This is a genomic window from Hymenobacter tenuis (assembly GCF_054780495.1).
Window position 1 is genome coordinate 344888 of record NZ_BAAGWF010000004.1, and the last position, 54717, is coordinate 399604.

At 56.8% G+C, this 54717-nt stretch carries 60 protein-coding genes and 1 tRNA gene (1 of these 61 running past the window's edge); 32 read left to right on the plus strand and 29 right to left on the minus strand.

Features of this window, described 5'->3' with window-relative positions; all coding sequences use genetic code 11:
* Positions 1 to 11: 11 nt before the first annotated feature.
* A complete protein-coding gene (locus tag ACYVGU_RS14865) occupies positions 12 to 518 on the minus strand; it encodes a methylated-DNA--[protein]-cysteine S-methyltransferase (protein ID WP_460622705.1) in 507 nt (168 codons plus the stop codon).
* A gap of 257 nt (positions 519 to 775) precedes the next feature.
* Here ACYVGU_RS14865 and ACYVGU_RS14870 point away from each other — a divergent pair, with 257 nt between their 5' ends.
* On the plus strand, positions 776 to 2395 hold the full coding sequence (locus ACYVGU_RS14870) for a PA14 domain-containing protein (protein WP_460622706.1): 1620 nt from the start codon (positions 776 to 778) through the stop codon (positions 2393 to 2395).
* A 117-nt stretch (positions 2396 to 2512) separates the two neighbouring features.
* On the opposite strand, the gene ACYVGU_RS14875 is transcribed toward ACYVGU_RS14870, so the two are convergent.
* From ACYVGU_RS14875 to ACYVGU_RS14885, 3 genes are all read right to left on the minus strand, one after another.
* Complete coding sequence (locus tag ACYVGU_RS14875) at positions 2513 to 3235, minus strand: phospholipase D-like domain-containing protein (RefSeq protein ID WP_460622707.1); 723 nt, start codon at positions 3233 to 3235, stop codon at positions 2513 to 2515.
* A gap of 4 nt (positions 3236 to 3239) precedes the next feature.
* Positions 3240 to 4442, minus strand: coding sequence for an amine oxidase (locus tag ACYVGU_RS14880; protein ID WP_460622708.1), 1203 nt, complete (start codon positions 4440 to 4442; stop codon positions 3240 to 3242).
* A gap of 114 nt (positions 4443 to 4556) precedes the next feature.
* Positions 4557 to 5516, minus strand: a complete 960-nt coding sequence (locus tag ACYVGU_RS14885) for a cation diffusion facilitator family transporter (protein WP_460622709.1) — start codon at positions 5514 to 5516, stop codon at positions 4557 to 4559.
* A 97-nt stretch (positions 5517 to 5613) separates the two neighbouring features.
* Between ACYVGU_RS14885 and ACYVGU_RS14890 the strand changes: the two genes are divergently transcribed.
* Positions 5614 to 6972 carry an APC family permease gene (locus ACYVGU_RS14890; RefSeq protein ID WP_460622710.1) on the plus strand — a complete coding sequence of 453 codons (1359 nt, stop codon included), beginning with the start codon at positions 5614 to 5616 and terminating at the stop codon, positions 6970 to 6972.
* A gap of 19 nt (positions 6973 to 6991) precedes the next feature.
* On the opposite strand, the gene ACYVGU_RS14895 is transcribed toward ACYVGU_RS14890, so the two are convergent.
* The 4 genes from ACYVGU_RS14895 to ACYVGU_RS14910 form a co-directional block, all read right to left on the minus strand.
* Positions 6992 to 7504, minus strand: coding sequence for a GNAT family N-acetyltransferase (locus ACYVGU_RS14895; protein WP_460622711.1), 513 nt, complete (start codon positions 7502 to 7504; stop codon positions 6992 to 6994).
* 104 nt (positions 7505 to 7608) lie between these two features.
* Positions 7609 to 8601 carry a porphobilinogen synthase gene (gene hemB / locus ACYVGU_RS14900; protein WP_460622712.1) on the minus strand — a complete coding sequence of 331 codons (993 nt, stop codon included), beginning with the start codon at positions 8599 to 8601 and terminating at the stop codon, positions 7609 to 7611.
* An 89-nt stretch (positions 8602 to 8690) separates the two neighbouring features.
* Positions 8691 to 9233, minus strand: coding sequence for a hypothetical protein (locus ACYVGU_RS14905; protein WP_460622713.1), 543 nt, complete (start codon positions 9231 to 9233; stop codon positions 8691 to 8693).
* A 135-nt stretch (positions 9234 to 9368) separates the two neighbouring features.
* Positions 9369 to 9590: a hypothetical protein gene (locus ACYVGU_RS14910; protein WP_460622714.1), complete on the minus strand. Its 222-nt coding sequence runs from the start codon at positions 9588 to 9590 to the stop codon at positions 9369 to 9371.
* A 215-nt stretch (positions 9591 to 9805) separates the two neighbouring features.
* Between ACYVGU_RS14910 and ACYVGU_RS14915 the strand changes: the two genes are divergently transcribed.
* On the plus strand, positions 9806 to 10987 hold the full coding sequence (locus tag ACYVGU_RS14915) for a glycosyltransferase family 87 protein (RefSeq protein WP_460622715.1): 1182 nt from the start codon (positions 9806 to 9808) through the stop codon (positions 10985 to 10987).
* Between the two features lie 170 nt (positions 10988 to 11157).
* On the opposite strand, the gene rocD is transcribed toward ACYVGU_RS14915, so the two are convergent.
* Positions 11158 to 12417, minus strand: coding sequence for an ornithine aminotransferase (gene rocD / locus ACYVGU_RS14920; RefSeq protein ID WP_460613426.1), 1260 nt, complete (start codon positions 12415 to 12417; stop codon positions 11158 to 11160).
* A 266-nt stretch (positions 12418 to 12683) separates the two neighbouring features.
* On the minus strand, positions 12684 to 13160 hold the full coding sequence (locus tag ACYVGU_RS14925; RefSeq protein ID WP_460622716.1) for a hypothetical protein: 477 nt from the start codon (positions 13158 to 13160) through the stop codon (positions 12684 to 12686).
* A 130-nt stretch (positions 13161 to 13290) separates the two neighbouring features.
* On the opposite strand from ACYVGU_RS14925, the gene ACYVGU_RS14930 reads away from it, so the two are divergent.
* The 14 genes from ACYVGU_RS14930 to ACYVGU_RS14995 all read left to right on the plus strand — a co-directional run bounded on the left by ACYVGU_RS14930 (position 13291) and on the right by ACYVGU_RS14995 (position 24279).
* Positions 13291 to 13476, plus strand: coding sequence for a DUF5522 domain-containing protein (locus tag ACYVGU_RS14930; RefSeq protein WP_460613428.1), 186 nt, complete (start codon positions 13291 to 13293; stop codon positions 13474 to 13476).
* 95 nt (positions 13477 to 13571) lie between these two features.
* On the plus strand, positions 13572 to 13811 hold the full coding sequence (gene rpmB / locus ACYVGU_RS14935; protein WP_110976335.1) for a 50S ribosomal protein L28: 240 nt from the start codon (positions 13572 to 13574) through the stop codon (positions 13809 to 13811).
* A 234-nt stretch (positions 13812 to 14045) separates the two neighbouring features.
* Positions 14046 to 15686: an aminopeptidase P family protein gene (locus ACYVGU_RS14940; protein WP_460622717.1), complete on the plus strand. Its 1641-nt coding sequence runs from the start codon at positions 14046 to 14048 to the stop codon at positions 15684 to 15686.
* Between the two features lie 367 nt (positions 15687 to 16053).
* On the plus strand, positions 16054 to 16848 hold the full coding sequence (locus tag ACYVGU_RS14945) for a DUF5602 domain-containing protein (protein WP_460622718.1): 795 nt from the start codon (positions 16054 to 16056) through the stop codon (positions 16846 to 16848).
* Between the two features lie 222 nt (positions 16849 to 17070).
* Positions 17071 to 17253, plus strand: a complete 183-nt coding sequence (gene rpmG, locus ACYVGU_RS14950; RefSeq protein ID WP_044510387.1) for a 50S ribosomal protein L33 — start codon at positions 17071 to 17073, stop codon at positions 17251 to 17253.
* 7 nt (positions 17254 to 17260) lie between these two features.
* A complete protein-coding gene (locus ACYVGU_RS14955) occupies positions 17261 to 17422 on the plus strand; it encodes a DUF4295 domain-containing protein (RefSeq protein WP_460613431.1) in 162 nt (53 codons plus the stop codon).
* A 193-nt stretch (positions 17423 to 17615) separates the two neighbouring features.
* Complete coding sequence (gene ftsY, locus ACYVGU_RS14960) at positions 17616 to 18593, plus strand: signal recognition particle-docking protein FtsY (RefSeq protein WP_460613432.1); 978 nt, start codon at positions 17616 to 17618, stop codon at positions 18591 to 18593.
* Between the two features lie 116 nt (positions 18594 to 18709).
* A complete protein-coding gene (locus tag ACYVGU_RS14965) occupies positions 18710 to 19210 on the plus strand; it encodes a hypothetical protein (RefSeq protein ID WP_460622719.1) in 501 nt (166 codons plus the stop codon).
* Between the two features lie 31 nt (positions 19211 to 19241).
* Entirely contained in the window at positions 19242 to 19433 is a 192-nt protein-coding gene (locus ACYVGU_RS14970) for a hypothetical protein (protein ID WP_460622720.1), read from the plus strand.
* Positions 19434 to 19463: 30 nt separating this feature from the next.
* Positions 19464 to 19700 (plus strand): hypothetical protein, encoded by a 237-nt coding sequence (locus ACYVGU_RS14975; RefSeq protein ID WP_460622721.1) that lies wholly within the window; start codon positions 19464 to 19466, stop codon positions 19698 to 19700.
* A gap of 182 nt (positions 19701 to 19882) precedes the next feature.
* Positions 19883 to 21196 (plus strand): MiaB/RimO family radical SAM methylthiotransferase, encoded by a 1314-nt coding sequence (gene rimO, locus ACYVGU_RS14980; RefSeq protein ID WP_460622722.1) that lies wholly within the window; start codon positions 19883 to 19885, stop codon positions 21194 to 21196.
* Between the two features lie 190 nt (positions 21197 to 21386).
* The gene (bshC, locus tag ACYVGU_RS14985; RefSeq protein WP_460622723.1) at positions 21387 to 22979 is read left to right on the plus strand and encodes a bacillithiol biosynthesis cysteine-adding enzyme BshC; all 1593 of its coding nucleotides are present in this window, start codon (positions 21387 to 21389) and stop codon (positions 22977 to 22979) included.
* A gap of 86 nt (positions 22980 to 23065) precedes the next feature.
* A complete protein-coding gene (locus tag ACYVGU_RS14990) occupies positions 23066 to 23644 on the plus strand; it encodes a 5-formyltetrahydrofolate cyclo-ligase (RefSeq protein ID WP_460622724.1) in 579 nt (192 codons plus the stop codon).
* Positions 23645 to 23748: 104 nt separating this feature from the next.
* Entirely contained in the window at positions 23749 to 24279 is a 531-nt protein-coding gene (locus ACYVGU_RS14995; protein WP_460622725.1) for an ExbD/TolR family protein, read from the plus strand.
* A gap of 61 nt (positions 24280 to 24340) precedes the next feature.
* Here the strand turns inward: ACYVGU_RS14995 and ACYVGU_RS15000 are convergent, their stop codons facing one another.
* From ACYVGU_RS15000 to ACYVGU_RS15010, 3 genes are all read right to left on the minus strand, one after another.
* Positions 24341 to 24484 carry a hypothetical protein gene (locus ACYVGU_RS15000; RefSeq protein WP_460622726.1) on the minus strand — a complete coding sequence of 48 codons (144 nt, stop codon included), beginning with the start codon at positions 24482 to 24484 and terminating at the stop codon, positions 24341 to 24343.
* A gap of 122 nt (positions 24485 to 24606) precedes the next feature.
* Positions 24607 to 25194, minus strand: a complete 588-nt coding sequence (locus tag ACYVGU_RS15005; RefSeq protein ID WP_460622727.1) for a GDYXXLXY domain-containing protein — start codon at positions 25192 to 25194, stop codon at positions 24607 to 24609.
* Positions 25191 to 26411 carry a DUF2157 domain-containing protein gene (locus tag ACYVGU_RS15010; RefSeq protein ID WP_460622728.1) on the minus strand — a complete coding sequence of 407 codons (1221 nt, stop codon included), beginning with the start codon at positions 26409 to 26411 and terminating at the stop codon, positions 25191 to 25193. Before ACYVGU_RS15010 ends, ACYVGU_RS15005 begins: the two co-directional genes overlap by 4 nt.
* Before the next feature lie 112 nt (positions 26412 to 26523).
* Between ACYVGU_RS15010 and ACYVGU_RS15015 the strand changes: the two genes are divergently transcribed.
* Positions 26524 to 26928, plus strand: coding sequence for a hypothetical protein (locus ACYVGU_RS15015; RefSeq protein WP_460622729.1), 405 nt, complete (start codon positions 26524 to 26526; stop codon positions 26926 to 26928).
* Positions 26929 to 26953: 25 nt separating this feature from the next.
* Here ACYVGU_RS15015 and mnmC2 read toward each other — a convergent pair whose 3' ends face one another.
* A complete protein-coding gene (gene mnmC2 / locus ACYVGU_RS15020) occupies positions 26954 to 27640 on the minus strand; it encodes a tRNA (5-methylaminomethyl-2-thiouridine)(34)-methyltransferase MnmD (protein ID WP_460622730.1) in 687 nt (228 codons plus the stop codon).
* Positions 27641 to 27841: 201 nt separating this feature from the next.
* Between mnmC2 and ACYVGU_RS15025 the strand changes: the two genes are divergently transcribed.
* Positions 27842 to 28276, plus strand: coding sequence for a thioesterase family protein (locus ACYVGU_RS15025; protein ID WP_460622731.1), 435 nt, complete (start codon positions 27842 to 27844; stop codon positions 28274 to 28276).
* A 254-nt stretch (positions 28277 to 28530) separates the two neighbouring features.
* Positions 28531 to 29598: a 23S rRNA (adenine(2503)-C(2))-methyltransferase RlmN gene (gene rlmN, locus ACYVGU_RS15030; protein ID WP_460614304.1), complete on the plus strand. Its 1068-nt coding sequence runs from the start codon at positions 28531 to 28533 to the stop codon at positions 29596 to 29598.
* Positions 29599 to 29672: 74 nt separating this feature from the next.
* Here the strand turns inward: rlmN and ACYVGU_RS15035 are convergent, their stop codons facing one another.
* The 3 genes from ACYVGU_RS15035 to ACYVGU_RS15045 form a co-directional block, all read right to left on the minus strand.
* Positions 29673 to 30353: a hypothetical protein gene (locus ACYVGU_RS15035; RefSeq protein WP_460622732.1), complete on the minus strand. Its 681-nt coding sequence runs from the start codon at positions 30351 to 30353 to the stop codon at positions 29673 to 29675.
* A 68-nt stretch (positions 30354 to 30421) separates the two neighbouring features.
* Positions 30422 to 31654 carry a hypothetical protein gene (locus ACYVGU_RS15040; protein WP_460622733.1) on the minus strand — a complete coding sequence of 411 codons (1233 nt, stop codon included), beginning with the start codon at positions 31652 to 31654 and terminating at the stop codon, positions 30422 to 30424.
* Between the two features lie 191 nt (positions 31655 to 31845).
* A complete protein-coding gene (locus tag ACYVGU_RS15045) occupies positions 31846 to 32817 on the minus strand; it encodes a YihY/virulence factor BrkB family protein (RefSeq protein WP_460613446.1) in 972 nt (323 codons plus the stop codon).
* A gap of 154 nt (positions 32818 to 32971) precedes the next feature.
* Between ACYVGU_RS15045 and ACYVGU_RS15050 the strand changes: the two genes are divergently transcribed.
* Positions 32972 to 33793, plus strand: a complete 822-nt coding sequence (locus ACYVGU_RS15050) for a hypothetical protein (protein WP_460622734.1) — start codon at positions 32972 to 32974, stop codon at positions 33791 to 33793.
* A 123-nt stretch (positions 33794 to 33916) separates the two neighbouring features.
* Here the strand turns inward: ACYVGU_RS15050 and ACYVGU_RS15055 are convergent, their stop codons facing one another.
* The gene (locus ACYVGU_RS15055; protein ID WP_460622735.1) at positions 33917 to 34645 is read right to left on the minus strand and encodes a DUF3891 family protein; all 729 of its coding nucleotides are present in this window, start codon (positions 34643 to 34645) and stop codon (positions 33917 to 33919) included.
* Between the two features lie 118 nt (positions 34646 to 34763).
* Positions 34764 to 35762, minus strand: a complete 999-nt coding sequence (locus tag ACYVGU_RS15060; RefSeq protein ID WP_460622736.1) for a Rossmann-fold NAD(P)-binding domain-containing protein — start codon at positions 35760 to 35762, stop codon at positions 34764 to 34766.
* A 145-nt stretch (positions 35763 to 35907) separates the two neighbouring features.
* On the opposite strand from ACYVGU_RS15060, the gene ACYVGU_RS15065 reads away from it, so the two are divergent.
* Entirely contained in the window at positions 35908 to 36981 is a 1074-nt protein-coding gene (locus tag ACYVGU_RS15065; RefSeq protein WP_460622737.1) for a patatin-like phospholipase family protein, read from the plus strand.
* Positions 36982 to 37067: 86 nt separating this feature from the next.
* Complete coding sequence (gene kbl / locus ACYVGU_RS15070) at positions 37068 to 38315, plus strand: glycine C-acetyltransferase (RefSeq protein ID WP_460622738.1); 1248 nt, start codon at positions 37068 to 37070, stop codon at positions 38313 to 38315.
* Positions 38316 to 38508: 193 nt separating this feature from the next.
* Here kbl and cdaA read toward each other — a convergent pair whose 3' ends face one another.
* A complete protein-coding gene (gene cdaA / locus ACYVGU_RS15075; RefSeq protein WP_460613452.1) occupies positions 38509 to 39351 on the minus strand; it encodes a diadenylate cyclase in 843 nt (280 codons plus the stop codon).
* The gene (folP, locus tag ACYVGU_RS15080; RefSeq protein ID WP_460613453.1) at positions 39348 to 40166 is read right to left on the minus strand and encodes a dihydropteroate synthase; all 819 of its coding nucleotides are present in this window, start codon (positions 40164 to 40166) and stop codon (positions 39348 to 39350) included. The genes cdaA and folP overlap by 4 nt, the downstream gene beginning before the upstream one ends.
* A 219-nt stretch (positions 40167 to 40385) precedes the next feature.
* Between folP and ACYVGU_RS15085 the strand changes: the two genes are divergently transcribed.
* From ACYVGU_RS15085 to ACYVGU_RS15105, 5 genes are all read left to right on the plus strand, one after another.
* On the plus strand, positions 40386 to 40940 hold the full coding sequence (locus ACYVGU_RS15085; protein WP_460622739.1) for a DUF1599 domain-containing protein: 555 nt from the start codon (positions 40386 to 40388) through the stop codon (positions 40938 to 40940).
* A gap of 174 nt (positions 40941 to 41114) precedes the next feature.
* On the plus strand, positions 41115 to 42221 hold the full coding sequence (locus tag ACYVGU_RS15090) for a BT_3928 family protein (protein WP_460613455.1): 1107 nt from the start codon (positions 41115 to 41117) through the stop codon (positions 42219 to 42221).
* Positions 42222 to 42301: 80 nt separating this feature from the next.
* A complete protein-coding gene (locus tag ACYVGU_RS15095; protein WP_460622740.1) occupies positions 42302 to 43360 on the plus strand; it encodes an ABC transporter permease in 1059 nt (352 codons plus the stop codon).
* Between the two features lie 64 nt (positions 43361 to 43424).
* Positions 43425 to 43991 carry a shikimate kinase gene (locus ACYVGU_RS15100; protein ID WP_460622741.1) on the plus strand — a complete coding sequence of 189 codons (567 nt, stop codon included), beginning with the start codon at positions 43425 to 43427 and terminating at the stop codon, positions 43989 to 43991.
* Between the two features lie 69 nt (positions 43992 to 44060).
* Positions 44061 to 44735, plus strand: a complete 675-nt coding sequence (locus tag ACYVGU_RS15105) for a sterol desaturase family protein (RefSeq protein ID WP_460613458.1) — start codon at positions 44061 to 44063, stop codon at positions 44733 to 44735.
* A gap of 246 nt (positions 44736 to 44981) precedes the next feature.
* Here the strand turns inward: ACYVGU_RS15105 and ACYVGU_RS15110 are convergent, their stop codons facing one another.
* The gene (locus ACYVGU_RS15110; RefSeq protein WP_460613459.1) at positions 44982 to 45158 is read right to left on the minus strand and encodes a hypothetical protein; all 177 of its coding nucleotides are present in this window, start codon (positions 45156 to 45158) and stop codon (positions 44982 to 44984) included.
* Positions 45159 to 45502: 344 nt separating this feature from the next.
* Positions 45503 to 46072, minus strand: a complete 570-nt coding sequence (locus ACYVGU_RS15115) for a GNAT family N-acetyltransferase (RefSeq protein WP_460622742.1) — start codon at positions 46070 to 46072, stop codon at positions 45503 to 45505.
* A 23-nt stretch (positions 46073 to 46095) separates the two neighbouring features.
* Here ACYVGU_RS15115 and ACYVGU_RS15120 point away from each other — a divergent pair, with 23 nt between their 5' ends.
* On the plus strand, positions 46096 to 46674 hold the full coding sequence (locus tag ACYVGU_RS15120) for a Crp/Fnr family transcriptional regulator (RefSeq protein WP_460622743.1): 579 nt from the start codon (positions 46096 to 46098) through the stop codon (positions 46672 to 46674).
* Here the strand turns inward: ACYVGU_RS15120 and ACYVGU_RS15125 are convergent.
* From ACYVGU_RS15125 to pheS, 4 genes are all read right to left on the minus strand, one after another.
* Positions 46671 to 46997, minus strand: coding sequence for a DMT family transporter (locus ACYVGU_RS15125; protein WP_460622744.1), 327 nt, complete (start codon positions 46995 to 46997; stop codon positions 46671 to 46673). The two genes, ACYVGU_RS15120 and ACYVGU_RS15125, sit on opposite strands and share 4 nt — an antisense overlap.
* A gap of 277 nt (positions 46998 to 47274) precedes the next feature.
* A tRNA-Asn gene (locus tag ACYVGU_RS15130) sits at positions 47275 to 47351 on the minus strand.
* Between the two features lie 95 nt (positions 47352 to 47446).
* Complete coding sequence (locus tag ACYVGU_RS15135; protein ID WP_460622745.1) at positions 47447 to 47890, minus strand: Rieske (2Fe-2S) protein; 444 nt, start codon at positions 47888 to 47890, stop codon at positions 47447 to 47449.
* A gap of 191 nt (positions 47891 to 48081) precedes the next feature.
* Positions 48082 to 49119 (minus strand): phenylalanine--tRNA ligase subunit alpha, encoded by a 1038-nt coding sequence (gene pheS, locus ACYVGU_RS15140; RefSeq protein ID WP_460623399.1) that lies wholly within the window; start codon positions 49117 to 49119, stop codon positions 48082 to 48084.
* Positions 49120 to 49398: 279 nt separating this feature from the next.
* Here pheS and ACYVGU_RS15145 point away from each other — a divergent pair, with 279 nt between their 5' ends.
* The 3 genes from ACYVGU_RS15145 to ACYVGU_RS15155 all read left to right on the plus strand — a co-directional run bounded on the left by ACYVGU_RS15145 (position 49399) and on the right by ACYVGU_RS15155 (position 51311).
* A complete protein-coding gene (locus tag ACYVGU_RS15145) occupies positions 49399 to 49959 on the plus strand; it encodes a hypothetical protein (RefSeq protein WP_460622746.1) in 561 nt (186 codons plus the stop codon).
* A gap of 130 nt (positions 49960 to 50089) precedes the next feature.
* Positions 50090 to 50431, plus strand: a complete 342-nt coding sequence (locus tag ACYVGU_RS15150) for a hypothetical protein (RefSeq protein WP_460622747.1) — start codon at positions 50090 to 50092, stop codon at positions 50429 to 50431.
* A gap of 193 nt (positions 50432 to 50624) precedes the next feature.
* Positions 50625 to 51311, plus strand: a complete 687-nt coding sequence (locus ACYVGU_RS15155; protein ID WP_460622748.1) for a hypothetical protein — start codon at positions 50625 to 50627, stop codon at positions 51309 to 51311.
* Between the two features lie 88 nt (positions 51312 to 51399).
* On the opposite strand, the gene ACYVGU_RS15160 is transcribed toward ACYVGU_RS15155, so the two are convergent.
* Both ACYVGU_RS15160 and ACYVGU_RS15165 read right to left on the minus strand, forming a co-directional pair.
* The gene (locus tag ACYVGU_RS15160) at positions 51400 to 52686 is read right to left on the minus strand and encodes a M16 family metallopeptidase (protein WP_460622749.1); all 1287 of its coding nucleotides are present in this window, start codon (positions 52684 to 52686) and stop codon (positions 51400 to 51402) included.
* Between the two features lie 138 nt (positions 52687 to 52824).
* Positions 52825 to 54717: the 3' portion of a TonB-dependent receptor plug domain-containing protein gene (locus tag ACYVGU_RS15165; protein ID WP_460622750.1), read on the minus strand. It continues 774 nt past the right edge of the window; only the last 1893 of its 2667 coding nucleotides appear in the window; its start codon lies off the right edge, out of view; it ends in the stop codon at positions 52825 to 52827.

Here is a 54717-nt window from a genome sequence, read left to right on the forward strand (position 1 = left end):
AGCTTTCTAGTTTAAAAGAGGCGACCTTGCAGGGCTGGGCGCTCGAAATCAAGCAGCCACTGCTTTCGCGAAAGTCCGCCGGCATACCCAGTTAGCTTGCCACTGGCCCCGATGATGCGGTGGCAGGGCCAGATAAGGGCCAGCGGATTTTGGCCGTTTGCGGCGCCTACTGCCCGTACGGCACCGGGGTTGCCCAGCTGCCGCGCCATATCCAGATAAGAAGCCGTGCGCCCATACCCCACCGCCGGCAGACTAGCCCACACCTGCCGCTGAAACGGAGTGCCCACCCGGACATCCACGGCCAGATCAAACTCCTGTAGCTCCCGGCCAAAATATGCCGCTAGCTGCTGATAAGCCTCCCGCAGGCAGCCTGCTACCGCTGCTGCTGGCGTAACAGCCAGCCCCGGCTGAGCACTAGCTTCGGCTACAAACTGCACAGAGCTAAGACCAGCATCGGAGCCATGCAACGCGAGTAGTCCTAAGGGAGAAGGCAGGTATGCAACCGCGTCAGAAATCATAATTTTGAGGAAAGTCAACAGCCAAAAATACACAACTTCTAGTGGGTAAATTATTGTCGAGCTTACGCGCAAAAGCAGGAATTCAAGGCAATAAGTGCACGAGGTAAACAAGTAGTCAGCTGGAAATACTTATATTGTGCAGGCAAAACGCGCCGGAAAAATGCAAGCCGGGTTCTGCGTTACTTTGTTCGCTAGTGTGTTGTAGGCTTTGCCTGATTCGTTGATTTAAAGCTTTCGTTGCTGTGCGATATTTACTTTTGTGTTCTGTAGTTGGGCTGGGGATGGCCGGTAATGTGCTAGCGGGCAGCGTAGGTGAGCTAGTGCCAGCACCTCGCCTTGCCAAGTTGGGCGGGGCTAACATCGGCAGTGTTGCATATGGGCCACAGGTAGCCGTACGTACTCCCGCCCAAGGCCTCGGCACCGGACTTACGGCCTCTTACTTTACCAACGGCACCCTGGCTGGTGCCCCGGCCCTTTCGCGGGTAGATGCCGCCGTGGATTTCCGGTGGGGCAAAGGCACTCCGGCTCCCGGTATCCCGGCCGATAACTTCTCGGTGCGCTGGGAAGGCCTGTTGGCAGGCCCCAGCACTGGCCGCTACCGGTTCTCGGTGGTAACGCCCGATGAAGTGCGCGTGTGGGTGAACGGCAAAAAAGTGGTGGATACCTGGGATGGCAAAAAAACCAGTGCCACCGATGCCAGCGTAAACCTGGCCGCTGGCGAGAAAACCACTATCAAAATAGAGTACAGCGACACCGATGGCGACGCCACCGTGCAGCTGATGTGGGTAGCTCCTGGCCAAGGCCCGCAGGTTATCCCGATGGGTAGCTTGTATCCGGTAGGTTCGCCTACTACTCCTGATCCGGCCGGTGCTACCCCGGCCGTAGCCGCCAAACCCGCAACCCCCGCGCCGTCGCCAGCCAAGCCTGCTACTCCTGCTCCTGCGCCGGTTGCGGCCGCCAAACCCGTTAAGGCGGCTAAGCCCAGCAAAAAAACAGCGGATAAGCCCGCCGAGGCTACTGCTTCAGTGCCTGCACAGGCGCCAGCACCAGTAGCGGCCAAACCTGCTTCAGCCAAACCCGCCCCGGCCGCCGCGCAAGCTCCGGCTGCCACTGCCCTGACAGGCGGTATATTTACGCTTACTAACCGCGCCACCGGCAAGGCGCTGGAAGTAGATATGGGCCGGCCTGCTACCCGCGCTGAGCAATTGGCCATGGCAGGCAATGCTGCCGCGCCGCAATGGAAAATTGAGAGCGTGGCTGATGGTTACTACCGACTGATGGTGCAGGGCAGCAACAAAGTGCTGGAAGTACTGGGCAGCTCTACCTCCAACGGCGCCGACCTTAGCCTCTGGACGTACTACAGTGGCTACAACCAGCTCTGGCGCATTGAAGATGTGGGCGACGGCTACTACAAGCTCACGGCCAAACACAGCCGCAAAGCCCTCACCCAGAAAGATTCCATTGATGGCGGTTTCCAGCAGTGGCGCTACAATGGCAAAGAAAACCAGCACTGGAAACTAGCCGCCGTGGCGCCGGTTGCCGCCGCCCCGATGGCTGCCTTTACGAATCTGCGGGGTGTGGGCGCCAACAACATGAGCGTGTACCCCAACCCCTCTAACGGCGTGATACAGATGGCGTATGAGCTAAAGCAGGAACAGCCGCTGGGCTGGGTACTGTATAGCCAGCGTGGTGTGGCCGTGCGCGTTTCCGATTACCGCAAGCAGGCCGCTGGCCCGCACAATCAAACCCTCGACTTCACGGACCTGCCCGCCGGTGACTACTACCTGAACCTGACGGTAGGCGCAGAAAACACCCGGCAGCTAATTTCAATCCGGCGCCCCTCGGCCGATGTGCCGGAGGTTGGGGCTTCCAAGTAGCCTAGTACGTAGCGCCCTTTCAAACCACTGCCCCGGCCCGGACTTTCCTTTCAAAGGAAAGTCCGGGCCGGGGCAGTGGTTTATGGGTTGAGCAAATGCCAGGGCCTAGTAATGTGCTCAGATTTCCAGCACTTTCATCTGCGCCCACAGTTTCTCGAACTCTGCGGCGTAGCGCTTTACAATGGCCGGGTCAGGCGTGATTATCAGGTTTTCCAGGTTATACTCAGCGGCTGAGCGGGTCCAGTTGTAGCTGCCCGTGAGTACAGTACGCTGGTCGGCAATGGCAAACTTGTGGTGCATGTGGTTGTCGGTACAATCGGTGCGCACGGCTACGCCGGCTGCATGCAGTTCGCGCACATCGGAGCCCCGGTCAAAGAGTTTGTCGTTGTCGGTGAGCAGGCGTAGGCGCACCCCGCGGCGGTGCGCCTGTAGCAGTACTTCCGTCAGCCGGTCATCGGCCACCGTAAACACGCACACATCCAGCGTATGGCGGGCCTCACTGATAAACTCCCGGATAGCCGCCACGCAATCAGGCCCCGGACTAAAATACACTTGCGCCTGCTGACTGTGGGTAGCTGGGGTTGGGGCCGATTGCTCGGGTAGCAGAGCGCTGGCCGCTTCCAGCCATTCTACCACGGCTTTGTCTTTGAACGTATTAAACCGCCCCTTCGCCAGCTCAAACAACTCGTGCCGAAGACGAGCCACGTCTCCGCCCTGGCCGGCAAACTCCACAAGCTGCTGCCGGAGCTGCTGGGCCTCAGTAGGAGAAAGATTTACATCGGCGAAGGCCTGCCGGAACTGAAATAGCAGCTCAGATGAGGCAGAAAGGGGACTGCTCATATGCCTAATACGTGGAGGTGAGCAGCTCCACGGGTGCCGGCAACACTTCCTGCGTAACCTGCTGGGCCTCCAGAAGTGCATCGGCAGAAGGTATGTCCAGCACGCGGGTCAGGCCCGGATTTGGCTGTGAAGTGTCGGCGTCCCAGAGGCCGGCGCGGTGCCACGGCGTCAGGTGGTCCCAGTCGGGCCGGTCGATGATGGGGTACAGACAGATACCTAGTAAAGGCACGCCGGCCTGCAGCGTACGCACGGCCTCGTGGGCAATCATGCGTAGCCACAGCGGCCGGTCTTCGCCGGGGTGGCTGGTTTCGGTTAGTACTACTGGCCGGCCGTAGCGGCGGTAGGCTTTGTTGAGTAGGTGGCTAAGCGGGCGCCAGCGTGGGTCGTTGTGTTCATTCATCCACGGCAGGGTTTGGTGCGGGTCCTGCTGCCACTGGTTATCGTAGTAGTAATTGAACCCTAGCAAATCCAGATATTCCGGCCGGCCGCCCAGCTCCGGGCACAGTCGGCCCGCTAGCATATCCACGCTCTGAAACTGGTTGGTATCAAACTCCCGAGCCCTCCGAGCCTCAGCGGGCCGCGCTCCGTGCCTTGGCACAATGTTAATGAGCGGCTCCGTGGTCAGGATGCGGATACCGGGGTCGGCTTCTTGCAGGGCGGCTACCCCTTCAATGTAAGCGCGCATCAGGCCCCGCTTCACTTCCCAGCCCTGGCCCACGCAATAGGGCGAGGTTCCGCGCACATCGCCTCCTAGCCAGCTCATAAAGCTCACCTCATTAATAGGCGTCACGATAAGCACATCATCGGGGCGTTGGCTGCGGTAGAAGTCCACGAAGGCGCGGCAAAGGTGCGCGAAGCGCCGGGCAAACATGGGGTGCAGCGGCGTCAGGTCGTCGGGGTAGCCGAAGTGACATAAGTCCCAGATCTGCTGTACGTTATTTCGGGCGCCTGCATCTAGTAGCACCTGCACCGTGCTCCAGTCATACTGATAGGGCTGTCGCTCCACTTGGCTCCACCGAATTCCCTCGCGCACTGTGCTCATGCCAAACGATTGAATGGCCTGATAATCCTCGTCGAGCAGCTCTAGGTGCCCAGTTAGGGTCAGAAAATCAACTCGATTGCCAAATGCATTCAGCTGGTCGGTACACTCAAAACCGGCCATCCAGAACGACTGAAACGGATTGGTGTGGGTAGATAAAGTAGCCATACTTGCCTGGGGTTATGGATCAAAAAGGCGCTAGCCACGCTCCTCTATAAGCCTGGTTAGCGCTCTGTTTACCTTAAAACTGCCGCGTAGGTTGGATACGGTTCAGCACCGAGGTTAAATTTGGGGAGAAACCTGGTTGGTGGGCGACTTAGTACCCCGCTCTTTGCTAGTAAGCGCCTTGGCCTCCACAAAAATGCGCTTAAACTCCGGATGCTTGGCCCGGATGGCGTCCTGTAACTGGTCCACGGCCTGTTCTACCTCCACGGCCGAAAGGTGGTCGTGAAATTCGACATCCAGTGCCAACACTACATCCTGCGGGCCCATGTACATGGTCAGGGGGCGGCGCACCTGCTCCACACTCCGCTGACTTACGGCTATTACCTCAAGCGAAGAAATGGTTTCGTCGTCTACCCCTTCGCCTACCAGCAAGCCTTTGGTTTTGTAAATCAGGAAGATGGCCACCGCTACCAGCAACACGCCAATGCAGAGGGAAGCTGCTCCATCGAGGTAAGGATTCTTGAGCAGGTGCCCGAAGTAAACTCCGGCCAGCGCAAGTACTAGCCCCAGCAGGGCCGCCAAGTCCTCCATCAGAATAGAAAATACGGAGGGGTCTTTGCTGCGGCCCAGTGTAGCCCAGAAGCCGGCCTCGCCGCGGCTTTTGTTAAACTCCCGGAATGCTAGAAAAAACGAAATGCCCTCAAACACCAACGACAGGCCTAGTACCCAGTAGTTCCAGGTAGGGTCAGTGATGGGGGCGGGGTGCTGAATGTGCTTGATGCCTTCGTAAAACGACATGCCGCCGCCCACCGAGAACACCAGAATGGCCACAATCAACGACCAGAAGTACAGTTCCTTGCTGCGACCAAACGGGTGACGGTCATCGGCCGGCTTCTCGGCCTGTTTTACTCCAAACAGGATAAGCATGCCATTGCCGCTGTCTACGAGGGAGTGAATGCCCTCCGAGAGCATAGCCGAGCTGCCAGTGAAGAAGGCAGCTACAAACTTGCTGATGGCAATGGCTATATTGGCTCCGATGGCCCCGTAAATAGCAATTTTAGAAGAGCTTCCCGCCATACAATAGATAGTTTGTGCACCCGTGGTACGGGCCCCGCCAAGGTGGGGTTGGAACGGCGGGCTGAACAATCTGCCGTTATCCGACTTTTACGCCCCTATGACGCCAACCTCTACCGAAACTACTGCTCCGTTGCGCCGGCGGCTTGGGCTGCTGCAGGCCACCGCCCTCAACATGATTGACATGGTGGGCATCGGGCCGTTCGTGACGCTGCCGCTGGTGATGGGCTTTATGGGACCGTACTTCTTGCTGGCCTGGCTGGTAGGGGCCGGCCTAAGCCTAGTAGATGGCCTTATCTGGAGTGAGCTAGGCGCGGCGTACCCCGAGGCAGGCGGCTCTTACCGCTTTCTGAAGCTAGCCTACGGTGAGCGGAAATGGGGCCGCCTAATGTCGTTTCTGTACGTGTGGCAGACGCTGGTGCAGGCCCCACTGGTGGTAGCTTCCGGCGCCATCGGGTTTGCGCAATACTTCGGCTACCTCGTGCCGCTCACAGAGTGGTGGCAGCCTAAGCTGGTGTCGGGGGTAGTGGTGCTGCTCCTGATTGCGCTGCTGTACCGGAGGATTGAGGAAATTGGGCGCCTAGGAGTCATGCTCTGGGTAGGCGTGCTGGCCCTGATGGCGTGGCTAATTTTTGGCGGCATCACCCACTCCACACATGCTGTGGCGTGGCTGCCAACGGAGGGAGTGTCGGCGCTGCCTGGCATCCTGATTTCAGCCGCTATGGGCCAAGCCGCCGTTAAGACCATCTATAGCTACCTGGGCTACTACAACGTGTGCCACCTGGGCGGCGAGGTGAAAGAGCCGCATAAGCTGATTCCGCGCAGCATATTTCTGAGCATTTTGGGCATTGCGGCGTTGTACTTGCTGCTGAACTGGAGTGTGGGCACGGTTATCCCCTGGCAGGAGGCTAGTCAGTCGGAGTTTATTGTGAGCACGTTTGTGGAGCGCCTCTACGGGGCAGTAGCGGCCAAAGCGGCTACCGCGCTGGTGTTGTGGGTGGCCTTTGCCTCCCTGTTTGCCGTGCTGCTGGGCTACTCGCGCATTCCGTACGCCGCCGCTGCCGATGGCGAGTTTCTGCCCATTTTTGGCCGGCTGCATCCCACCAAGCAGTTCCCGCATGTGTCGCTCCTAATCTTGGGCGGCGTAGGCTTTGTGTTTAGTTTGCTGTTTCGGCTAGGAGAGGTGATTAGCGCTATTCTGGCCATGCGCATTCTCATTCAGTTTGTGGGGCAGGCAGTGGGCTTAGTACTACTTCGGCGTCGCCGGGGCACGGCGGGGCTTCCCTTCCGTATGCCGCTCTACCCGTTGCCCGTGGTGCTGGCCATTGCCGTGTGGTTGTTCATCCTGTATAGCACCGGCCCTACTCTTATCCTTTCGGCGCTGGGCGTAACGGCCGCCGGGGTAGTTGCCTTTCTGCTGTGGAGCCGCAGCCAAAGCCGCTGGCCGTTTGAGCGGTAGCTTGGGCCGGGCTAGTGACCTAGTCTAACCGTTTCTCGTAGCAGAAGAACCGCAGGCCGGGCCGGAAAGCCAGCGTGATTTCGCCGGCGTAGCGGTAGCCCAGCTGGGGAAAGAGCTTCTGGGTTGCTGCGTTTTCCGAGTTGGTATCAACCCGCAGTGCTTTCAGGCCGAAGGATTGAGCTAGGGTTTCGGCTTGGTGCAGCAAGGCCACTGCCAAACCGTGCCCATGCGCCGCCGGGTCTACGGCCAGCCGATGCGTAACAAGGGCCGGCTCCGAGGGGTCCCAATCGGCTTGGGCGTATTCGGGGTCCTGGTCGTTGTTGGTGAGGGCGGCCATGGCGGCTACTTTCCCTTCCAGCTCCGCTACCCACAACTGGCCCTTCGCAATATCCTGAGTAAAAACGCCCTCATTTGGGTAATCGTCGCTCCACTGCTGGTTGCCGCTAGCCTGCATTAAAGGCACAACCCGGCGCACAATGGCTAGGATGGCGGGTATATCGGAGGTAGTAGCAAGGCGCAGAGAAGCAGGCATAGGATGAGAATATGGGGAGCGGCGCAACGAATATCGGCTACGAAAAGCACAAAAAAGCGGAACGGGCCTAAGCTCATTCCGCTTTTTACCTTCAGGAGAGGCCATTAGCCGCGGCGCAGCACTTCGGCGGCTTCTTTAGCGAAGTAGGTCAGGATGGCATCGGCGCCGGCGCGCTTGATGCTGGTAAGCACTTCCATCATGGTTTTTTCGCCATCGAGCCAGCCATGTTGGGCGGCGGCTTTCACCATGGCGTATTCCCCCGATACGTTGTAGGCCGTCACGGGCAGCTGGGTGTTGTCGCGCACTTCCCGAATCACATCGAGGTAGCTTAGGGCAGGCTTAATCATTACCATATCGGCACCTTCCTGCTCATCGAGGGCCAACTCACGGAGGGCTTCGCGGCGGTTGGCGGGGTTCATCTGGTAGCTTTTCTTGTCGCCTTTCTTGGGTGCCGAGTCCAGCGCATCGCGGAAGGGGCCGTAGAACGCCGACGCGTATTTGGCCGTGTAGCTCATGATGCTCACGTGCGAAAACGCGTTGCGGTCGAGCACGTCCCGAATCCAGGCCACGCGGCCGTCCATCATGTCGCTGGGTCCGATGATATCGGCGCCGGCGCGGGCTTGTGCCAGCGCCATCTGGCCGAGCACCTCCAGCGTCGCATCGTTCAAAATCTCGCCCGACTCGGCATCTACTACCCCATCGTGGCCGTCAGAAGAGTACGGGTCCATGGCCACATCAGTCATCAGGACTACCTCCGGAAATTGGCGCTTGATGTCGGCTACGGTTTTGAGGTACAGGCCTTCCGGGTTCGCCGATTCGCGCGCCAAGCGGTCTTTGAGCGCATCATTGATGCTCGGGAATGGAGCGAAGCTGTTGATGCCCAGCTCCACGCAGCGCCCGATTTCGTCGATCAGGCGGTCGGCAGAGAAGCGGTGAATACCCGGCATGGACTTGACTTCCAGCATCTGGTTCTGACCTTCAATCAGAAACACGGGGTATATAAAATCGTGGGTAGTGAGGCGGGTTTCCTGCACCATGTCGCGGATAACCTGAGACTTACGGTTGCGGCGCGGACGATGCGTAGGTAGAATAGGCATGAGTTGCTTTCAGTTAATGAGACGAGGTAGAACAGGACAGACAAAGGTAAGGTTGCGCCAATTGGCAACTACCACTGGTCCGCAGCGCCCTACATATTGAAGAACTCTTGGAAGATTTCCAGCCAGGCGTGCTTACCCCCAAGCCCGAGTATCACAAAATAATAGCCCAGAATCACTACCAAGGCGCCTACACCCAAGCCCAGCCAGCCGCCCAGCAGCAACCCCGCCACCACCCCAGCCGCCACTAGGGCAAACCCGAGCACCAAGTGAAACGTGTCGCGGCCCGCCTGGGGAGCAGCAGGTCGCGCGGCTACTTCAGCTTGGGGCCGCAGAAATGGCCGCGGCGTGGCTACTGCCAGCCGGCGCCAGGGGTTTGAGGCTGTCCGGGGCCTAGTACGTTTTAGTTTGCGCGGTGCAGAAACAGCTGGGGCCGTTAGGACCGGTGCAACAGAGGCCGCGGAAGCTACCGGGGTGCCAGCCAATGCAGCGACGCGCGGCGCACTAGGTACCGACGAAGCCGAATGTGCCGAAGGTGTCGGCGAGAAGCGAAAGGCAACCTGCTCGCTACGGCAGCTGGTGAGCAAAAGCAACACAAACGCCCACCCGTGGCGCCGGAAAAATATGGTTTGCATGCCCCAAGGTAGAGACAAACCACTTTACCCGTAAACCCACCCTAGTAACTCTGAGCGCAACGCAAAGCGCGGCTGCACCACTTCAGGTACAGCCGCGCCAGCACGGTGTGTGAAAACCAGAAAAGAGCGAAGGGCTTACTGCTGTCGGAACGAGGCGGCTTCAGCCGTGGTGAGCGTAACACGGGTAGCCTGTGGGCCCTGCGAGTCGTGCATCATAATGACGGTGGTGGCGGTATCGGAAGCGGAGAACGTCTTTCCGAAGGAGGAAGGGCCCTGCAACACGTTTCGGCTAATTTGGCAGCTAGAAAAAGCGGCTCCGGCACCACACAACAACACGAAAACAAAACGAGCACGCATAACAGTCAGGGCTAAAGGAATAATACAACAAAGCTACAGCGCCGCACAAACGGCCGCTGACTTCCTCGGCCAAGCGGGCACTGGGCCCCGCCAGTTAGGCCGTTTTATCGGCCGGTGGCTTCGGAACTCAACGGTTACGAGTGCACCAAGGGCTAGTGAAGCCTCCCCCGATCCTTGTACCTTTGACCTAAACAGCTCCGTTTTACCTATCGTGCATGAATAGCCGCCTGAAGTTTCTGGTTCACCCGCGCTTTGTCTTGATTCTCTATGTGGTCCTGACGATTATCGTCAGTTTTCAGCATTACCTCAAGGGAACTTATAACAATTATCTGATTTTTGTAAAGCCGTTCTTCAACCTGCTGGAAGGAAAAAACTTGTACCTAGAGTACCCCGAGTACTACTACGATACCTACAAATACAGCCCCACCTTCGCCCTGTTCATGGGCCTGTTTGCTTATATGCCCAACTGGCTGGGCTTGCTTAGCTGGAATGCGCTGAACAACGCGGTGCTCTACACGGCTGGCCGGCGCCTTTTCCCCGATCAGCGGCGCCAGATCTGGTTTCTGCTGCTGGTAGTGGTGGATATGATGACTGCCCTGCACAACAGCCAGGCCAACTGCCTGCTCGTGGGCCTCATGCTCTGGACGTACATCAACTTAGAGAAAGGCAATAACCGCTGGGCCGCGCTGTGCGTGGCGCTGGCCGCGCTTATCAAGGTGTATGGCATCGGCATCGGGCTGATTTTCCTGTTCTACCCAGGCTTTATCCGCAACGGATTCTGGATTGCTGCCTGGATGCTGCTGCTCGCGTTTTCGCCGCTGCTGGTGGTGTCGTGGCCCGAGTTTCAGATGATTTACACCGGTTGGTACAATATCGTGCGTGAGTCAGCTACGGGTATTCAGCTTTCCCTGATGGGCGTGCTCGAAGCCTGGTTTGGCGTAGCACGCGAAGCCAAAGGCCTGGTACAAGGCATCGGCATGGCGCTGCTGCTGCTGCCACTGGTGTACTGGCGGCATTGGCAGGAAACGGATTACCGGCGGCTGTACGTGGCTTCTATTCTGATTTTTGTAGTGATTTTCAACCAAATGGCCGAGTCGCCGACGTTCATTATTGCCACCGCTGGCTTTATGTTCTGGTTTATCTGCTACCACCGCAGCCTGCGCTGGCACTGGGCGCTGTTTGCGTTTGTATTCGTCTTCACTACCCTCTCTGCGACCGACTTAGTGCCGCCTTCCATCCGCCACGCCTACTTCGATGTGTACAAGCTCAAAGCCGTACCCATGATTGTGGCCTGGCTGGTTATTCAGGGGCAGTTGCTGCGGTATCCGGCCTGGCGCCAGCGCCTGCGGGAAGCTGAGCAGAGTGTTGCCGCCGAGCAATCACTAGCCATTGCCTAACTCCAAACTGCTCACAAAAACCAACTCCCTGCACCAGTCCAGAAGCTTCGGCGTCCGGGCAGGTGCAGGGAGTTGGTGGTTAAGGTGAGCCTAGCAAATAGGAGCTCGCAAGCGGTTTAACGGCGAAGCAGGGGTAGTGAAAAGTTGCTCTCTGCTACCCTAACTAGCGGTTAAAACTCCCGAATTACGTCCTCGATGATGTCACAAGCCTCATGGAGCTGCTCTTCCGTGATAACCAGCGGCGGAGCAAACCGAATAATGTCGCCGTGAGTAGGCTTGGCCAGCACGCCACGCTCCATTAGGGTCACGCACACGTCCCAGGCGGTACGGCCATCGGCGTGCGGCTTAATTACTACGGCATTGAGCAGGCCTTTACCGCGCACCAGCTCCACCACCTCAGGGCGCTGCTGCTGCACGCGGCGCATCCGCTCCCGGAATACCTCGCCCAGGGCCCGGGCATTAGCCGTCAGCTTTTCATCAATGAGTACATCCAGCGCGGCGCGCAGTACTACCGAGGCCAGCGGGTTGCCCCCGAACGTGGAGCCGTGCTGGCCGGGCTGAATGGTAAGCATGATTTCGTTGCGCGAGAGTACCGCCGAAACGGGTAACACACCGCCGCTCAAGGCCTTGCCCAAAATCAGGATGTCGGCGTGTACGCCTTCGTAGCACACAGCCAGCAGCTCGCCGGTGCGGCCCAAGCCCGTCTGAATTTCATCGGCAATAAACAGCACGTTGTGGGCTTTGCAGATGGCAGCCGCATGGGCCAAGTAGCCTTCTGAAGGCACCATCACGCCGGCTTCACCCTGAATGGGCTCTACCAAAAAGCCGCATACGTGCGGGTTCTTCACGGCTTCCTCTAAGGCCGCCAGGTCATCGTAAGGTACTACCTGGTAGCCAGGGGTATAGGGGCCAAAGCCGCCGGTTGAATCGGGGTCGGTGCTGAAGGAGATGATGCCGGTGGTGCGGCCGTGGAAGTTGTGCTCCGCTACCACAATCACGGCTTGGTTCGGGGCAATGCCTTTCTCCTGATAACCCCACTTGCGAGCCAGTTTCAGGGCCGTTTCTACGGCCTCGGCACCCGAGTTCATGAGCAGGGCCTTGTCGTAGTTAAACAGCTCACAGATCTGTTTTTCAGCCGGACCGAGTTGGTCGTTAAAAAACGCGCGGGAAGTAAGCGTAAGCTTTTGGGCCTGCTCCGTAAGCGCCCCAATGATGCGGGGGTGGCAATGGCCTTGGTTTACAGCCGAATATGCCGATAGAAAATCATAGTAATGCTTGCCATCTACGTCCCACAGATGCACACCTTCGCCCCGGCTCAGCACCACGGGTAGCGGATGGTAATTGTGGGCGCCGTAGTGGTCTTCCAGTGCCATCAGCTCCTGGCTGCGGCCGTGTATAGTAGTGGAGGTAGCAGAGTGGGTGGTTTCCATAGGGTGGGATGGTTGCAGTGGAAGATTCAGCAAGTCAAAAGTACGCAAAAAGGTTAGAGCCCGGTTAAGCCCGGCCGGAGCTGAGCTCCACCATGGCGTAGCTGGCTACAAGTGGTAGGGTTGATAAAAATTGCCTGGAAACCAGCTACATGCACACCGTAGCTCTGCCTAGGCCAAAGCCCGCAGAACAAGTGCGCAGCGCGTCAGAGGTAAGGTAGTACAGGCAGGAGCAGCAGGAGCAGTTGCGGTTTAGGCTATTGGGCACCCTAGTCTTCCAGCGTTGCCAAGCGCTCTTCTAAGTCCAAAAACTTACCGAGGTAGTTACCTTCTTCTGCGCCCTGAGGCCGGATTACGGTCCAATCCAGTACTACCGTTTCATCTAACTCAACTGGCGCTACGGCGCTGGTGCTGCGGCTATTGGCAGCAGCCAGGCGCACAATTCGGCCACTGATGAGGCCTTGCTGCCACGTGTCTACCAATATCAGTACCGGCTCGGGGGTAGCGACTTCGTTCAGCACCTTTGCCGTCACATAGAGCCTAGTACCCGCCGGCAACCCCTGCTGAAAGCGCTGCCTAACCTGCGGCAACGTGCGGCGGGCTTCCTTCAGTGGCAAGGCCGGCACCGGTTCACCCAATCGGGCCAGCTGCCGCACCAACTGCAGAATGCCCGCATTATCGGTCGGCTGGGCCCAGGCAGTGCTCACCGGCAACCAGGCTACAAGAAAACAGAAGAGAAAGCGCATACGCGGGGAAGTAGCAGTGCCGTGCAAATAGCCCTGAATAGAGATATACAAATAAAGGGCGTCCCGGGTTTTCGTTGGCCGTAGCTCCGGCGCCAGAGTGTAACTTGCGGCTTCATCTACTGCTCGCTCTGTGGCCCAATCTGCTCCGCAACCGCTCCAGCCCGGTGACTACTACTTCACGCCGGAAGGGTATATGGTATTCACTGAGCAGTACCACTTGCGGCGGGGCAGTTGCTGCGGAAATGGTTGCCGCCATTGCCCCTGGCAGGCCGCCCGGAATAAAAAGAAGGCCCCTAGGGCCCCTGAAAATGGCTAACCTGCTATTTTTCAGGTGTTGGATTTGATTTGCTCGAACAAATACCGATATTTGCGTCCCTTTTTCTAGCATTGAAACCTTAAGCTCCTGATATCATGGCCCGAGTTTGTGATCTGACCGGCAAGCGTACCCGCGTAGGCAACAACGTTTCGCACGCCAACAACAAAACCAAGCGCAAGTTCTACCCGAACCTGCAGAAGAAGCGTTTCTACATTCCTGAGCAAGACGCCTGGGTTACGTTGAAAGTTGCCGCCAGCACTATCCGTACTATCAACAAGAACGGCATCATGTCGGTATTGAAGAAGGCGAAAGAGCAGGGCTTCATCGTTTACTAGTACTTCGTTTCTTTTCAGAAACAAAGTGAGTTTCAGCGCGAAGCTTCCGCGACGTGCAGGGTTTGGTAAGGTTCCGATACGGAGCTTTTCGGCGCTGCGCATTGTGGAAGCTTCGCGCTGTTTCTGTGTTGCCCGCCGCTGGCAGTAGGTTCCGTCCGGCTTTTTTCGCAAGTTGAGGCCTAGCTCTGCTTTCAGCGGCAACGTTGTGGGCGGGTTGCTGTCCTTGCCTGTGCTATGACCCCACTTCTGCTGAACTCTGCCCGACTGCTACTGCTGGCCGGATTGCTGACTGCCACCCCCGACGCGCAGGCCCAGCGGGCAGCCGGTCCCGACCGGCCCGCCGACTTCTTGTCGCCCTCTTTCCATAAGCAGCGGCGCGAGCTGCTCCGGCAAGCGTTGCCGGCCCGCTCGGTGGCAGTACTGTTCGCGGCTCCTGTTCGAAACCGGGCCAATGATGTGGACTTTACCTATCATCAGAACCCCGACTTTTACTACCTCACCGGCTACGATGAACCGGAGGCAGTGCTGGTTCTGTTTAAAGAGCCACAGACTATTAAAGGCCAGGCTGGCGTAACGGAAGCACTGTTTGTGCAGCCCCGCGACGCACGCGCCGAGCAGTGGACCGGTCGCCGCTTGGGCACCGAAGGCACCAAGCAGCAGTTGCAGGTGCAGTTTGTGGCCGACAACAAAGAGTTTGCCGCGGCCGGTATCAAGTGGGCCGATTTTGCGGAAGTTGCCTACCTACCGCTCCCAGCCGATGTGCGCAACGATGCCCGCAACCCCGCGGACTTATATGACCTAGTAGCCACGTTCCGGCAGCAAGCTGCCTTACCGCCTGACATGGACCCGTCCGTGGCGCAGGCCCACCAAATGATTCAGCAATACGGCCTGAGTGGCGCTGACCGGCTGCGCACCTTCCTGCAGGAAACCGCCAAGACGAATGCCAGCGCGGCGCAGGACACCTACATTCAGACTTATCTGGCAGCCAAAACTGATGCGGAGCGGCAAAAGGCCGTGGCCGGCAAGCCCACCAGTCGCTTCAATACTACTGCCCTCGATGACGCCCTAGACCAGTTGCGGGAAATAAAAACGCCCGAAGAGCTGGCGCTGCTCCGCCGGGCCGTGCGCATCAGTGCCGTGGGGCAACAAGAGGTGATGAAAGCGACCCGTCCTGAAATGGGCGAGATGGAACTGCAAGGCTTGCACGAGTACGTGTACAAAAAATATGGCGCCGAGTTTGAGGGCTACCCTAGCATAGTAGGGGCTGGCAACAACGCCTGCATTCTGCACTACACCCAAAACGACAAGCCGCAGGTGAATAATGACCTGCTGCTAATGGACTGCGGCGCTGAATACCACGGCTACACCGCCGACGTAACCCGCACCATTCCGCCCTCCGGCAAATTCACCCCAGCCCAACGGCAGATCTATGAGTTAGTATTGGCAGCTCAGGAAGCGGGTTTTGCGGCTTGCAAGCCCGGCAATGAGTTTCAGGCGCCCAACAAAGCCGCCCAAAAGGTGGTGGCTGATGGGCTGTTAAAGCTCGGTATCATAAAAAAGCCTGAGGAGGCGCGCATGTACTTTCCGCACGGTACTAGCCACTATTTGGGCCTTGATGTGCACGACCGGGGTAGCTACAAACCGCTGCAGGCGGGCACCGTCATCACGGTGGAGCCCGGAATTTATATCCCGGAAGGCAGTCCCTGCGACAAAAAGTGGTGGAACATCGGTGTGCGCATTGAGGATGATGTACTGATTACGGCCCAGGGCTACGAAAACCTCTCGCGGGAAGCCCCGCGCACCGTTGCCGAAATAGAAAGCATGATGGCCAAACCCAGCGCCCTCGACGATTTTAAGCTGCCTCAGCTGAACTAGCCCGGCGCAGGTGACTGCGCTAGCCGGCGTCGCCACACGGCACACAACATCTTTCTGCCCTGTTGCTAGGTTACCAGAGTAACTGAAGCGCTGGGCGGAAAGATGCTTTGCTGTTTGCCCGCAAAACAGGTTTTCGCTACCTACCTAAGCAGATAGCATTCATTAAGATGTTGGAGATGAATGTTTATTATATTAGATTTAGTCAATAATCATTTGCACTAACGCTATCGGCCGGAGTAGCTGGTGGGGTGCTGGTACGTATGAGGCAGCTGCTCATAGTACCGAGAGGGCTGGAAGTAGCAGACGCAGCCCGGAGCCTGACTGCTCGGAGATTTTCTATCCCCTCATCTCTGTTTTCCTGGTAACAATGCATGTTCTTCCTGCTTTCCAACCGCGCCACTGGGTGCGGGCTGGGCTGGCTATGCTCCTACTGAGCAGCCTCTCGCTTAGTGCTTGCAACGATGATGACGACAACCAGCCCGACCCCACCACTACGTATGGGGATACGGTAACCATCGGGAACGGCTCGGCCCGGAGCTTTATCACTACCTCACCTGATGGCGCGCCTACTGAGGTAGGCATGCGCATAACCGAGGCCGGCCTGACCGGGCTGCCCACCACCGATACCAATCCGCCCGCCTGGTATATGCTGCCGCTGCCGGCTACCGCCGCCAAGATTCCTTTCAACCACGTTTCCTTCGACTGGAACCCCCACGGCCACGACCCCGCTCAGATATACGACTCGCCCCACTTCGACGTGCACTTCTATACCATGCCGATGAATGAGCGCATGCAAATTGCGCCTAACGACCCCAAAGGAGAAATTGCGCCCGAAAGCAAGTACATACCCACCGGGTATGTGGCCGGCCCGGGGGTAGTACCCATGATGGGCAAACACTGGATAAACCCAGCGGGTCATGAGTTTCATGGCGAGCAGTTCACCCAAACCCTTATCTACGGCTCTTATAATGGTAACGTCACGTTCATTGAGCCGATGATAACGCTAGCCTATCTGCAAAGCAAAACCACCGAAACCTTCGACTTGCCCCAGCCGCAAGCCGTAGCCCAAACTGGCCTCTACTATCCTACAAAATACACGATCGGCTACGATGCTGCGGCTAAGGAATACACCGTTAAGCTGCACAATATGGTATTGCGCTGAGTCCTGCTAGGCCCGCCATGTGGGTAAAGCGTAAAGCCCGGTCCTGCACTGTCGGGGCTGGGTTTGGGCCTAGCCAAGGGCTAGTACGGAAGGTAGTACCGGGCGCTATGGATAATAATTGGCCGGTAAAGCACAGTTTTATTGGGAATGTCATTGACTGTTTGGCAATTCCAAAAAGGGTTGTACCTTTGCAGTCCTTAATACCAAAAAACCCCCGTCGAGATGGCTAAGAAAGGCAACCGGGTGCAGGTAATCCTTGAATGCACTGAGCATAAGAACTCGGGGCAGCCGGGCACCTCGCGCTACATCACCACCAAGAACCGTAAGAACACTCCTGAGCGCATTGAGCTGAAGAAGTTCAACTCCGTGCTCAAGAAGATGACCGTTCACAAGGAAATCAAGTAACTGAGCAATGGCTAAGAAAGTAGTAGCAACCCTGAAAACCGCTGGCGGCAAGGACTGGGCAAAAGTCATCCGTGCTGTGAAATCGGAGAAAACCGGCGCTTACACCTTCCGCGAAGAGATGGTGCCCGTTGACAAAGTGCAGGAGTACATTTCCTCCGGCGTTAAGTAAGTCGGCGCCTCTGTGGCATTCCTACCGAAGTGAAGAAGTCCCGCCTGCGTGGGACTTTTTTGCGTGTTGGGGGCTAGCGAGCTTTAGATCTTGGGGTCTGAGGTTTCAGGCGCCACCCATGCAGGCTCTTTTTGCAAATACATAGCGGCTCTTCTCATCCAGTCCCCAAGACCCTAAGACTCTAAAACCCAGTATGGGACTTTTCGATTTTTTCAAGAAGGATAAGGAAAGCAAGGAGCAGCAGCAAGCCCTTGATGAGGGGTTGCAGAAAACCAAAACCAACTTCTTTGATCAGCTCAGCAAAGCAGTAGTCGGCAAAAGTACCGTCGATGAAGCCGTGCTCGACGACCTGGAAACACTATTGGTGCATGCTGATGTGGGCATTGATACCACCGTGAAGGTGATTGACCGCATTGAGAAGCGTGTGGCCCGCGATAAATACGTGAGCACCTCGGAGCTGGACCGCATCTTGCGCGAGGAAATAATAGACCTGCTAGACCGCAACAGTGGCGCAACCGGCTCCCGCGCCATCCTCGACCGGCCCGATAATACCGGCCAGCCCTTCGTGATTATGGTAGTGGGTGTGAACGGGGTAGGAAAAACTACTACCATCGGAAAACTGGCGCACCGCTTCCACTCAGCCGGTAAAAAAGTAGTACTCGGCGCCGCCGATACCTTCCGGGCCGCGGCTGTAGACCAGCTCATCATCTGGGGACAGCGCGTGGGCGTACCGGTAATTTCGCACGGCATGAACACCGACCCCGCTTCCGTAGCCTACGATGCTGTGCAGAAGGGCGTAGAAATGGGCGCCGATGTCGTGATTATTGACACTGCCGGCCGTCTGCACAACAAGGTGAACCTGATGAACGAGCTGAGCAAGATCAAGCGCGTGATGCAGAAGGTGATTCCGGATGCGCCGCATGAAGTATTGCTGGTTCTCGATGGCAGTACTGGCCAGAACGCCTTCCTGCAAGCCAAGGAATTTACTAAAGCCACCGAAGTATCGGCCCTGGCCATCACCAAGCTCGACGGCACTGCAAAAGGCGGCGTGGTTATCGGTATCAGCGACCAGCTACAGGTGCCCGTGCGCTACATTGGCGTGGGTGAGAAAATGACTGACTTACAGCTTTTCGACCGCGCTACCTTCGTAAACTCGCTGTTTAAGAAGTAACTGCGCATCGCAACAGACTAGCTTCCACATCCTCCTGAACCTTAGGGTGCAGGAGGATGTGTGATTTTTGGGTACCTAGCAGACAACGCTTTTTGGCCCGCTGGCATCCTAAGAGTATGCAAGCTACTACTACCCTGGCTGCGCCAGCACCGCCTGTGCCACTCAATGCGTTTATGAGTCAGAAACTACGGTTTTGGTCGTTAGTAGCCATGGTGCTGCTGGTGTACGTGCACGCCTACAACCTGCACTCCCGCTACCTGCAGCCCTGGACGCCCGTTGATGAGCCCTTATCAGCGGGTACATGGCTGCAGTACTTCCTGGCCAATGGACTGTTGCGCTTCCGCATCCCAATTCTGTTTGCCATTTCCGGCTACTTGTTTGCCCACCATGATGGCAGCGCACCCCACAAAGTCCGGGTGAAGCGCCGCGTGCGCACGCTGCTGCTGCGGTGGCTCCTGATTCAGGTGCCGTTTCAGCTGTGGTTTTTGCGCAGTTTGCTGGTGTATAACCTGGCCTACCCCTGGATGCGCCGGGCCCTGGAACGGGCACCGAAAGTGTATTTTGGAATTGCTGGGCTGATGTGGCTAATGGGGTTCGGAATACCTCCTTTTTTTTGAGGGAACCGGCTTGGTGTTTTTTGCGCTGGGTGTGCTATTGCGCAAACGTGAGACGGATGTCCTGACTCCTCCGCGGTGGTTTAAGGCCGGCTTGCTGCTAGCCGTGTGGCTAGGGCTGTTGGCCATCAAAACCTGGATGGCCTTTCATTTCGAGCAGCCGCCCTTTATCCCGATGCTTTTGCTGCACAAATCGGCGGAGGCGTTGGGCGTGGTGCTCATGTAGTTTGGGGCCGATGGGCTGGTACGCGTGGCTATGCGCCAACGGTGGTTTGTGTGGCTTACGGGCTTCTCATTTATGATTTACGGCCTGCACGTGCCGCTGGTAAACTACGCCACGGAAGCGGCTTTGTGCCTCTGGCCGGGCCAAAACCTAGCTGTATACCTCGTACTGCCCTTGCTGATTGTGCTGATAGCGGTAGTACTAGGTGCCCTGTTGCGGCGAACCGTGCCGGGCGTGTACAGTGCCCTGACGGGCGGGCGTGGGTTGTAGCGGGTTGGCGAGGTCGGAGGCGCTAGTGTTTGTCGAGCCCATCAGTTCAGCCTTTGGAACGTTCACCTTAGGAAAAGGCGTTGCCGAGTTCGTACCTTTGCGGTCCAAAATTCGCCGCGAGCCGTAGCGGGCAACTTTCTCACTCAGAAGAAATTGCCCGGCCGCCCGCCAACATACGCAGCATGAAAGTTAGAAGCCAGCAGGCCAATAAAGTGAACGTCATCACCCTCGGGTGTTCCAAAAACCTCGTCGACTCAGAAGTGCTGATGGGCCAGCTCCGTGCCAATCAGTTTGATGTAACGCACGAAGCCGACAAGAGCGACGCCAACATCGTCATCATCAATACTTGCGGTTTCATTGATAACGCCAAGCAGGAAAGCATCGACACTATTCTGCGCTACGCCGATGAAAAGATGGCGGGTAAGCTGGATAAGCTGTACGTAACCGGCTGCCTATCTCAGCGTTACAAAGATGACTTGGAGCAGGAAATTCCGCAGGTAGATGCTTACTTCGGCACCTTGGAGCTACCGCAGCTGATGAAGACGCTGGAGGCCGACTACAAGCACGAGCTGATTGGCGAGCGGCTGCTCACTACCCCGTCGCACTACGCCTACTTCAAAATTGCGGAGGGCTGCAACCGCCCTTGCTCGTTCTGCGCCATTCCCCTGATGCGCGGCAAACACCAGGATCGTCCTATCGAGGACCTGGTAAAAGAAGCCACTCGTTTGGCTTCTTTGGGTACCAAGGAGCTGATTCTGATTGCGCAGGACTTGACCTACTATGGCCTGCAACACTACGGCGAGCGGAAGCTGGCCGACCTGATGCGCCACCTCTCCGACGTGCCCGGCATCGACTGGATTCGGTTGCAATATGCCTACCCCTCGCAGTTTCCGATGGATGCCCTGGACGTGATGAACGAACGGGAAAACATCTGCAAGTACCTGGATATGCCTCTGCAGCATATTTCTGATAACATGTTGAAAACCATGCGCCGCGGCATCAGTAAGCGCCGCACGGTGGAGCTGGTAGATACCATTCGGCAGCGCGTGCCCAACATTGCCCTGCGTACCACGCTTATTGCCGGCCACCCCGGCGAAACCCAGCAAGACTTCGAAGACCTTTACAACTTTGTGGAGGAAACGCGCTTCGACCGCCTGGGCATCTTCACCTACTCGCACGAAGACAACACCCACTCCTTCACCCTGCCCGACGATGTGCCGGCTGAGGTAAAGCAGGACCGTGCCGACCAGATTATGGAGTTGCAGCAAGGCATTTCGATGGAGCTGAACGAGGAGAAAGTAGGCCAGACGTACAAAGTGCTCTTCGACCGCAAGGAAAGCGGCTACTTTGTGGGCCGTACCCAGTTCGACTCGCCCGAAGTAGACAATGAAGTGCTGGTGCCCGCCACCAAAGACACCTATGTCCGCCTCGGCGACTTTGCCCAGGTGCAGATTACCGAAGCTTCGGACTTTGACCTGTACGGCAAGCTAGTATAGCGGTAAAGTAAGGTGTATTAGTAATTGGCTGTCAGTGGAATGAATTTCTGCTGGCAGCCAATTTTATTTGTGTGCGCTAGGTGCCCGATGAGCTGAAACCCATTAACGCCGGGCTCAAAAACAGGAGCTAAGAAAATACCCAGTTACTTTGTAGCCGCTGGCCGGTTATAGCCGGATTATTCCCTTTCGTATGCCCGTCACGACCTTGCGCTACGCCGATACCGGCGCGTTTTCCCCTCTGCTTACCGATTATCTGGCCCGCCACGAAGCTCTAGCGCCCTTTTACCACCGCTTTCCAGAGCTGGATGCTTTTCAGGCGCAACTACAGGAGAAGCAGGCCAGCTATACTCCGGAAGCCCGGCAGCGGCTGGTAACTGCCTTACGCGAGCAATATGCCACACTGCCCTCGGTGCACCCGGCGGTGCAAGCCAACCTGGCCCTGCTGGAAAAGGACACTACCTTCACTATTACCACTGGTCACCAGCTCAATCTGCTCACGGGCCCGCTATACTTCATTTATAAGATTGTAACGGCAGTGAAGCTGAGCCGTCAGCTCAAAGAAAAGTATCCGCAGTACGATTTCGTGCCGGTGTACTGGATGGCCTCTGAAGACCACGACTTCGCCGAAATCAACCACTTCAACCTGTTTGGGAAACAATACGAGTGGAACGCCACCGAAACGGGCGGCCCAGTAGGCAGGCTGAAGCTGGACGGGTTTAAAGAGCAGCTACTCGACCAGCTGCCCGCCGATGTGCCCGCCTTGTTCCGTACCGCTTATCAGGAAACCGATACCCTAGCCGCTGCCACCCGCCGCCTCACCCATGACTTATTCGGGGAGCTAGGGCTAGTAAGCCTAGATGCCGACGCGCCCGCACTCAAGCAGGCCTTGGTGCCGGTGCTGGAAAAAGAAATTCAGGAGCAGGCTTCTAACCGTGCCGTGCAGGCTGCCAATGCCCAGCTGGAAGCCGCCGGCTACAAGCCGCAGGTGTATTCACGCCCGCTCAACCTGTTTTTCCTGACTGATGGGGGCAAACGGGAGCGGCTGGAATACGATGCTGCCCAGGATTGCGTGCAGATTACAGTGCGCAACACCGGGCGCTGCCACAGTCAGCAGGAACTGCTGGAGCTGGTTCGCCAGCACCCCGAGCAGTTCAGCCCGAACGTAGTGTTGCGGCCGCTGTACCAGGAGTTGTTGCTGCCGAACCTCTGCTACATTGGGGGCGGAGCCGAAGTGGCTTACTGGTTTCAGCTGAAAGGCGTATTCGAGGAAAACGGTGTTCTGTTTCCTATCCTGCTGCCCCGTAACTCGGCCCAATACATTGGCAAGGCCAACGCTGGTAAGCTGCGCAAACTGGGCCTGACTTCCACCGATATTTTCCGGCCCCTGCCGGAGCTCAAGAAGCAAGTAGGTGCCACCTTAGGCCAAGAGGAGGTGAGCCTGAAAGAGCAACAGCAGCAGCTAGCCGCCGCCTTCCAGGCCGTATCCGACCTAGCCCAACGTCTCGATCCAACCCTCGTGAAAACGGTGGCGGCTGAGCAGCAAAAAGTAAGCGGCATTGTAACAGGCCTGGAAAAGCGCCTAAGCAAAGCCGCCGAAGCCAAGCACGAAACCGCCTACAGCCAGCTCACAGCTCTCAAAGACAAGCTTATGCCCGGCGGCCACCTCCAAGAGCGCACCGACAACGTTCTGAGCATTCTCATCAACAATCCGCAGTTTATTCAGCAGCTTGTGGAGGCCTTCGACCCATTGGCGCTGGAGTTCACGGTGCTGGAAGAGGAGTAAGCGCCCGCCGCGTTTCCTGAAAATATTGTCTTACTTCACAACGGCCCGCTTCTGCCTGATGCGGGCCGTTTCTTTGCTCGCTCCTTATGCTCAAAGCCGACCTTCGTCGCCAAGCCCTAGCTCACCGGCGTGCCCTACCCGATGAGGAACTAGCGCGCCGCAGTACTGCGCTGTGGCAGCAGTTGCGGCAGGAGTTTGACCTAGCAAGCTGGCAGTGGCTGCACGTATTTCTGCCCATTCCGCAGCACAAGGAGCCCAATACCTGGGCCCTGATTCAGCAGGTGTGGGCGGAGGTGCCCGGTCTGCAACTCGCCGTGCCCGTGGTGCAGCCCGATGGCCAAACGCTTCGGCACTATCACTTGACCGCCGCCACCCACCTAGTAACCAACCGCTGGGGCATACCCGAGCCGGTGGACGCCACGGAGGTAGTACCCGCGCAGCTGGATGCCGTGCTGATTCCGCTGCTGGCTTTTGATGAATCCGGCCACCGGGTAGGCTACGGTAAAGGCTTCTACGACCATTTCCTAGGTCAGTGCCGGCCAGAAACCGTGCGTATTGGCGTGAGCCTGGAGTCGCCGGTGCCGCGTATTACCGATGCCTGGGCAGGGGATGTGCGCCTGCATGCCTGCCTCACGCCGGAGCAGGTGTGGCGGTTTGAAAGCTGAAGCAGCCTAGTGAGAAAGAGTATATAGCGTAACAGCAATAACTCCAAGGAGCGGCCCGTTAGGTGGAAAAGAGTCACAGGATTCACCTCAACCACCACACCGTTATGGCTGACATTCAAGCATCTCCGGTTACGCGCGGCGGCAAGCCCCGTGCGAAGAAACATGCCTTCCGCCTTGATATGACGCCCATGGTGGACCTGGCGTTTCTGCTGCTGACTTTTTTCATGCTCACGACCACCTTCAACAAGCCTTCCGTGATGGATCTGCAGATGCCGGTGCAGGATGCTGCCAAGCAAAAAAGCCCCGTTTCTGATAAGAAAGCACTCACATTGGTTTTGGGCAAAGGAGGCCAAGTACACTACTTCTTCGGGCTGAATGAAGCGGGAAATGCTGCCAAAGCCGCTGCCACGAAGTTGTTCACTACTGACTTTAGCGCAAGCGGTTTGCGGCAGGTACTTCTGAAGCGCCAGCAGCAACAGCCCGCGCCCATCGTGCTGATCAAAACGGGCCCGGGCGCTACTTACCAGGATTTGGTGAATGCCTTGGATGAGATGAACATCACGGATCAGAAAAAATATGCGCTAACTGAGTTAGACCTCGCCGATCGGCAATTACTTGCCAGTCGGAACTTGTAGAGTAAGCCAGTTCCGTAAATAAGCAGAAGGCCGAACCTGTACCCCAGGTTCGGCCTTCTGCTTATTTACGGGTAGTGTTTCCTGCGTTGGGTTCACTATTGGCCTGCCCCTGAGTGTCAGTGGCTTTTTTGCGGGTACTGGTGGGGCGGGTGTTCTGGCGCTGAGCCGCCAGCACATCGGCCAGAGTAGATAAATTAGCTTTCATGGAGTAGTAAAAGGAAGGATTACAACAACATGCAATAGGTAACTAGCAGAAGTAGAGGCGAAAATAGTACGCTAATATAAGGCCGCCGGCCAAATAACAGCCTGCGTTTTCGCCTCCCGGCACTACTTAGTACCCGTTTCGACTTTCGTAATGCGGGCTTGGCCCCAGGGGGCAATACTTACTTGCACGCGCAGGCTTTGGCGGCGCTCTAGGTCGCGGCCGGCACCTTCTGGCACATAGTAACGCTCTAGCCCGTAGCGTAGGCGCAACCCACGGCGCCACACATCCTGCACTGAGCCGCGCAGTACGGCTTGGTTACCGGTGGTAGTGGGCTGCTCGGGGTAAACGGCTAGCGCTTCGTAGGTGCCATCGGGTTTTGGCTCCAGCAGCACGTAGGCGGGCTCATGGCGGCGCGGCATGGCCCCTCCTCGCCAAAGCCGGCCCGGCAGCTCGCTTATTTGGTAGCGTAGGGTCACGTAGTCGCCGTACAATAGGTCGCGCGGGTCGATGGGGCTCGTGCGTAGCACAATGGTGCGGCCTAGTGCGGCCGTTGCATAGCCAGCGGCCGCCACGCCCAGCACAAACAGCACCTGCGCTAGCACCAGCCATTGCAGCCACCGCCGCCGACGCGGCTCCGGCAGTTCAGGCAGCGGCTTCACCAGGGCAGGCGCTACTACCGGTTCAGGTGAGTTAGGGTAGGTAGAACTCATGACTGAGGCGGAGCGGTGGAAGAAAACGTGCGGGCTGCCCGGCGCCTTAGCCACCAGCTCAGGCCCAAGAGCAGCAAGCCTCCCAGCAGGAAAAACAACGACTTATCCAGGAAACCCCAGGTCAGCTTAAAGTAGGCTACGGCTGTAGTGAGAATAAACAATACGGTGCCCAGCGTCACACGGTCTTGGTTTTGCTCTTGGTGAGCCCGCAGCAATACCGAGCCCGAATACGCGTACAGCACAACCAGCGTAGCTACTGCCAGCGGCAAGCCGCCCGTAAAATAGAAACCTGGCAGCAGCAGTAGCCAATCGGTGAGGCTGCCGAGGCGGCCGCGCTGCCGTTTGCCCAGCACCGAAATAGCTAGTACTGCACTTAACGCGGCCAGGTAGGGCAGTAAGGGTGCACGCAGTTGCCCGGCATAAAAATCAGATTCGCCGAACAAGGCCAGCCCGAGCGTAAACAGGAAAGCCGCCACCAATGGCGGCCCCTGCAACGCTCGCCCGGCCGGCCGATCCGGCTGCCAGTCGCCGAAACTGTACACGAGCATAGCCGGGATGAAAAACCACGTGATTTTGACGTGCAAGTGGTTGATGAGCAGCGCCGCCTGCCAGAGCAGACCCGTGGCGAGCACGCCCCCTAGCAACGAATCAGGCCGGCGCCACCAATAGTAGCCCAGGCCCACCGCCGTACCTATGGCCGTGAGGTAACTGAAGGCGCCAAGCTGCCCGGTGTTGTACCCTTGTACAATGCCGCTGATAACGGCGGTCATCAGGAACAGGAGGCGACTGCGGTACAGCCAGGTAAGGCCCATACCTGCTACGGCCCAAGCCAGCAGCCCCGTGAGGTCGTAGCCGATGAGCTGGTACAGCTGACTGGTGAGTACAATACTGGCCCCGAACAGAATCAACCCCAGGGCAATCAGGCCCATCCCGAGGTTGAGGTTGCCGCGCCGCCGGAAGTACTCGCCACCGGCGTAGGCCGCGCATAGTGCGCCGAGCAGCAACGCTAGCCTCACTGCCTCGGGCAACCCCTGCCAGTTAGCCGCGACCACGCTCAGAGCACTTAGACCAACCAGCAGGCTCCCCAGGAGCGGCAACAAGCCAATAGCGGTGGCATCAGCAGGGTAGAGGGTCAGCAGTTGTTCTCGCTGTGCCTCGGTAATTATGCCCTGCTGCACCCATTCCCGCCCGTCGGTTTCTAAAAGCTTACGACTCATATTAGCCCCAACTTACGCAGGATGCAGAGAAAACAGTTGACTTCTCTGCTTATGCTGCCCGGTTGCCGGAAGTGGTACCTTGCAGCCGTCTATTATTAAACTTGATTCGAGTATGCTAGGCTTCTTCCAAAAAATACCGGTTCATGTAAAACTCTATCCAAACGAAATAGAAGTTACAGACTTGCGTACTAACCGCACCATCCGTCGAATTGCTAACCAGAAGTTCTCATCTTCGCGAATGTTGCTAGCAGACTTTCATACGGCCGAATCCTTGATCAAGAGTACTTTAGGAGAACTAGGCCTTCGCGACAAGATGCTAAAAGTGGCAGCGCAGCAGATGGTAGATTTAGGTGGTGGCATATCGGCCACTGAGCAAAGACAGCTCCGAGATACATGTGAGTTTGTCGGCTCTGCTTTTAATATCCTACTCTTGCACACGAGGGAAGTACCTGCCGCTGAAGTGCTAGGGCTGCTGGAGTTGAAAAGGGAAGAACTGCCTACGGATGTAATATGGTAATGCCCAAGCCGATATTATTCTCTGCTTAGCGCTTCCAGGCCCGCGTCATTTCGCGCTTGCCGGGTGGGCCCGGAATCCGCTCTACTAGCCAGCCAGCGGCCTTAAGGCTGCGCTTGAAGGAGCCTTTGGCGCAGTAGCTCACCAACACCCCACCCGGAGCGGTAGCTTGGTAGAGTTGAGCAAATACCTCGTCGGTCCACATATCGGGCTGCTTTTCCGGCGCGAAGGCATCGAAGTAGATGACGTGGTACGTGTCGTCGGGCAGCAGCGTGGCTTGCAGCTCGCCGGAGTGCTTAAGCAGCAGAAAATTAGGCGTAAGAATCACGGGCCGATTCCAGGTGGCGGCGTGCAGCTGGTGCTGGTAATCAAGCAGATCAGGGTGAGAGAGGTGATAGTTCTCGGTGTTCATCTGGCTTATAACTGACCAGGGCAGCGGAAACTTCTCGATGGTATCGTAGAAGATGGTTTGCTCCGTGGTCAGGCTGCGCTCCAGCGTGAGCAGGGCATTCAGGCCCGTCCCGAACCCTACTTCCAACACCCACACCGATTCGGTAACTTCGGCCAGCAGCGGCTCCAGTCCGGCGGCTAGGTATACGTGCCGGGCTTCCTGCAATGCCCCGTGCGTGCTGTGATAGTGCTCATTAAGCTCGGGTACAAACAGGGTGCTGGAGCCGTCGGCGGTAGCGCGGACTTCGACGTGGGGCGTAGACATGGTGTTGGAAAAGAACAGAAGATAGGACAGGCGGCAGCAGTGCCTAGTCCGGCGCCACGCTTGGCTAATATACTGCGTTTCGGGTTTCAACGCTATAAGGCCCTAGCTGCTGTGCGGTTGGAGCTGCTGGTAGGGCTAGCGGTATGTAGTTTACCCGGCGAAAACCTGCGTACTTTATTTGTGTTCACTTAAGCTGCTGCTATGCCCCGCGTAAAAGTCGCCCTTCCCGAAACCTACCTGCTCGCAGTCGAAATTCCGGTGCGCATCACCGACCTCAACTACGGGGCCCACCTCGGCAACGATGCCCTGCTCAGCATCCTGCATGAGGCCCGCGTACAGTTTCTGCGCCACCTGGGCCACGCCGAGTTCGACCCCGCTACGGGCCTAGGCCACATTATGGCTGATGTAGCCATTGAGTACAAGGGTGAAGGGTTTTATGGCGACGTACTGCACATTCAGATGGCCGCCACCGACCTCAACAAGTATGGGTTCGACTTGGTGTATTGGGTAAAAAACCAGGACGGCAAGGAAATAGCTCGCGCCAAAACCGGCATGTTGGGCTTCAACTACAACACCCGCCAGCTACTACCCCTCACCGAGGACTATACCGCCCGCCTGAATGGAGCAGGCCAGTGAATGAACAGCAAAGATTTGTCATCCTGAGTGGAGCGAAGCGCCCTACCATGTTAGCATGACAATCGTTTTCAAGACTTTTGCCGGCGTGATGAAGTCCTTTGCTCGGCTTAGAATGATAGCCAGATGTAGCTGCAGTACTTCATCCTATGGCTACTTCTCTTACCGGCACTTTTTTCAGTTTCAGCGGGTTGAGGGATGTTCTCAGAAAGAAGAGGTATGGCTTCGTCTTTCTGCCTTGTATCTTTGCCGTTATGATGATTGACCTGCCCGTAGTTTCTAAGCGCGATATCCGCAAACTCACCCCCGACGAGCTCAAGGCCTTTATGGTGGAGCACGGCGAGAAGCCTTTCCGTGCCAAGCAGGTACTGGAGTGGCTGTGGAAGAACACGGCGGGCACGTTTGAAGAGATGAACAACATCTCGTTGGCTACGCGCGAGCTGCTGGCGCGGCACTTCGTTATCAACGGCGTGCAGGTGCAGAACTCGCAGCTTTCCAACGATGGAACCATCAAATCGGCGTTCCGGCTCTACGATGGCAACATTGTGGAAGGCGTGCTCATCCCGCACGATACCCGCATGACGGCCTGCATCAGCTCGCAGGTGGGGTGCTCCCTTACCTGCAAATTTTGCGCTACCGGCTACATGGACCGCAAGCGCAACCTCGATGCCGCCGAAATCTATGACCAAGTAGTGCGCATCCGGGAGCAGTGCGAGGCCCAGTATGGCACGCCGCTCACCAACATCGTGTACATGGGCATGGGCGAGCCGCTGCTCAACTACGCCAACGTAGTAAAAAGCATTGAGCGCATCACCGCCCCCGATGGCCTGAATATGGCGCCGCGCCGCATCACCGTCAGCACTGCCGGCATTGCCAAAATGATCAAGAAGCTGGCCGATGATGGCGTAAAAGCTAACCTGGCCCTCTCACTGCACGCCCCAAACGATACCAAGCGCAACGAAATCATGCCCATCAACGAAGCCAACTCGCTGGCCTCGTTGCAGGACGCGCTGAAGCATTACCACCAGGTAACGGGCCGCAAGGTAACCTACGAGTACATCGTGTTCGAGAGCTTCAACGACACGCTACAAGATGCTGAGGAATTGTACCAGATTTCGAAGTGGATTCCCTGCAAAGTGAACCTGATTGAGTACAACCCCATTGAAAACGCCGATTACGTGAACACCGCCGACGACAAGTTGGTGGCCTTCCACAAGTACCTAGCCGACCGTGGCGTGCAAACCAACGTGCGCCGCTCGCGCGGCAAAGACATTGACGCTGCCTGTGGCCAGCTGGCCGTGAAAGAGAAAACGGTAGTGGCCTAGGCCAGTATTACAAGCAAAACAGCCCCATCATTAGAATGATGGGGCTGTTTTCATTTATGTGGTACAGTAAGAGGCTAATCTGCTTGGCTTAGCAAATATAGGAGCGAGGTGCATTGCTCCTGCATTTGTTGAGATACTAATTGACTTAATCTATCTACAGCTTGTGTGCTATTGCCAGCAGGACCATACATCTTCATGATTTGTGGTCCGTGCGTGTTTACAGAGGTCATAAACTCTCGACGGAAAAGCTCCATTCGCTCAGTCGGAGTTTTACCCTTGAAGCTGCCATTGTCTTTCAAAGCGGTAAGCCGAGAGCAAAGCTCACTTCCCCAAGACTTGATCAGCATTTGCTCTGCAGCAGTAGGCAATGAATTGTTGAACTGATTATACAAAGTAGCAGCAGGCGGGCAAGTTTTTACCAACTGTATAGCTACTGCCGTCGGTAGATTGGCTCGTAATTGCTCGTAGGCGCCGACTGTATTAGAACGCGCTGCCACTTGCTTAATGCTGCTGACGCGTTTCTCTATAGTTGCAGATAATGTTTCTTCAAAAAGCTGTTGTGCTTGCGTGGCGTTCAGCGTAGAAAAAGGAGTGTTCCTCTGCCTGCTTAGGAGTTGCTCACAAGCTTCTGTACGGAGCTGCTTTACTAACTGGCTTTGCCCCATAAGGGTGTCAGGGAGGACGTGTAACGCATAAGCATATCCATTAGACGAAAACAGACAACAGAGAATTGCTAAAGCAATAAATAGTCTCACAGAGCAACAGATGAAATAAGCGGATAGTGGCTCCCAAGGTAGCTATAGGTTTCGACGTGCACACATAATTAGCGTTGCGCCGTTTTGCCGAAGCGCAATGCTAGGTCCAGGTACACGGGATATAGGTAGCCAAAAGCGCCTTCTTCACCGAATGGGGCTACATAAAACGAGCCTATACCAAAGGTTGTGCGGGGCCAGTTCAGACGAATACCGTACAAGCCGCCCACGCCACCATCTCCAGACGTGATTAAGTAGTTCTCTGACATAAGAGAGAGTTTCTTGCTAACGCGGGTGGTACCGCTCAGCACCGCTACCGGCGACTTGCCGAAGCCTTGGTTGCCATTGCCGTCACCTGTAAAGCCATATCCCAGCCCGAAGGTGAGGTTGTTGTCGGCACTGCCATAGGTAGCCAGACCATAGGCAATTCCGGCTCCGTAGCTGGACGTATAGCTTGAACCATATATGTCGTCTTCGGCGGGAATACGAGCGTAAAGAAGGCCTGCTCCAACGCTCCAATCTTTGCTGATGGGAGCGCTAAACTTAGGGGTAATAGCCACAATCTGGTTACCAATACCAAGCCCGGGAATAGCAGAGGCTAAAATACCCATGGAGAAATTATCAGTAAAACCGTAGTTGGCTCCGAGCAAGAAAACGTCAATTGTTTGCACGTAGCCTTCCCCGGCCCGCAGGTTACGGGCTGTGGGTGAAAAAAACACGCGGGTGCCATTGCCAACGTAGCCCCAGGTTGGGTGACGCATAGCATCAGCCATTTCTACTTGGGGTACGAGCTGCATGTTAGCAATCTGACTCCGGGTAATGATAACCGCACCCGGTTCATTGGTAGAAAATTCCAGTTCAAGCGGGCGAACTGCCACCAACCTGCCTGCAAAATTAGTTCCAGAGCGCAGGGTTACGCGGTAAGTCTGACCAATAGAGTCAGCCGCCGCTGATCGGCTGCCGGAGCTGAGCAGTTGCGCTTTTGCCTCAATGCGCTGACGCATTGCAAAATATTCAGCTAACGGAATAGGACGGACAATGGTACGCCCATCATTGAGGGTTGCCCGTAGTCTGATAGCACTGTCGGGAGCTAAAACCTGTTCAAAAGAGCCCTCAATGAATTCCTTGGGGGTATAATAGGGGAATAGCTCGTACAGCACTTTCTCTTGGCTGTCGATAATGGGGCCAACGACTGGGCTTATAACCAGTGGACGGGTAGTGGGTTGTTGGGCATACGCATGGCCGCTAATCAGCGAAGCTAGCACCAGAAAAAGTATTCGGCAGGAGGGTAGGAGTGGATGCATATACCAGGAAAGTGAAAGTGATTCAAACCTATCACTTCGCTGGTGTAGTACAACATATAACTCCTGCTATAAATTGAATTTATCAGACTTTTCCAGAGGAGAATATTCTACAGGTAAGGTGATCTTTATGGCATACAGAAGAATACAAAGCCGGTTTTATCCGGTTTAGTACCTAGTAAATTTCTGACTTTCTAATTTTTCCAGCGGCCTTGGGAGCGGGGGCGGCCGGTGCTGATTTCTTCTTTGGTTTCGCCCTCGGGTACTTCGCGGGTTTCAATGCGCACGGCGTGGGCCTTGGGCTGCACCTTTTGCCCGAAGGCATCGGCAAATTCCTGGGTAAACTCGGCTCCGAAGAAGATGATGAGCGACGAGTAGTTTACCCACACCAGCAGCACAATGGCCGAGCCGGCAGCACCAAACGCTGAGCCTGGGTCGGCTTGAGCAATGTAGAAGGCAATCAGGAATTTGCCCAGTACGAACAGCAAGGCCGTGATAAAGGCCCCAATGCCCACGTCGCGCCACCGAATAACGGCATCGGGTAGGAAGCGGTAAATTAGGGCAAACAACAGCGTGGTAACGCCTAACGACAAGGCAAAGTCCACAATCCGGATTACTACTACCCCTATTTCCGGAAACCACCGCTGCAGCTGGTCCGTGAAGGCACTCAGCACGGCACTGATAACAAAGGAAACCAGCAGCAGTAGCGCTACGCTCAGGATAAGGCCAAACGAGAGAAAGCGCTGCTTCAGAAACTGTCCGATGCCGATGCCAACGGTGTTTACCTTCAGGTTCCAGATATCATTGATGCTTTCCTGGAGCGTGACGAAGAAAGTAGTAGCGGCAAATACGAGGGTGCCAATGCCAATGAGCGAGGCCACGCCGCCTTTCTGCTGCTTGTTAAACTCATTGATGCTGTCTTGCATAAACTTGGCCGAGTCGGCGCCTACTAGGCCCTTCATCTGGTCAAACACCTGCCCCGACACGGCGTCGGCGTCCCAGATGGTGCTGGCGGCCGTAATCACAATCAGCAGCAAGGGCGGCAGCGAGAAGATGGTATAATAGGAAAGCGCCGCCGCATGGCGAAACGAATTGTTTACCATAAACTCGCCGGCCGAAGTTTTTAGGATGTTAATAACATCGGAGAAGCGGTAGGTTGTGGCCATAGGGCAGAGGGTTCAGAAGAAGAAAGCTGCGGTTAGTACGGACCGGATACAAAGGACGTTCGGTGGAGTCACGCAATTCCCGTTCATTTGCGTAGCAAGCTCGCCCGTCCGGAGGCACCGGCAGGGGCTGCTACTCACTGATTTTATTACTCTTATGCGCGTTCTGAGTTATGTTGTGCTTGCCGCCCTCGGGGGGCTAGTGGCCTGCCAGTCGAATTCCTCCGAGCAAGCGGCGGCCGCCTCTTCAGCCGCGGCTACTAGCCCCGGCAGTAGCGCCTACCCCGCCGCCGAGGGCTTTGATGCCGCCGGCTCCGATGCCAAAGCCATAGCCCTGGCCGATACCGTAATGCAACAGATGGGCGGTTACCCGGCCTGGCAACAAACCCGCCTGCTGGGCTGGGACTTTCTGGATGGCTCGTACCAGCTCTGGGACAAGCAAACCGGCGACTTCCGGTGGCAGAAAGACAGCACCGTGGCCATTTACAACCTCACCAGCAAGCAAGGGAAAGCCTACCGCAACGGCCGCGATATTTCGGCCACGCCCGATGGCGAGAAGTTGCTCAGCAACATGTACCCCATTTGGGTGAACAACTCGTGGTGGCTGCTCATGCCCTTCAAGCTGAAGGATTCCGGTGTAACCCTGACCTATAAAGGACCCGGCAAGTTTATGGACGGTACGCCCGCCGAGGTACTGAACATGACGTTTAAGAATGTGGGCGTCACGCCCGAGAATAAGTACGAAGTGCTGGTTAACCCCCAAACCAAGCTGGTAGAAGAGTGGGCTTTCTTCGCGAAAGCCACGGATGCCCAACCCGCCTTTCGCCGCCGCTGGGCCGGCTATCAGCAGTACGGCCCTATCAAGCTGGCCGCTGACCGCACCGATGGCAAAGATGGCCGCGGCCTAGGCCACATCAGTGCCCGAACCGATGTGCCCGCCGGCCTCATGCAAGACCCCAAGCCCGTAGCCAAACTCTAAACGGCTCTATCGCTACGCGCAAACTGTTCAGTAGCTAGTGAAAGTCGTGCAGCACGTGCTTTGTAGCAGTCTGGCATCCTGAGCAAGGCCAGGGTGCCGGACTGTTTTTTTATTCTAGCATGTCTATTTCGCCAGCTCCCAGCGCAGCATTTCTATAGGAGCTTCTCGTAGGGCAGCGGCTAGCTCCGTATCATCAGCAAACTGCAGCTGATGCAGCGTCATGGCTTCTACGCTCACGCTGAACTGCTTTTCCCGAAACGGCCAGGGCTGCACATTCACTGGGCCGCTGGGTTCGGGCTGAACTACGTGGTAGCGGTTGCCATCGGGGCCGGCATATATTTCCAGTGCCCGCCCCATTTCAGGCAGCTCGTGGCGGCATAAAATCAGGCTGAGTCGGTCGCACCAATGCAGCAGCGTATAGGCCCGCTGGGCATCAAGCTTCTTGATATGCAGCTCCCGCAGCCAACGCTTCTGATTGGCCAATTGCTCATCCAGAAACTCATCCAGTTCCTTTTTCTGCCCGCGCAGGCCTTCGTACAAGGTGCTGAGGTGCATGCTGGTGAGCAGGCTGCGCCAGCGGCCTTGGTAGCGGGCTGCCTTCATTACGCCGGTCGCTTGCTCCAGGGAAAACTCCTTCATGGTGAAGTTGGCGGGCGCGCCGGCGGGCGTAATACCGTAGTGTCCGTCCCAGTTCTGTTGCTCATCGTCGTGCTGCGCGGCGGCGGCCAGCAGGCCCACCCACTGGTCGCAGGGCAAAAACGCGGGCCACTGGTGCAGCAGCTGCGCCGCCAGCAAGGCATGCGCTTGCTGGTAGATAACCTGCCAGCCGTCCGGAACGTGGTTTACAATCATAGTGGAGCGAAGTAGTCTGCACAGAAACGCAGCGGAGCTTTGCTAGGTTGGCTGAGTTCGTCAACCTAGCAAAGCTCCACTTCCAAAAAAAGCCCCGCCTTTTCAGCGGGGCTTTGTGCTAGGCTACTTTTTCGGGTACTACGGCTTCTTTCAGGTGCAGCAGCATGTCGTCGGTCATCTTGTTCAGGTCGTACTGCGGCTGCCAGCCCCAATCTTGGCGGGCCTTGGAGTCATCGATGCTGGCGGGCCAGGAGTCGGCAATCTGCTGGCGGCCGTCGGGCTTGTAGGTTACCTGAAACTCGGGGTAATGGTGCTGGATGCTGGCCGTAATTTCGCGGGGGCTAAAGCTCATGGCGCCCAGGTTGTAGCTAGAGCGCACCTTAATGCTGTCGGCGGGGGCGTGCATGAGGTCCAAGGTCGACTTTAGCGCGTCGGGCATGTACATCATGGGCAGGTACGTGTCCTCGGAGAGGAAGCACTCATAGTTCTGGCCCGCTACGGCTTTGTGGTAGATGTCTACGGCGTAATCGGTGGTGCCGCCGCCGGGCAGGCTTTTGTAGCCAATAAGGCCGGGGTAGCGCAGGCTGCGCACATCCAGGCCGTGCTTGCGGAAATACCACTCGCACCACTGCTCCCCGGCCAGCTTGCTAATGCCGTACACCGTGTTGGGGTTCATGATGGTGAGCTGGGGCGTGTTTTCGCGCGGGGTATCTGGGCCGAACACCGCAATGGAACTGGGCCAGTACACTTGCTTTACCCCTAGGTCAACGGCGGCATCGAGCACATGAAATAGGCCATCCATATTCAGCTGCCAGCCAAACTTGGGGTTCTTCTCGGCCGTGGCGGAGAGCAGCGCCGCCAGGTGATATACCTGCTTAGGCTTATACTGACGGATAACCTCTTCCAGCCGCTTTTTGTCCAGCACATCCAGGAGTTCAAATGGGCCTGCTTCTGCTGCCTCAGCATGTTGTGGAGCTCGTACATCGGCGGCTACCACGTTGGAGGCGCCATAGATTTGGCGTAGCTCGTGGGTAAGTTCCAGGCCAAGCTGTCCGCCGGCGCCGATAACGAGAATGGTGTCGCCGGGGGTGGCGGCAGAAGTGCTGGATGTGGCCATTCGGGGGTGGTTGAAGGTATTGGGTGGATGGGGGCTACAAAGATAATGGGCCGAAACGGTTCTTCTTTGCTGCCCGAAAGAGGAAAGAACCGAAAGCAACCCGTTGGCTGCTTTCAGTATCTGGTCTTTTGCTAGCCCCCTTTGTATGCGCAACCCCTTGCTTCTTCTCGCTCTGCTCTGCCTGGGGCTGACTTCTGCCGCCGCGGCCCAAGCTACTAGCCCTCCGCAGTACCGAAACTTGGTGATGGAAGGCGGCGGTATTCGGGGAATTGCCTACGGCGGCGCGCTGGCCGAGCTGGAAAAGCAGGGCGTGCTGGCGGGGCTGCAACGCGTGGGCGGCACCTCGGCGGGGGCAATTCAGGCGGCGCTGCTGGCGGTGGGCTACTCGGCTCAGGAAATAACGGAGGTAGTAAACCACACGCCCATCCAGCGCCTGAACGACGGCCGCCTGCTATTTTTCGGGGGCAGCACCCGGCTGCTCAAGCAATACGGCTGGTACCGCGGCGACGAGTTTTCGCGCTACCTGAGCGAGCTGGTCGGGCGTAAAACTCAGCGCCCGCACCTCACCCTAGGGCAATTGCACGAGCTAACCCAACAGGAGCCCACCCGCTACCGCGACCTGTACACCACCGGCACCAACCTCACCACCCAGCGCACGCAAGTGTTCAGCTACGAAACGCACCCCGATTTGCGTGTGGCCGATGCCGTACGCATCAGCATGAGCATTCCGCTGTACTTCCGGGCTGTGCTGCTGGATACGCAAGGCCACGTAGTGCGCCGCCCCACCCAGGGCCAGGAAGTAGAGGTGCTGGTTGATGGCGGCCTGCTGGCTAACTATCCCATCGATTTGTTTGATCAGCCGCGCTACCTGCCCGTTGGTGCCGCCACGGTTGCTGAGGCCGCTACCCCCGGCCGGTTCATCAACCCCGAAACCCTAGGCCTCCGCCTCGACCGAACCGAGCAACTGGCCTACGATGCCCAGCCCGGCGGCCGTCAGCAGCTGGCCCCCTACGCCATCCACGATTTCGGCTCCTATGTGGGCGCGCTCTACAACATAGCCATCGAAAACCTGAACCCCACGCAGCCCGAAGACTGGGCGCGCACCATCAGTATTAGCACCTTGGGCTTCAACCCCAAAATCAAACGCATTTCTGACGCGCAGAAACAGCAGCTGATGGAAAGTGGCCGGGCCGGCGTGCAGGCCTTTCTGGCGCGCTGAGTAAGAAGTAGGCACAGTCTGCCAAACGCTTACCTTTGCTTTTCTCTCCCATTGACCCCAAGCCCCACTCTATATTTACCTCACCCATGTACACCACCCTTCAGCCCGACCTCGAACAGCAGCTTCAGGAAATCAAGGACGCGGGCCTCTACAAAAAGGAGCGCGTGATTACCTCGCCCCAGGGCGCCGAAATTGAAACCGCCGAGGCCGGCGAGGTGCTGAACTTCTGCGCCAACAACTACCTCGGGTTGTCGTCGCACCCGGAGGTAGTGAAAGCGGCCAAAGATGCCATTGACACCCACGGCTACGGCATGTCGTCGGTGCGCTTTATCTGCGGCACGCAGGATATTCATAAGCAGCTGGAAGCCAAGCTGGCCGAGTTTCTGGGTACCGAAGATACCATCCTGTACGCAGCTGCTTTCGATGCCAACGGCGGTGTGTTCGAGCCGTTGTTTAATGAGCAGGACGCCATTATTTCGGATGCCCTAAACCACGCCTCTATTATTGATGGCGTGCGCCTCTGCAAAGCCCAGCGCTACCGCTACGCCCATAACGACATGGCCGACCTGGAGAAGCAGCTCCAGGACGCCGTAGCGAAAGGCACGCGCCACCGCATCATCGTCACCGACGGCTCCTTCTCCATGGACGGTACCATCGCGCAGCTTGACAAAATCTGCGACCTAGCCGACAAGTACGAGGCCTTGGTAATGATTGACGAATGCCACTCGATGGGCTTCCTGGGCAAAACCGGCCGCGGCACCCACGAATACCGCAACGCCATGGGCCGCGTAGATATCATCACGGGCACGCTGGGCAAAGCGCTTGGCGGCGCTATGGGCGGCTTCACCTCGGGCCGCAAGGAAATCATTGATATGCTGCGTCAGCGCAGCCGTCCGTATCTGTTCAGCAACACCCTGGCTCCGGCCATTGTAGGGGCTAGCCTGCGGGTACTGGAACTGCTCACGGAAAGCACCGAGCTCCGCGACCGACTAGAGGAAAACACCAAGTACTTCCGCACCAAAATGACGGAAGCCGGCTTCGACATCAAGCCCGGCGAGCACCCCATTGTGCCCGTTATGCTCTATGATGCCAAGCTCAGCCAAGACTTCGCCGCCAAAATGCTTGAGAAAGGCATTTATGTAGTCGGTTTCTACTTCCCCGTAGTGCCCAAAGGCCAGGCCCGCATCCGGGTGCAGCTCAGTGCCGCCCACACCCGCGAGCATCTGGACAAGGCCATCAATGCTTTCATTGAGGTAGGCCGCGAGTTAGGCACCATTAAAGCGCCCTCGGCCCAGCAGCCCGAAGCTGGCCAGGTCGTAACCAACACGCCGTAATCCTTACTCGTAGAGCATAACTAGCCCGTCATCCTGAGCAGCGCGAAGGACCTTATCACGAGAGAACCACCCATTCATGCGGTTCGTGCTGACGTGATAATGTCCTTCGCGCTGCTCAGAATGACAGGCTGGTTTGTAAGTAAGTAGCAGGGATGAGTAAACACTAGGCCAGATTACTGCCCAAACCGCGCGTCTACGCTGCCACCTCTGCTGCTGTGGAGCCGGCGGATGCAGTGGGTTTCGGCAGAGCATCGAACAGGAACTCGTTGAGGCGGGCGCGCAGGTCGGCGGGGGCGAGGTTGCGGAACACTTCGCCGCCGCGTACCAAGGAAATCTGCCCGGTTTCTTCGCTGACCACTAATACAATAGCATCTGTTACTTCTGTCAGGCCGATGGCGGCACGGTGGCGCAGGCCCATGGAAGCCGGTACATCGGGGTTCTCGCTTACGGGCAAAATGCAGCGCGCCGCCCGAATTCGCCCGTTGGTAATAATCACGGCGCCGTCGTGCAGGGGGCTGGTTTTGTTGAAGATGCTCATGAGCAGACGCTTGCTTACCTCCGCATCAATCAGGTCGCCGGAGTCGGCAAAAAACTTTAGGTCCGAGACCATGCTGAAGGCAATGAGGGCCCCGGTTTGCTTGCCCGACAGGCTTTTGGCTGCCTCAATAAACGGCGTGATATTCATGCGCTCCTGAGGCTGCTCGCGCCGCCACGGAAACACCCGCATGCGGCTCCCGAAGGAGGTAGCCTTGCCCACATTCAGCAAAAAACGCCTGATTTCCTGCTGAAACAGAATGATGCCCGCTAGCACGCCCACGCTCATAAACTGCCCCAGAATGCTGGTGAGCAGCTCCATGCCCACGGCCTTCACCACCAGGTACACCAGGTAGAGCGACATAAACCCCAGAAACACCTTCAGCGCCACGCTGCCCGTTAGCAGCTTATACAGCTGATAAAACAGGGCCGTGACCAGTAGCACGTCCACGACGTCTATCCAGCCAATGCGCAGGAAGCCGATGGTGAAGGAGCCAATCACGAGGAAGGGGGTGGGGGAAAGGTGTTGGAAACGAGTTGAATAGTCTGCACAGCCTCTGCTACATCGTGTACGCGCAGGAGCTTGGCCCCGTTGAGCACGGCCATGGTATTGACGGTGATAGTACCTGCTAGGGCTGCATCAGGCGTAAGGCCTAGGGGCTTATAGACCATGCTTTTCCGCGAGAGCCCCGCCAGAATGGGGAGCCCTAGCACGTGTAGTTCCCGCAACCGTTGCAGCAGCTCGTGGCTTTGGGCCGGGGTTTTGGCAAACCCAAAGCCGGGGTCCAGCACTACATCTACCACGCCGTGGCGGCGCAGTTCAGTTAGTTTGTCGCGGAAGTAGCGCACCAGCTCCAGCACTAGGTCGTCTTCGTAATGCGTGAGCTGGGTCATGGTTTGCGGCGTGCCACGCATGTGCATCAGGATGTATGGCACCCCTAGGCGGCCCACGGTAGGCAGCAGGTCTTCATCCAGGCTGCCGCCGCTGATGTCATTCAGAATATCGGCGCCGGCGGCCACGGCTTCGGCCGCTATTTCGGCCCGAAAGGTGTCCACGGAAATAAAAGCTTCCGGGAAAGCACGCCGCACCGCCTCCACGGCCGGTAGCAGCCGCCGCTTTTCTTCCTCCACTGCTATATGCTCAGCCCCGGGTCGCGAAGAGTAGCCTCCTAAATCCAGAACGGCGGCGCCGGCTTGCAGCATGTGCTCGGCGCGGCGTAGCAGCTCCTGCTCGCTGCTAATTCGGTTGCCTTCAAAAAACGAATCGGGCGTCAGGTTCAGGATGCCCATCACCTGCGGCCGGCGCAAATCCAGCACGCGTCCGCCCCTGCAACGCAGGGTTTGCCTCGGGGAAAAGCATGTATCTTGCAGGGCCTGGAGCATGATTTTGGGCGGAAAAAGGCGTGTATGCTACGCGTGGTCGAAGCATGAAGCCAGAAGGTAGTCTGAGTACATTCCTGTGCCTGCCTACGCGCCGCTTCGGCTGTGTGTAGCACAACGGCTCGGAGCGAATTGCAACAAAATAGCCTCAAAAACTTGGAGAATCAAACCCAGCACGAATACGACCGGGTCATTGCACGGTGCCGCCAGTTGTTTCTGGCCAAAACCCACGACTATGGCACCGCTTGGCGCATTCTGCGCCTGCCTTCCGTGACCGACCAAATCTATATCAAAGCCCAGCGTATCCGCAGCATTCAGGAAAAGGGCGTGCAACTGGTGGCCGATGGGGTAGAGGAGGAGTTTGTGGCCATCATCAACTACTGCATCATCGCGCTCATGCAGCTCGGCCTGCCCACTGATGCACCGTTGGAGCTGGATGCCGAGGTAGTAGCTACCGCCTACGATGAGCAGGTGGCTGAAAACCGACGTCTGTTATTCGCTAAAAACCACGACTACGGCGAGGCATGGCGTCAGATGCGCATTGAAAGCATCACCGATATCATCCTGATGAAGCTGCATCGCACCAAGCAAATCGAGGACTTGGGCGGCCTTACTAGGGTGTCGGAGGGCGTGGAAGCCAACTACCGCGACATGCTTAACTATGCCGTGTTCGTGCTGATTAAAATGGACTTTGGCACTCCCAAAGACTAACTCAGCAACAGTTGGGGCCTGCTGGTAGGTGCTGTATCTTGCAGCGGCCGCAGCCGATAGGCTCCTTTCGTAGTCTGTTTGTTGTGCTGAACGTACACGCGTCTGGCTGGTCCTGCTGCGCCTAGCGTGGCCTTCTGCTCAAACCTTCTGGCTTATAAGTCTTTCAGGCTGTATATGAAACAATTTACCCGTATTTGCTGGCTACTGCTGGGCGTCGTTTTTATTTTTTCGGGCTTGGTGAAGCTCAATGACCCCGTCGGGACGGCGTTGAAGCTGGAAGAATACTTTGAAGTGTTTTCGACCGATTTCGGATCGTTCTTCCGCGTGTTTATCCCGCATTCCCGCACGCTTAGCATCGTGCTCAGCTCCCTGGAAGTGATTCTGGGCGTGGCCGTGCTGCTGCGCTGGATGCTGCGCCAAACCCTGTGGGTGCTGCTGGCATTGCTGGTGTTCTTCGGGTTCCTTACGTTCTACTCGGCCGCGTTCAACAAAGTAACCGACTGCGGCTGCTTTGGCGACTTTATCAAGCTTACCCCCTGGACTTCGTTTATCAAGGACTTATTCCTGCTAGGGCTGTGGGCCGTGGTGTTCTTCAACCTCCGCCATTTGCGCCGGGTGTTTGCCAAAGGCACTTTGGGCGTGATGTACATTACGTTGGCTTCGGCCATAGCCATTGGCATTGGGGTGCGAGCCCTGGGCCACTTGCCGTACTTCGACTTCCTGCCTTATAAAGTTGGCAACGATATTGGCAAACTGATGAAGCCTCAGGAGCAGGCTCGGTACCAATACGTGATGGAGCGCAACGGCGAAACCAAAATCTTTACGGAATACCCCACTGACTCGACCTGGAAGTACAAGAGCATGGAGGTGATGAATCCGCTCACGAGCAAGCCCGTCATTACCGATTTCTCCGTGTTTGATGCCGAGGGCAAGGACCACACCCAAGAAATACTCACGGGTAGCAAACTGCTCCTGATTGTACAGAACAGCCACGACGCCGACCGCGACCGGTTTACCGAGATAAGCCAGCTAATGGAGGACGCGGCCAAGTCGCGCAAGCAGATTAAGTCGTTGATTATCACTAGCAGCAGTCCTCAGGAGTTCGATGCGTTTCGCCACGATGTAAACCTGGCGGGCACTTACTACTTCGCCGATGCAACTGTGCTTAAATCGATGATTCGCTCCAATCCGGGCTTCATTCTGTTGCAGGATGGCGTGGTGAAGGGCAAATATCATTACCACGATATTCCTGATATCAGCAAGCTGGAAACGGAATTGTAATCAGGACCTAGGGGTGAGTGCGGGCTATACACGCGAAATTGTAACCGACACCTCATCCCTGGCAACTGGCAACTGAAAATATGCTAGGGTTCATTTTAAGCCGATTGTGGCAGGGCGTGCTGGTATTAGTAGGCGTAGCGCTCACCGTGTTCTTCCTGTTTCAGGTGCTGCCCGGCGACCCCGTAGCCTTGCTGGCCGGCCAGCGCAGCGATGCGGCCACGCGTGCCGCCATTGCCGCCGACCTGGGCCTCGACCGCCCATTACCGGGCCAACTGCTGGGCTACCTGAACGACGTATCGCCGCTGGGCGTGCACCCGCGCGATTCGGCAGGCGTGGCCAAATACGGCGGTGTGCAGGTACTACCCCTCGGCAGCGAGCAAGCCCTGGTGCTGAAAACGCCGTATCTGCGGCGGTCTTTTCAAAGCAACAAAGAGGTACTCAGTATTCTGCTTGACCACTTCACCGGCACTTTGTGGCTCGCGTTGGCGGCGATGCTGCTGGCGGCCGTGGTGGGTATTTCACTAGGGGTAGTGGCGGCCTTAAAGCCTCATTCCTGGCTAGATAGGGCGCTGGTATCTACCTCCGTGCTGGGTATTTCAGTGCCTTCGTTTGTGGCCGCTATTCTCATTGCCATGACGTTCGGCTTCTACTGGAGCCACTGGACGGGCCTCAACCTAACGGGCCAGCTCTACGAAACGGACCCTTTCACGGGGCGCCACTTGGTACTCAAAAACCTGGTATTACCGGCCTTTGCCTTGGGTATCCGGCCGCTGGCAGTTATTGTGCAGCTTACCCGCTCCTCCATGCTGGATGTGATGAGCCAAGACTACATCCGGACGGCGCGGGCCAAGGGACTGTCGGGCTACCGGACGGTAGTGGGCCACGCGCTCAAAAACGCCCTGAACCCGGTTATCACGGCCGTTTCGGGGTGGCTGGCCTCGCTAATGGCCGGCGCCTTTTTCATTGAGTACATTTTCAACTGGAAAGGCCTAGGCACCGTAACCCTCAAGGCCGTAGAAAACCTTGATTTCCCGGTAGTAATGGGCGCCACCATTTTTATTGCCGCCATGTTTGTGGTGGTGAATATTGTGGTAGATGTGCTGTACGCCGTGCTGGATCCGCGGGTGAAACTAGGCTAGGCCGGCTGCAGCCCGCCACGTACTAGGCCCCGGCCGGCGAGCAACCTCATCACTTCCTCCTTCTATGACACCTAGTACCTCTGCTACCGGCACAGCACCTGTTGCCCTTCAGCGGCTTTACCTTATCGGGATGCCAGGGGCGGGCAAAACCACGCTGGGGCGCGCCTTGGCTACTGCCTATCAGCTGCCCTTTCTGGATCTGGATCAGGAAATTGTTCGACGGGAGCGGCGGAGTGTTTCGGAGATATTTGCCCAAAACGGGGAAGCGTACTTCCGCCAGCTAGAGGCCGATGTACTGCGCGATGTAGTGGCAACGCATGAGCGGCTCGTGCTGGCCACCGGCGGCGGCACTCCCTGCTTTCATCATAACCTAGAGGTGTTGCTTGAAACCGGCCTGACGCTGTACTTGGCGGTGCCCGTACCGGAGTTGGTGAGGCGCCTGAAGGTAGCGGCCACCAATAGGCCTTTGCTGGCCGCTAGCGTAGATGCCGCCGGCCTAGAAGCACGCTTGCACGAAACCTTAGCCGCCCGTCAGCAGTTTTACGACCGAGCTCCGCTGTGCTGTGCCGCTCCTACCTGTTCTCTAGAAGCGGTACAACAATTGCTGACTCGTTATTATACTACGGCGTAAGCTGCTTAGGGCAGCGGACAAATTGCGCCACTGTGTGTATTTTTGCGCATTCATCATTCCTGTAGTGGCATGAACACCTCTCCTGAAGTCCTGGAACCCGATGTTAAAGTAACTCCGGTTAAAACTCCTGACGCCATCAAGCCGAAACACAAAGGCTCGGCCCGTTTATTTGAAAACCCCGTTCTCGAGCGGCTTACGCACACACATATTGCCGGGCCGCTTAGTATTTTCTTTGCCGTAGCAGGCGTAAGCCTGTATTATAGCCTGAGCAAGGGGCTGCTCACGGGCCTTTCTGCGTTTGGTTTGTTTTTAGGCGGGTGGCTGCTGTTTACGCTGGCTGAGTATCTGATGCACCGCTTTGTGTATCACATAAGCACCGATACCCCGCGTAAGGCCAAATTTCAGTACACCATGCACGGTGTGCACCACGAATTTCCAAAAGATAAAACCCGCTTGGCCATGCCACCCATCCTGACGGTGTTTGTGGCCTCGCTGCTGTTTTTCATCTTCCGCTTCACATTCGGCAATGCTGGCTTTGGCATTCTGGCCGGCTTTGTGTTCGGTTATGCGCTATACCTGTTTGTGCACTATGCCATCCACGTATACTCGCCTCCCAAAAACTTCCTTAAGTTCTGGTGGCATCATCATGCCCAGCACCATTACCGCCAAGATGAAATTGCCTTTGGCGTAAGTACCACCCTCTGGGACCACATCGTCGGGACAATGCCCAAAAAAGGCAAGTAAGCGTCAGAATATAGTTGATATACAAAAGGCCGCTGGTACAGCGGCCTTTTGTATTTGGGTTGAGGAAAGTCAAAATGCTAATGCAGCGGGCGGTTTTGTCGACTTCTACAGCATTCTAACCTAGTACACTAGCCCTGTCATCTTCACAAACCCAAGGTCTTGTTCTGCCAATGTTCACTAGGTATCCCACAAACATAAAGCCTCTCTTTTTCAAGAAAGGCTTTTAGAAGTATGGGTTCGGTGAGGCTAGCGCCGGCGGAAGCGGTTAACGATAAACCACAGGAGCAATACTACCAGAAACACGCCGATAAGGGCCGTCCAGGCGCCAGCTTTAAAAATGGTGCCGATGGCGTCGCAGCTGCTAAGCGAGAAGGTTAGTAGGACAAGTAAAGCAGCAAGGAAGGAAAAGCGAGAAGTATTCATGGTGCAAGGGGAGAGGTGAACAGAGGGCCGCAACGTCGAGCCCCTCTGTTGGCATGTACTCCTTCGCTTCCTAAAAGGTTAATATTCAGCTAGCGTAATAAAGTAGAAACGCTAAGAGTTAACTGCTGCGTGGCTTTCTGGAATAGCCCACCCGGTTAAGCTGCTACAGCAGGCTAGTGCGGGCAACGTGCATGGCAAGCTAGGCCCGTAAACCATCGGCTGTCACAGCCTGCTCAGCGCTTACCCAGGTAGGGCAGTGATTGTGCTAAAGGCCACTGCCTCAGCAGCGGACAGCAAACTTAAATAAGGTCAGAACGAATCCAGCCGGGGCAGTTGCTTACGCGTTATCTTGCAACGGACCGCTTCATCAGGATATCGGTTTGGGCCTCGTCCCCGAGCTGAAATATATGCTTGTCAAACGCAACGAAGCCGTTCTTCTCATAAAACCGGATAGCTCGCGGATTTTCTTCCCATACCCCCAGCCACACGTATTCTACCTGCGCTTGCGCTGCCAGTTGCATGGCGTGCTCGTACAGCACCTGTCCAACCTTTTTCCCGTGATAGGCCTGAAGCACGTAAATGCGTTCAATTTCCAGCGCGTTGGCACCCTGCTGCTCTGTTTGCGCCGGCCCCGTATTAACTTTCAGGTACCCGATGACCGTGCTGTCTGATTCGGCGAAGTAAAAGGCTGAGTGAGAATTCTGTAATTCAGCCGTAAGTTTTTCGTCGGAAAACCCATCTGCCAGATAGGCGCGCATACTTTCCTCGGAGTTGCTGGCGGCAAACGTTTCAGAAAACGTTTGCCGGCCGATGTGTTGCAGTACGGCTACGTCGGTCAGGTCAGCTTTTCGAAGCGTGATGTTGTCCATGTTCAAGTGAAATAGTAGGGTAGAGAAGTAATGTTGAAGAATCACCTACCGATGTTGCCCCATTGCCCATGACCTTAGCCGCCATTTTGCGTACCACGTATCCGCTGCCAGATGCCTCGTTAGACAGTGTTCTGGCCTTGGCTGAGTATGTAGAGTTACCAAAAGGGACTCATTTGTTCCGGGATGACCTGCTTGCCCAGCACATTTATATCGTGCAGCAGGGGCTAGCGCGCGCCTATGCCCAACGGGCAGACCGAGAGGTGACGTTTTGGTTTTCCAGCGAAGGAGCAGTCTTGGCATCGATTCGTGGCTATACTGAGCAGGCGGTGAGCTACGAGACCATCGAGTTGTTGGAGGACAGCAATTTGTTTCGCTTGAACATGCATAAACTCCAGCAACTGTATCGGACGGACGTGCACCTGGCCAATTGGGGACGGGTGATGGTGGAGCGCGTGTGGCTACAGACCGAGCAGCAGCTTATCGCCAGGCAATTTCGCACGGCTACCGAACGCTACGAGGATCTGCTGCATCAGCATCCGCAATTGCTGCAGCGCGTGGCGCTGGGCCATATCGCATCGTACCTGGGTATTACTCAGGTCACACTAAGCCGTGTGCGCGCCAAGCTCAAGCACATAAAGCAGGCCTAGTGCGAAACCACTTTCAAGCCGAGCACAGACCCAATCAGCGTGGTGAGGAAGAACAGGCGCGGCCCCGTCATAGGGTCGCCAAAAGCAAGCACACCCAGCACGGTCGTACCCACGGCTCCAATGCCCGTCCAGACTGCGTATGCGGTACCAAAGGGTATCTGCGCTAAACTGAGAGTGAGTAGATAAAAACTTAAGGCCGCACAGCCTGCAAATGCAGCGTACCATCCAGCAGCCTCGAAACCAACAGCCAGTTTAGCCTTGCCCAAGCAGAATGCAAATGCTACCTCAGCCAATCCGGCCAATCCTATATAAACCCAATGCATGGCAAAAGTGAAACGTGTGGGGGCAAAGGTCCGCGACAGGTCACTCGTTTCTTTTTACCAATGTTAAAATCGCTACAAGCAGGTTTACTGGTGAGGCTTGCTTATACTTTCACTAGGTATTGCCGCTCCCGGTCATTACCCTAAGGTTTATGGCACAAACTCCAGCAAGGAAATCGGGTTTGCAAGGAGCCAAGTCCAATGGTGGTTCCGTGAGCTGTAGTAGCTATAAAGAGAAAACCCGGTAACAGACTGATTTAAAGTCTACTACCGGGTTTCGTGGCGCTCCCTCCTGGGCTCGAACCAGGGACCCTCTGATTAACAGTCAGATGCTCTAACCGGCTGAGCTAAGGAAGCGGTTATGGCGGCGTTTTTTGCCGTTGCTGGTGCAATATTAGAGCAAAGTTTTCGAACGTCCAAACATGCTTTTCGAAAAAAGTTAAGAAAATCACTTAGTTCGTGATTGTCAGAATATTGCCAGAGAGGGCCGTTGCATATTGGCGGAGGGGGCGCGTGGCTGGCCCCGACTGTGGCTGCCCCTGGAAGCTGAACTGCGACTGGCAGCACGGGTCATACAAGCGCAAAAACGGATCAATTTTTACCCGGGCACAAGTATCAAGCGGTTGGTAGGGGCAGTTGCGTTCAAACGCGAGGTAGGTGCTGGCCGTTTGACGCACCACAATTATGCCGCGTACGCCGCCGGAGATATAGATGGCGCCGTTATCAAACCGCAGGTTACTGCTCTGCTGGTTCGTAAGGTTTACTACCTCGTTCACGGCAGCCAACGGAATTTGCGGCTGCACATCCCCCGAGGAGGAGTTGCAGCCCACGAGCACGCTAGCGGCCAGAAAGGCACTTGGCGCCAGCCAAGCCCTCCAAAGAGAGGAAAAAGGCATCGTGTAAGTCAAGACAGAGTAAGCTAAACAACTAGAACGTAGTACCGCGCCCCTAGGGTATAAGTTGCCAGCATATGCGTTGGCATCGATGCGCTCATACCCTAGCTAACTAGGTCGTGAAAAAGTCAAAAGCTCCCAAGTGCCATTGGCAAATGGGAGCTTTAAGCTGTAAGCAGGGCTAGTAGCCGTGCTTATTGGGCGCTTTCAAACTGGCGCAGGAAGCGGGCATCGTTTTCCGTAAACAGCCGCAGATCTTTGATCTGGTACTTGAGCATCGTAATGCGCTCAATGCCCATGCCCCACGCGTAGCCACTGTAGCGCTCTGGGTCGATGCCGGACTGCTCCAGCACAGCGGGGTCAACCATGCCGCAGCCACCAATTTCAACCCAGCCTGTGTGCTTACAAATGTTGCAGCCTTTGCCCTTGCAAATCAGGCAGGTGATATCAATTTCGGCGCTGGGCTCTGTGAACGGGAAGAAGGAGGGCCGGAACCGCACCTGCATATCCTGGCCAAATAGCTCTTGCACGAAGTAGTACACGGTTTGCTTCAGGTCAGCGAAGCTCACGTTTTCATCCACGAACAGCGCTTCTACCTGATGGAACATCATGTGGGCGCGGGCGGAAATGGCTTCGTTGCGGTACACGCGGCCGGGCATAATGCTCCGGATGGGTGGCTTCTGCGTTTGCATCACACGCACCTGCACGGGGCTGGTATGTGTGCGCAATACCCATTCCTGCTCGCCAGGGGTACGGCGCACGAAGAACGTGTCCTGCATGTCGCGGGCCGGATGGTTTTCTGGGAAGTTGAGGGCCGTGAAGTTGTGCCAGTCATCTTCTATTTCGGGGCCTTCCTCCACATTAAAGCCGATACGAGCCAGAATGCGCACAATTTCCTCGCGCACCAGGCTTAACGGGTGACGCGTACCTAGCGCATTCGGAACGGTAGGGAGGGTATAATCGAAGGTAGGGTCAGCGGGAGTGGTAGCGGCAGCGGCTTCCAGCTCTTGCTGGCGCTGCTCAAAGCGGGCCAAGGCTAGCTGCTTGAGCTGGTTCAACTCCTGCCCTACGGCCCGGCGGTCCTCCTGCGGCACGGTTTTCAGCTGATCGAATAAGTCGGCTAGCTGGCCTTTGCGGCCGGTATAGGCTACTCGGTATTGGTCGAGCTGTTCCGCCGTGGTCAGCTCGTGCGCTTCAATTTCGGCTCGCAGCCGCGCGATGTTGTCCTGCATCATAGCGCAAAGGTAAGTTGAATGCGGGTAGCTGAATACGTATTGACTGGCTAGGATTTTTTATTACTGATTATCAATAAGTTAAGATTAAGATTATTGCTTCTGTAGCCTGCAAAATGCTGCACATGCAGGTGGGTGCAAAAACTGGTACGGTTGCTGCAAATAGTTGGGAGCAAGCGCGGCAACTGGAGCTGAACGTGGGGCGCCACCCGTTAGTCCGCCGGCTGCAAGCTCGGCCAATGCGCCGGCCTAGTATTTACTTTCTGATCTGCCTTTCCGATGAAAAGTTTTCTGCTCTCCGCTGCTGTGGCAGTGGCCTTCCTAAGTGCGTCTGGTGCCCAGGCACAAAGCAAAGCGGCGCCCCGCAAAAATGTAAATACCAGTGTAGCGCCCGCTACCCGTCCTGCTGAGCCCGAGTGGCCCGCGCTGGAAACCTGGAATGAGCCCGCAGCGGCTACCCCGGCTACTACCAGCAACGGCTGGGAAACCGCCGCTACCGATGCTACTGCCACCGACCCCATGATGCAGTCTTCGGGGGTAATGATTGCGCCTGGCATGAGCTCTTCGCCCTATCGGGGGACCAGCACCGATTATAATGGCCGTCCGGTAGCCAAAGCCAAGTCTAAGCGCCCCCGCTCCGTGGTAGTTGCTCAGGAAGACCCCATGATGAAGTCCTCGGGTGTGATGATAGCTCCGGGCATGAACACGGCTCCGTACCGCGGTGTAAGTACTGATTATAACGGCCGCCCCTTGGCAAAGCCAAAGCCGGCTGCCGCTAACGATGTTGCTGCAACTACAGCACAAACTTCGGCCGAAGAGCCTATGACCTCGGGTTGGTAATCAGGAAATATTTTGGCCTTTGGCTCCCCAGTGAGCCTAGCAGCCCGGACGCGGTATAGCCGTATCCGGGCTGTTGTCGTATGCAAGGAAATATGTGGTAAATGGTTGAACCTCAAACTGCTTGTTTTCCATGAAAATCCGACTGCTACCCTTCGCCCTCGTGGGAATTATCTGTTTGTTCATCGAAGCGCCATTGCAAGCCCAGACCAAGCCGGCGGCTCGTACCAAAGCAGCGTACAACCGCACGTCCACTTCCCGCAACAAGGCACGGGCCGGGGCCTACTCGCGCTACGACCGCTCCGGCCGTCGCGACGAAGAAAATCTGAAGCTGGCGCCGGGTTTGCGGCTAAATATGCCTAGCCCGCCCACTACCGATTATATGGGTCGGCCCCTGAAGAAAAAGCCCGCCAAGCCCGCCACCGGTTCCTCCACCATTTCCTCTGACGGCGGCAAAGCAACTAGTCGGCCCTAGCCCCTCTGAAGCTCCAAAGTGGCCGGCTACCGTTGAGTTTGTATGATAATTTGATGGAGTTGAATTTCTCAAATTCAATGGAATAATGGAACTTACTGCCTAGGGTCGCGTTAGGCCAAAAAGTGAGGCGGGGGTTTGGTGCCCGCAACGGGTGCCGTACCTTCGCGGTAAGAATTGCTTTATCTTTACACTTATGACTCGTCAACTCTTCCCATACCTGCTGATTGGTAGTGTGCTGCTGGCCGCGCCTGCCTTCGCCCAAAAGAAATCTTCTGGCGGTTGGGATACCTCTTCTGATGGTTGGGGCACGCCCGCTAAAAAGTCGGCCGCTCCGGCTAGCAAGCCGGCTGCAACTAAAGCCAAAACGGCTGCTGCTGCCCCAGCAACAACGGCTCCCGCAACTGCTCCGGCTGCTACTGCTACCGCGGTTCCGGCTACTGCTGCTCCCGCTTCGGCAGGAGGTGAGTGGGGCGGTGCCGGCGCCAGTGCGGCAGCTGCTACTGCAGCTGCTCCTGAAGCACAGCCCATTGGCTTTACCTTGGCTCCGGGCTTCACGGCTGCTCCTTCGCGCCGCGTAACGACTGATTATCGGGGCCGCCCTCTGAAGCCGTATGTACGGCGCTCAGTGCGCTCGGCTGATCCGGTTGCGCCAGCTCCAGCTCCAGCACCGCTCGTAACGGAGCCAGTAGTAGAGCCAGCACCAGTAGCGGCTGAGCCCGCTCCGGCCGCAAAGCCAGCCAGTGCTTCGGCCGCAACTAAAAGCGGTGGCGCTACTACCACCACTACCAAGAAAACAACTACTACTGCTCCTGCTAAGAAAGCAGCTGCTCCCAAGAAGAAAGCCGATGATGGCTGGGGTAGCGGCGGCAGCGGCTGGTAAGTAATTCTAAGCAGTACACATAAAAAAGACCCGCGCGATATTTCGTGCCGGTCTTTTTTATGTATTATGTATGCCGTGGTTAGTTGCCCTAGCTCTCTGAAGCAGCCAAAGCAGGTTCCGTGAGGGTAGGCTCTGAGGTGGGTTGCGCCCGGTAATACAAGGTGCTGCAGTTGTCTGGGCGCAGTACTTCCTGGGCTGCTGCCAGTACCTTAGCCGGTGTTACGGCCTGCACCTTGGCACTTTCCTGGTTTACTAGGTCGGCATCACCGAGAAGCTTGCTGAACGCCAAGTTCATGGCCCGGTTCAGGAGCTCAATTTCGCTGAACACAATGCTAGCTTCAGCCTGGTTCTTTACTTTCTCCAGCTCTTCCACGGGCACTTCGGTCGCTCTGATTTCGGCCAGCACAGCTTCAACGGCAGCGTCAGCTTCTTCCAGCATTACGCCACCGTTCAGCTTGCCACTGATAACCAACAGGCCGGGCTCAAATGAGCCCATGACGGAAGCAGAAATGGAATTGAACAGCGGCCGCTCTTTCACCAATTGCTGATACAGGCGGCTTGATTTTCCACGCCCCACTACGTCGCTGAGCAAATCGGCATCGTAGTAGCCCGCTTCGGAACGGCCAGGCATGTGGTACACCTTATACAGCGCCGACAGCGGCACATCGGCCACAATTTCCAGGAAGCGCGCTTCCGTCTGGCGCGGCTCGGCGGTTAGGTTACGCTCGTAGCGGGTACCACCCGGAATAGGGCCAAACCACTTCTCGGCCAGGCGACGAGCCTCAGCTACGGTCACGTCGCCGGCCACAACCAAAATGGCGTTGCTGGGCGAGTAGTGCTTGGCAAAGAAGTCGCGCACCTGCTGCATGGTCGCGTCCTCGATATGGCTTACTTCTTTGCCAATGGTTGCCCACTGGTAGGGGTGGTGCTGGTAAGCAAGCGGACGCAGCCGCAGCCATACGTCGCCGTAAGGCTGGTTGAGGTAGTTCTGCTTGAATTCCTCTACCACTACCTTGCGCTGCACCTCCAACCCATTCTCCGAGAAAGCCAGGTTCAGCATCCTATCCGACTCCAGCCAAAAGCCGGTTTCGAGGTTGGCGGCAGGTAGCGTGAGGTAATAGTTGGTGATATCGGGGGAGGTGAAGGCATTGTTTTCGCCACCCACCATTTGCAGGGGCTCGTCGTAGCTCGGGATGTTCACGGAGCCCGAAAACATCAGGTGCTCAAACAAATGTGCAAAACCTGTGTGCTCGGGGTCTTCATCGCGGGAGCCTACGTTGTAGAGCACGTTCAGCACCGTCATGGGGGTAGTGTGGTCTTCGTGCACAATGCAGCGCAAGCCGTTATCTAGGGTAAACTCTTCAAAATGAATCATGCAGAGAGAAAGGTCGGGTAGGAAAAAGCAGCCGAACAAGTCGACAAAGTACTGAACCAGCCGGCCGAAACAGAAGTTTCGGGCGGCGGGGTAAGGTAAATACAGCGGAAGCTGTATGGCAATACGCAGAAGCTAGGTTTAAAGTGTAGCCTGCACGCCCAGCAGTATAGTGCGGGCGGTAGGGTAGGCTCCGGCGTCGAGGCCGGCCCGGAAGGGGTCGGCGCCCCCGGAACTGACATTAGGATCGTAGCCCTGGTAGCCGGAAATCACCAGCAAGTTGTGCCCCGCTGCCCACAGGCTAACAGTACGCGCCTCCTTTTTCCATACGGTGTAGCGCACGGTAAAGGCCGTGAGGCGCACGTGGTTGCCAGATTGAATGGAAAAATCACTGTTTTCGATGGCTACCTCTCCGGCCCTAGGCAGGTCGGAAGTCAGGTTGTCAGGGGTCCAGTGGTTGAGCGTTTCGCGGGTGCTGTTAGTAAAGGCGTTTGGCATACCTAAAAAGCGTAAATACGGGGTATCTACTTTATAGCCAAACATACCATCAGCCTGAGCCTGCAAGCTGAAGCGTCCTAGGTCGAGGGTTTGGGTAAACGAAAGCAGCTGCCGGGGCAGGCCACTACCCGCCACTTGAAAATCGATGGAGCCGTTGCCGTCTACGTCCTGGTACCTGGGGCGGCCGTTGGTGTTAATTCCCGCATAATGAAGCGTGTAAAAAGTAGATAGCGGCTCCCCGTCACGGGCCCACTGCTTGCCCCCGGCCAGAATGGCGCTTACCTCGCCGGCCACGTACCGGTTGCGGTTGAAGGCAATGCCTAGGGTAGAGGTGGCCTGCACACGGCCTGTATGCCACTGAGTAGCGGCCGTCAGTTCCCAGCCTTGGTTGCGGAGCTGGGCGTAGGAGCGCTGCTGGGATGGCTGTTGCGGATTGAATATATTAGCTACTAGGCCGCTAACCTCAGTAGACCGATCATAGGCGGCAGAAGTAAGCAGCACCTGATCCTGCCACAGGCCCACCGTAAGGCCGGCTTCCCGCTGCCGGGTGTACTCGTCCAACGGAACAACCCGACTACCATACCCGTTAGCGGCGCTTAAGGCAAAGGCTAGGGTATTATCGGCCGCAAAGTTACCGGCATTGGTGGTAGCGCCCCACCCAATCCACGCATCAAGGGTGCTGACCAACGATAAGGTCGGCAGCCACGACTCCTTCCGGGCGTGCCACTTCAGCTGAGCACCCGGGATGTACTTCACCAGCGTGTGTAGCATAGCATAGCTTTGGGCGTCGTCGCGGCGCAGGCTGGCCTGCACCTCATACCGCTCCCGGAAGCTATACGAGCCAGTGAGCTGAGAGGAGGTGAGGCTATTGGGCAAATGGGTAGTGTAGGATGCTGACTCCTGAGGGCCACCGTAGGTGGTGCGCTGCTGATCTTGCTCTTGGTTCTGGTACTGGCCCAATAACGCTAGCTGCAGCTGGTGCTGGCCGGCCCACGTGCGCTTAAACCTCAGGGCAGGAAGTACGCTCCATTGCCGATACGCGGCTTGCTGCTTCAGCGTCAGTTCGCTGGCTGTGCCCGCTTGGGGTGCCTGGTAGGCGTTTGTTTTTTGCTGGATGTACTCTTGGGCACCTTGCAGCTCCAAGGTCAGGTAGGGAAGCACGGTATAGCGCAGCTGCAGTTGCCCGAGCAAGTAGCGCTGGCGCGGCGTCTGGTAGCTGAGCAGGGCGTGGCGCAGTGGGTTCTCAGTTCGGTAGTCGGTTGTGGCCAGCTCCCCGTTTGGGGTGCGGGCGAGCTGCGTGGGCAGGGCTAGTAGTGCGTCGGCAATTAGGCCATCAGGGGGCAGGCGAGCCAGTTGCTCACTTGATGTTACGGTGCCCCGCAAAGTCAGCTTGGGCGTAAAAGTGTGCGTTGCGGTAGCGCGTAGGTTGAGCGTGCGCAGCCGGGAGTTCTGCACAATGCCCTGTTGCTGCCCATACGCGACACTCGTATAATACGTAGTGCGGGCGCTACCCCCGCGCAGGGCAACCTGCTGCTG

Excerpts from the sequence above, each read along its gene's own strand:
- ACYVGU_RS14865 (WP_460622705.1), bottom strand. The coding sequence starts at position 518 with ATGATTTCTGACGCGGTTGCATACCTGCCTTCTCCCTTAGGACTACTC.
- ACYVGU_RS14875 (WP_460622707.1), bottom strand. The coding sequence starts at position 3,235 with ATGAGCAGTCCCCTTTCTGCCTCATCTGAGCTGCTATTTCAGTTCCGG.
- ACYVGU_RS14880 (WP_460622708.1), bottom strand. The coding sequence starts at position 4,442 with ATGGCTACTTTATCTACCCACACCAATCCGTTTCAGTCGTTCTGGATG.
- ACYVGU_RS14885 (WP_460622709.1), bottom strand. The coding sequence starts at position 5,516 with ATGGCGGGAAGCTCTTCTAAAATTGCTATTTACGGGGCCATCGGAGCC.
- ACYVGU_RS14890 (WP_460622710.1), top strand. The coding sequence starts at position 5,614 with ATGACGCCAACCTCTACCGAAACTACTGCTCCGTTGCGCCGGCGGCTT.
- ACYVGU_RS14895 (WP_460622711.1), bottom strand. The coding sequence starts at position 7,504 with ATGCCTGCTTCTCTGCGCCTTGCTACTACCTCCGATATACCCGCCATC.
- hemB (WP_460622712.1), bottom strand. The coding sequence starts at position 8,601 with ATGCCTATTCTACCTACGCATCGTCCGCGCCGCAACCGTAAGTCTCAG.
- ACYVGU_RS14905 (WP_460622713.1), bottom strand. The coding sequence starts at position 9,233 with ATGCAAACCATATTTTTCCGGCGCCACGGGTGGGCGTTTGTGTTGCTT.
- ACYVGU_RS14910 (WP_460622714.1), bottom strand. The coding sequence starts at position 9,590 with ATGCGTGCTCGTTTTGTTTTCGTGTTGTTGTGTGGTGCCGGAGCCGCT.
- ACYVGU_RS14915 (WP_460622715.1), top strand. The coding sequence starts at position 9,806 with ATGAATAGCCGCCTGAAGTTTCTGGTTCACCCGCGCTTTGTCTTGATT.
- rocD (WP_460613426.1), bottom strand. The coding sequence starts at position 12,417 with ATGGAAACCACCCACTCTGCTACCTCCACTACTATACACGGCCGCAGC.
- ACYVGU_RS14925 (WP_460622716.1), bottom strand. The coding sequence starts at position 13,160 with ATGCGCTTTCTCTTCTGTTTTCTTGTAGCCTGGTTGCCGGTGAGCACT.
- rpmB (WP_110976335.1), top strand. The coding sequence starts at position 13,572 with ATGGCCCGAGTTTGTGATCTGACCGGCAAGCGTACCCGCGTAGGCAAC.
- ACYVGU_RS14940 (WP_460622717.1), top strand. The coding sequence starts at position 14,046 with ATGACCCCACTTCTGCTGAACTCTGCCCGACTGCTACTGCTGGCCGGA.
- ACYVGU_RS14945 (WP_460622718.1), top strand. The coding sequence starts at position 16,054 with ATGCATGTTCTTCCTGCTTTCCAACCGCGCCACTGGGTGCGGGCTGGG.
- rpmG (WP_044510387.1), top strand. The coding sequence starts at position 17,071 with ATGGCTAAGAAAGGCAACCGGGTGCAGGTAATCCTTGAATGCACTGAG.
- ACYVGU_RS14955 (WP_460613431.1), top strand. The coding sequence starts at position 17,261 with ATGGCTAAGAAAGTAGTAGCAACCCTGAAAACCGCTGGCGGCAAGGAC.
- ftsY (WP_460613432.1), top strand. The coding sequence starts at position 17,616 with ATGGGACTTTTCGATTTTTTCAAGAAGGATAAGGAAAGCAAGGAGCAG.
- ACYVGU_RS14965 (WP_460622719.1), top strand. The coding sequence starts at position 18,710 with ATGCAAGCTACTACTACCCTGGCTGCGCCAGCACCGCCTGTGCCACTC.
- ACYVGU_RS14975 (WP_460622721.1), top strand. The coding sequence starts at position 19,464 with ATGCGCCAACGGTGGTTTGTGTGGCTTACGGGCTTCTCATTTATGATT.
- rimO (WP_460622722.1), top strand. The coding sequence starts at position 19,883 with ATGAAAGTTAGAAGCCAGCAGGCCAATAAAGTGAACGTCATCACCCTC.
- bshC (WP_460622723.1), top strand. The coding sequence starts at position 21,387 with ATGCCCGTCACGACCTTGCGCTACGCCGATACCGGCGCGTTTTCCCCT.
- ACYVGU_RS14990 (WP_460622724.1), top strand. The coding sequence starts at position 23,066 with ATGCTCAAAGCCGACCTTCGTCGCCAAGCCCTAGCTCACCGGCGTGCC.
- ACYVGU_RS14995 (WP_460622725.1), top strand. The coding sequence starts at position 23,749 with ATGGCTGACATTCAAGCATCTCCGGTTACGCGCGGCGGCAAGCCCCGT.
- ACYVGU_RS15000 (WP_460622726.1), bottom strand. The coding sequence starts at position 24,484 with ATGAAAGCTAATTTATCTACTCTGGCCGATGTGCTGGCGGCTCAGCGC.
- ACYVGU_RS15005 (WP_460622727.1), bottom strand. The coding sequence starts at position 25,194 with ATGAGTTCTACCTACCCTAACTCACCTGAACCGGTAGTAGCGCCTGCC.
- ACYVGU_RS15010 (WP_460622728.1), bottom strand. The coding sequence starts at position 26,411 with ATGAGTCGTAAGCTTTTAGAAACCGACGGGCGGGAATGGGTGCAGCAG.
- ACYVGU_RS15015 (WP_460622729.1), top strand. The coding sequence starts at position 26,524 with ATGCTAGGCTTCTTCCAAAAAATACCGGTTCATGTAAAACTCTATCCA.
- mnmC2 (WP_460622730.1), bottom strand. The coding sequence starts at position 27,640 with ATGTCTACGCCCCACGTCGAAGTCCGCGCTACCGCCGACGGCTCCAGC.
- ACYVGU_RS15025 (WP_460622731.1), top strand. The coding sequence starts at position 27,842 with ATGCCCCGCGTAAAAGTCGCCCTTCCCGAAACCTACCTGCTCGCAGTC.
- rlmN (WP_460614304.1), top strand. The coding sequence starts at position 28,531 with ATGATTGACCTGCCCGTAGTTTCTAAGCGCGATATCCGCAAACTCACC.
- ACYVGU_RS15040 (WP_460622733.1), bottom strand. The coding sequence starts at position 31,654 with ATGCATCCACTCCTACCCTCCTGCCGAATACTTTTTCTGGTGCTAGCT.
- ACYVGU_RS15045 (WP_460613446.1), bottom strand. The coding sequence starts at position 32,817 with ATGGCCACAACCTACCGCTTCTCCGATGTTATTAACATCCTAAAAACT.
- ACYVGU_RS15050 (WP_460622734.1), top strand. The coding sequence starts at position 32,972 with ATGCGCGTTCTGAGTTATGTTGTGCTTGCCGCCCTCGGGGGGCTAGTG.
- ACYVGU_RS15055 (WP_460622735.1), bottom strand. The coding sequence starts at position 34,645 with ATGATTGTAAACCACGTTCCGGACGGCTGGCAGGTTATCTACCAGCAA.
- ACYVGU_RS15060 (WP_460622736.1), bottom strand. The coding sequence starts at position 35,762 with ATGGCCACATCCAGCACTTCTGCCGCCACCCCCGGCGACACCATTCTC.
- ACYVGU_RS15065 (WP_460622737.1), top strand. The coding sequence starts at position 35,908 with ATGCGCAACCCCTTGCTTCTTCTCGCTCTGCTCTGCCTGGGGCTGACT.
- kbl (WP_460622738.1), top strand. The coding sequence starts at position 37,068 with ATGTACACCACCCTTCAGCCCGACCTCGAACAGCAGCTTCAGGAAATC.
- ACYVGU_RS15090 (WP_460613455.1), top strand. The coding sequence starts at position 41,115 with ATGAAACAATTTACCCGTATTTGCTGGCTACTGCTGGGCGTCGTTTTT.
- ACYVGU_RS15095 (WP_460622740.1), top strand. The coding sequence starts at position 42,302 with ATGCTAGGGTTCATTTTAAGCCGATTGTGGCAGGGCGTGCTGGTATTA.
- ACYVGU_RS15100 (WP_460622741.1), top strand. The coding sequence starts at position 43,425 with ATGACACCTAGTACCTCTGCTACCGGCACAGCACCTGTTGCCCTTCAG.
- ACYVGU_RS15105 (WP_460613458.1), top strand. The coding sequence starts at position 44,061 with ATGAACACCTCTCCTGAAGTCCTGGAACCCGATGTTAAAGTAACTCCG.
- ACYVGU_RS15110 (WP_460613459.1), bottom strand. The coding sequence starts at position 45,158 with ATGAATACTTCTCGCTTTTCCTTCCTTGCTGCTTTACTTGTCCTACTA.
- ACYVGU_RS15120 (WP_460622743.1), top strand. The coding sequence starts at position 46,096 with ATGACCTTAGCCGCCATTTTGCGTACCACGTATCCGCTGCCAGATGCC.
- ACYVGU_RS15125 (WP_460622744.1), bottom strand. The coding sequence starts at position 46,997 with ATGCATTGGGTTTATATAGGATTGGCCGGATTGGCTGAGGTAGCATTT.
- ACYVGU_RS15135 (WP_460622745.1), bottom strand. The coding sequence starts at position 47,890 with ATGCCTTTTTCCTCTCTTTGGAGGGCTTGGCTGGCGCCAAGTGCCTTT.
- pheS (WP_460623399.1), bottom strand. The coding sequence starts at position 49,119 with ATGCAGGACAACATCGCGCGGCTGCGAGCCGAAATTGAAGCGCACGAG.
- ACYVGU_RS15145 (WP_460622746.1), top strand. The coding sequence starts at position 49,399 with ATGAAAAGTTTTCTGCTCTCCGCTGCTGTGGCAGTGGCCTTCCTAAGT.
- ACYVGU_RS15150 (WP_460622747.1), top strand. The coding sequence starts at position 50,090 with ATGAAAATCCGACTGCTACCCTTCGCCCTCGTGGGAATTATCTGTTTG.
- ACYVGU_RS15155 (WP_460622748.1), top strand. The coding sequence starts at position 50,625 with ATGACTCGTCAACTCTTCCCATACCTGCTGATTGGTAGTGTGCTGCTG.
- ACYVGU_RS15160 (WP_460622749.1), bottom strand. The coding sequence starts at position 52,686 with ATGATTCATTTTGAAGAGTTTACCCTAGATAACGGCTTGCGCTGCATT.